Raw genomic sequence first — 57,671 nt, 5'->3', positions numbered from 1 at the left:
GAGCATCCTTTTTTGCCAGAATTCTGCGGAAACCTCTGAAGTTTACCGGTTTTGTGCACAGCTGAAGCACATCACCAAAGAAGTCCTCTCAAGAAATGGCATTCCAGTCCCTCCTGGCGAGGTATTCGAAGACTACGAGGAGGCCCTGCGCTACTTCGAACAGCAGGACGGCCCTGTGGTGGTCAAGCCCATTCGGGGCAGCCATGGACGCGGTATCACCACCGGTGTGGACAACAAAGACGCGTTACATAAGGCGTGGGAGATCGCACGGGACAAATCAGACACCATTTTAATCGAGCAACATCTCGAAGGTAGCGATGTCCGGGTCAATGTTCTCGGGGGGCGTGCCGTTTCCGCCTGCTTAAGGATCCCGGCCAACGTGGTGGGTGATGGTGAGCACACGATTCAGGAACTCATTGACCTGAAGAACCAGAATCGTCGCAAAAACCCGGCGCACCTTTTGATGTCTGAATACATTCAGCGCACCGAACTTCTGGAGAAATCCGGTCGCGCGCTGGACAGCGTTCCCCATAGTGGCGAGAGAGTGTGGCTGTCGGGTGTTGCGAACGTCTCGGTGGGGGGTGAAGGTATCCAGCTGATCGAACATCTCAATCCCGCTATTCTGGATATTGCCGAGCGCGCGGCGAAGGCATTTCCGGGCGTTTGTCATGTGGGTGTTGATGTGCTGGTACCAGACTACGACACCGCTGATGCGTGCAAACCCTATATCATTGAAATCAACACAAATTCTGCGACCTCGGCCCCGGTCTTCCCCAACTTTGGCGAAGCGATCGATCTACCCCAATTACTGTTTGATTACTTGTTCGAAGAATTTCAGCCTCAAGAGAACCATCGTGCTCGAACTTCAGTAGATACACCCGTTTCGACACCGCTGGCCATTGCCCCGCGTTGGGATCATGATCGTTTTGATCGGTCTCTCAAGCACCATTTATCCGGCCAGAAAACCCTCATTAGCCTGGCTGCCTATCGGCGCAATCTGAAGAGTTCGGAAATCAGCAGTTCCGTATTCGCGATCGAAAGTGAGGGACGCGAAACTCTCTTCCATCGCGCCATGCCTGATGTAGTTCTGCAGGGTGCGAGACGAGCCTGCATCCATGACGGATTGCGTACCAAACTACTCGAGCAACACCATGTCGCCTCCTCTCTTGGTACTGCCTCGGCAGTTACTGAGCGGATTGAGCAGGAGTCTGCAACCTACCGATTACTGGTGATTGACGGCCGAGTGGTTTCCGGCCTGAGAAAAGAAAGCGGCCGCAACAAAAAGGGGAAGAAATCTAAATCTCTGCGCGAAGGGATCTTCCGCGATAACCTGACAGATGTCAGTGAATCGATCCATGAAGAGTTCGCGCATATCGCGACCAAGGCAGTTCGCTCTCTCTTTAACCCGGTGCTCGCTGGTGTCGACATTATTGCGCAGGACATCAGCCAGCCGCCTTCCCACCAACCCTGGTTGATCAGCGACGTCGTCTGCAACCCTGCGCTTGGCTGGCATTACTTCCCCACCACTGGATTTGGTCGAGACGTGGCGCCGATGCTGCTGGACAGCTTGTTCCCGGGGTCCCGGGACGGCACAGCACAAACACTCCACTTGAAGATTTCCGTAACCGGAGCCGTTGATCGCGAAGACTTCGAACACTGGGTACGCGAGCGTGCTATCGAAAAAGGGGTGGACGGGCGACTGGAAAAATCCGGCAAGGAATCCGCGCACATTTTTGTGCAGGGCACGCCTGTCGCCTTGTCGGCCCTGTTGTCACAATATGCACTCGGTCCGGATGCGTCGGACACATTTGAGATTCAGGTGAAGTCACTGCCCTGCGAGTATTACGAAGGTTTTACCCTGCCAACACGGTAACCCGTATACCCAGCGCTTCAGGCACCGGCGGCTTGTACTCGAAGCTCCGTGAACGCCTGATACTGCGTCAGGAAGACCTCGCCGGAGAGGTGTTCGAGGAATCCGGTGCGCTCCAGGGAATCCATTACTGGGCCTTTCACCTCTGACAGATGCAGTTGGATACCAGACTCCTGCAGGGTGTCATTGGCAGACTCCAGTGCTTCGAGGGCGCTCCAGTCGATCTCGTTGACGGCACTGCACATCAGAATGACATGGCGCACCGACTTTCTGTCTGCCAGATCATCATAGATACGCTCCTCCAGAAAAGCCGCGTTGGAAAACATCAGGCTCTCATCGACACGGATTGTCAGGATTTCCGGTACCGTGAAAACCTGATGACGCAGGATATTGCGGAAGTGCTCGGTGCCTTCGACCAGCCCAACTTCGGCGATATGGGGTTTCGACGTCCGCAGCAGGAACAGCACAATCGATGCGGCGACTCCACAGGATACACCGGCTTCCACACCAAACAGCAGGGTCACGATAATGGTCACGAGCACCGCAAAGAAGTCGCTGCGGGAAAAGCGCCACGTCTTCTGCAGGATCGAGAAATCGACCAGAGACAGAACCGCGACAATAATCGTCGCGGCGAGTGTGGCCTTCGGCAAGTAGTACAGAAATGGGGTCAGAAAAATGGAAGCCAATGCGATGCCGATCGCGGTAAACGCCCCGGCCATCTGCGTTTGGGCCCCAGCATCGAAATTAACGACGGACCGGGAAAACCCACCCGTCACCGGAAAAGCACCGGACAATCCCGATCCGATATTCGCAGCACCGAGCCCAACCAGTTCCTGATTCATATCGATCTTTTGGCGACGCTTCGCGCCCAGCGTCTTGCCGACAGAAACCGATTCGACATAGCCAATAATCGAAATCATGGCCGCGGGAATCGCCAGCTGTTTGATGAGTTCCCAGTCGAGGCTGGGCCAATACAAAGCCGGTAATCCCGCCGGAATATTGCCAACCAGAGCCACCTGTTGCGACTCGTAGTCAAATGCCATGGCGACATACACCGTCGCGATCACCCCCACCACGGGAGCCGCCTTTGTCAGAAGACCGGCAGTGTGTGCGTGCAGCCCGAGCCGGACCAGGAAGTCTGCGGCACCGCGACGCGACCAGAATAGAAAACCGATGACTGCCAAACCGGTAACAACCGTGATGATATTGACCGCCGACAGATTGGCCCCCATTGCAAGGAGCATTTCCGGCAAGTTGTTGCCACCGCCGGCAATACCAAGAATATGGCGGAGCTGGCTGAGGGCGATCAGTATCCCCGAGGCGGTGATAAAACCCGATATGACCGGGTGCGAGAGAAAGTTGGCAAGAAAACCGAGCCTGAGCACCCCCATCAGCAGCAAAAACAAACCGGACAACAGTGCGAGTATCACCGCAGCGGATAAATAATCCGCAGTACCCTGAACGGCGACCTGCCCAAGGGCCGCCGCACTCATCAGCGAGGCAACCGCTACCGGACCCACCGAAAGTGTCCGGCTGGTGCCAAACAGGGTGTAGGCTAGCAGCGGCACAATGCTCGCATACAACCCGATCTCAGCTGGCAAACCCGCCAACAATGCATACGCCAGAGACTGGGGAATCAGCATAATGGTCACAATCACCGACGCGAGCAGGTCTTTCGACAACGCGTCGCGATTGTAATCCCCAATCCAGTGGGCAATGGGCAAATAGGCTTTCAGGTACTGCATTCGGGATCCTGAGGTCGGTTCTCAACAGACGATCAGTCGTCGCCACTCAACGCCACGGTCACACCGCTCACATCAAAACCCGCGTTTCTGGCGGCTTCGATGAGCTCGGCGGCGGGTATACCCTGCAGCGTTCTGGCGCCGGCCCAGAGATTGCTGGAACGATTGCCGGTCCGGCAGAAGGCATGGACACGCTTGCCCTGCTGCAACAACTGGGCGAATTCCTCGCAATGACGTCGGGTCATCTGCCCGCGGGAGAATGGGATTGCTACAAACTCCATACCGAGCGCCGCAGCCGCTTGTCGCATCGTATCGAAAGGCAATACATCACCGGCTTCTTCTTCAGGGCGATTACAAACCACGACCTCAACACCGGCCGATTTCAGCTCAGCGAGTGTTTCCTGGCCAAACTGCGCCGATACGCTGACCTGGTCATCCAGTTTGCGACTTTCCAATGTGCTCACGATAAACCTCTCTGACATCTCCATTTGAGCGAAATCGAGGAACTGCAGTTCCTCATTTGAAACGCGATCGTAACGTTACAGCGTATTAATTGGCACCTTCAGATAGACCACGCCATTGCTTTCTGCCGGTGGCATCTGTCCCGCGCGAATATTGACCTGGATGGACGGAATAATCAGGCGAGGCACCGCCAGCTTTGCGTCCCTTGTACTGCGCATCTCGACGAACTGTGCCTCGGAGATGCCATCGCGCAGGTGAATGTTGCCGCGCTTCTGATCTGCAACGGTGGTTTCGCACTGATATTCACGCTCGCCATTGGGCGGGTAATCGTGACACATAAACATCCGCGTATCGCCCGGCAATTCCAGCAACTTGCGTGCAGAGCGATAGAGCGTCGCCGCATCGCCACCGGGAAAGTCACAGCGCGCACTGCCAACATCTGGCAGGAACAGCGTATCACCGACAAACAGCGCATCGCCGATCAACCAGGCCATATCGGCCGGCGTGTGACCGGGTACGTAGATCACACGCCCTTCCAGCTCCCCGATCCGGAAGGTTTCCTCTTCGGTGAAGAGGTGGTCAAACTGACTTCCATCGACGAGAAATTCTTTTTCCAGGTTGAACACATCCCGAAAGATGCCCTGCACTTTCACAATATGCTCACCAATGGCGATACGCCCACCGGTATGCTCACGAATAAACGGGGCCGCCGACAGGTGATCGGCATGGGCATGGGTTTCAAGAATCCACTCCACCGTGAGGTCCTGTTCGTGCAAAAACGCCAGGATCTTTTCCGCACCAGCGGTGGCGGTACCGCCCGACGCGGCATCGTAATCCAGTACCGGGTCAATGACCGCGGCGCTGCCACCGGCGTGGTCAAACACCACGTAACTCCAGGTTTCGGTATCCCGATCGAGGAAAGGGCGCACATTGGGGCGACTTACAGACATGATTCAACCTCTGGTTTTCACTGCGGGCTTCAATATATCTTCCAATAATATATAATTCAATATATTATTATTTGGTAAATTAATACGGCCTTTAACAGGAAGCCCATGCCCGACACGTCCAACATTAGCCTCGATCGCATGCGCGCGTCGGCAGATGAAGCCTCTGCCCTGATGCGCTCCCTCGGCAATCCGGATCGACTGCTCTTGCTGTGTCAGCTCGCCCAGGAGGAGCTCAGCGTGGGCGATCTGGAAGAGCGCCTCGACATCAGGCAGCCAAGCCTGTCGCAACAGCTGGGTGTGTTGCGCCGGGAGGGCCTGGTAAACACGCGCCGCGACGGCAAGCGGGTGTTTTACAGCATTGCTGACCAGCGGGTACTGCACCTGCTGCAAACCATGTATGAACTGTTCTGTGCGGAGTAAACGATGAACATAGACTGGAACGCATTCACACCTCTGGAGTCCCTCGCGGGTGGCGCGCTCATTGGCCTGGCCAGTGTGATCTTGCTGATGATGAACGGCCGGATCGCGGGTATCTCGGGCATTCTCGGTGGACTTTTACCGCCCAGCAAGGGCGATACCGCCTGGCGCTTCGCATTTATCCTGGGTCTGCTCGCCGCTCCCACCCTGTGGCTGCTATTCGGTGCCTTGCCCGAGATGCAAATCAATGCGGGTACCGGCACCCTGATTGCCGCGGGCCTGCTCGTCGGCCTGGGTACCCAGTATGGCTCCGGGTGCACCAGCGGCCACGGTGTGTGCGGCCTGTCCCGGCTTTCTCCCCGCTCCCTGGCGGCGACCCTGTCGTTTATGGCGGCAGGATTTGCCACCGTGTTTGTCACCCGCCACCTGTTATCACTGGCCTGATCAGCCCTGGAGAAGTAGGAAATGAATAAAGCCACTATTACTGCATTTGTTTCGGGCCTGGTATTTGGTCTCGGCCTGTTGCTCTCAGGTATGGCGAACCCGGAGAAAGTCCTCGCCTTCCTCGACATCGCCGGCGCCTGGGATCCCTCCCTGGCACTGGTCATGGCCGGCGCCATCGGTGTCGCCCTGCCGGTGTTCCTGCTGGCCAAAGGGCGAAGCCAGTCTTTCCTGGATCGCCCCATGCCCGCTGCCGCCAAAGGCAGCATTGATCGTCGCCTGGTAATCGGCAGCCTGGTATTCGGCGCTGGTTGGGGACTGGCCGGCTTTTGCCCCGGCCCGGCGATCGTTGCCAGCGGCGCTGGTGCGAGCAAGGCAGTGCTGTTCACACTTGCGATGCTCACTGGCATGGCCCTGTTCAATATCTTGCAACGCCGGAACAGCGCCAGGGTCGCCTGACGCCACCCGATACAGAATCCCTCACAGGATGCCGGGGTGCAGCAATGCGCCCCACCTTCCCCACCTTCTTCCCCGCACTGCCCGGAACACCCGGCTCTCGTCCAAACCTATCCAGCCCGACGTCGCACAATCACGACTATCTTTGCCAGAGTGCGTTTGCAGGTAGCCGGGAGCTGCCGTCTGCCCCGACGGGCCCCTTTAGATCTGCCGGCACGGCGCGCCCTCTACAATTGGATATCGCCTCCTCCGGTGACAAGACGACAGGCAGAATGCGGGCCAAACGCTTCCTACCCCAGTGGATCAGACAATACCGGCGCCAGTGGTTTTCGGGAGATACACTGGCGGCTGTTGCTACCACTATGATGCTGGTTCCCCAGGCCCTGGCGTATGCGGCACTCGCCGGGCTACCCCCGCATGTCGGCCTCTACGCGGGGCTGCTGCCGTTGCTCGGCTATGCCCTGTTCGGTACCAGTTCCGCACTGTCTGTCGGCCCGGTCGCCGTCATTGCCTTAATGACCGCCTCCGCCCTCGGCCCCATCGCGGCGGCCGGATCTCCGGAATATATTCTTGGGGCAGTGACCCTGGCGGGCCTGAGCGGGCTGATTCTATTGGCCATGGGTCTGCTGCGACTGGGCGCGCTGGCCAACCTCCTCAGCCACCCGGTCATCCACGGCTTTGTGTCCGGCGCCGCCATGCTGATCATCGTCGGCCAGATCAATCCCCTACTGGGCCTGCAAAGTCGCGGCAACAGTGCGCTGGAACTGGTTCAGGGCACTCTGGAGCAATTGCCGGAAGCCAAGCCCTTTACGGCGGCAGTAGGGCTCGGTGCGCTATTCCTGTTAGTTCTGGCCCGACTGTGGATGCCGCCACTCCTGCGCAAACTGGGCTGTCCCGCACACAGGGCCAGCCTGTATGCGCGCCTGACCCCCATGGTGGTTGTCGCCATATCCATTGCGTGTTCCACCTTTTTACACTGGGAGGACAAACTGGCGATTGTCGGCCCCATTCCCCCCGGACTACCCGCTCTCGCCCTCCCTGCCGCCAGCGTGGGCATGGTGTACCAGCTGCTATTACCGGCGCTCATTATCGCGCTGCTCGGCTTTGTGGAGAGCTTGTCGATTGCACACTCTATCGCGCTGCGTCGGGGACAGAGACTCGATCCGGATGCGGAACTGCGGGGGCTCGGGGTGGCCAATCTGTTCAGCGCGGCCTCGGGCGGCTTTGCCGTGACAGGCAGCTTTGCCCGCACCGCCGTCAACGAAGAGAGCGGTGCGCGGTCGCCCCTCAGCGGGGTCATAGCAGCGGGCATGCTGGCGTTGGTACTCGTGTTTTTTACCGAGCCGTTCACTCACCTGCCCCTGACCGTACTCGCCGCGACCATTATTGTCGCCGCCAGCTATCTCATTGATGTATCCGGCTTTGTACACAACTGGCGCTACGACCGGACCGATGGCCTGGCAATGGCCGGTACCTTCCTGGGTGTGCTGATGTTTGGCGTGGAAGCGGGCATTGGCATCGGAATTGGCCTGTCATTTGCCACCCTGATCTGGCGCACCAGCCGACCGCACATTGCCGTTGTCGGGCGTGTCCCGGGGACCGAGCATTTCCGCAATGTGCTGCGGCACACCGTGGAAACCCAGCCAAACCTGCTGTTTATTCGCATCGATGAGAGCCTGTTCTTCAGTAATATCAGTGCCGTGGAAGACCGGCTGCTGAGTGAGCTGAAACGCCACCGGGAGGTCCGTGATCTGGTGCTCATTCTCTCGTCCGTCAGTCGCATCGACGGCACTGCGCTGGATCGATTGCAGCAGGTGAATCGGGACTTGATAGACCGCGAGATCAACCTGCACCTGGCAGAAGTGAAAGGGCCGGTACTCGACCGCCTGAGCCGCTCACGGCTACTGGAAGAACTCTCGGGACGTATATTTCTTTCCGCTTACATTGCCGAACTGGCGCTGCGCCGCCGGGGCAATCCCACGCCCGAGACCGCTCCCGTGTAACATTTCTCCCCCCAAGAGAACGACACGATTTACCCAAAAGCGATATACTGGCAAAATATACAGTATTTGAGCCCCATCCATGTCTCAGCCAGTACCCGTGCTCACCGATGAACAGCAGGCCATCGCCTCACATACCGGTGGGCATGCCAAGATCATCGCCGTTGCCGGGTCCGGTAAAACCACGGCGTTACTGCATTACATTAACGAACGCTTGCGCCGCGGCATATCACCCGAGCGCATTCTTGTGCTGATGTACAACCGCAGTGCGCGGGAAGACTTTGATCGGCGGCTGCGCCAACTGGTCGATGGCCCGGCGCCCGGCGTTCAGACATTTCATAGTCTCGGCTACCGCCTCTACCAGCAAATGATTGCCCGCGGACATATTGCGGCGGCTAACCTGTCGCCACTGCCGCAGGCAACCGTGCAGTTGCAAATCTGGAAGGCAATTGAGAAGTGTGCGCCATCGCATATCCGCGACGATATCCAAGACCGCAAACAATCGGAAATCGAGGCAGCCGAATTTTTCATCGATTACACCAAGACGATTCTCGGGGGGGATCTGGAAGCCTTCCAGGAGCTGGGGCTGGACGAGAAGTACATGTACTTTCTGAAGGTGTTCCGGACGTTCGAAGCGTGGCGCCGTCAGGAGGCGGCGGTCACCTACTCCGACCTGATTTATGACCCGGCAATGCTACTCAGCCTGTCCCCTGAAATTGCAGAGCAATATGGCAGCTTCTATGAAGACATCCTGATTGATGAGTATCAGGACATCAATGAGATCCAGCATTTCCTGCTGCGTGCCATCTATGGCAAGTCGGGTAATGTGATCGCCATCGGTGACCCCGACCAGACCATCTATGAATGGCGCGGGTCAAAACCCGCCTACTTGCTCCGCTATTTCGACGGTGACTTTCCGCCATCCAATGTGTACCAGCTGAGCCAGACATTTCGTTACGGCCACCAGCTGTCTCTCGCCGCCAATCACTTTATTGCGAACAATAAAGAACGTGCAGACATACTTTGCCGCTCGACCGACAGCTGTCCGGACACCCGTATCGAACGGATCGATGCAGACCGCGAAACCCGCTGGATAGCCGACCATTTACGCCGCCAGCAACAACAGGGCGTCGCCCTGGCGGATATCGCCATTCTGGTGCGTCTGTGGTCGATCGCAGCACCGGTTGAACTGGCACTGCTGGCCCACAACATCCCCTATCGATCAGCCAGCCGCACCACGGTGCTTTCACGTCGCGAACTTCGCCCGCTTTTCTGGAGCCTCAATATTGCCTCGGGACGGTTCGCCGCTCTGCCGGAAGCACGGCGCAAACAGGGGCTCTACGAATGGCTAACGGCCCCGCATATTCGCATTGCGCGCAAGCAACTTGAACCTTTGTGCGCACAGCTGGCCAGGCGTGATTGCCACTGGGGGGAGCACCTGATGCAATGCGTTCCGGACTCGCTCAGCAAGCCGCAACTGAAGCGCCTGCGCCAGCGCGCAGCACTGCTGAGTGAAATGGAAAGCTGGCGCGGCCTTGCCGGAGAACTGCTTCGTCGGCAGCTTGGCGAACTCGACTACTTGAGTGGTATCGCCGACGACAGTTTTACCCATCAACAGGGCGAAGAACGGCAGCAGACTATCCTCGCATTCTGCCAGTACCTGGACCGGCTCAAGCAATCGCCGGAATCGGCCCTCGGACATCTGCAGGAACTGCAACGGCAACACAAGGAGGGTGAGCAGCGCGATGTGGATGCGGTACAGATTACCACCATGCATCAGGCCAAGGGACTGGAATGGGACCAGGTGATTCTACCCTCGCTCAATCGCCACAATATGCCCTACCAACCTCAGCGGGAGGGCAGCACCACACCCTCGGTAGAAAGCGAGCGGCGCCTGTTCTATGTCGCAATGACCAGGGCGCGCCGAGCGCTCTACCTGCTTGCACCAGCCGCCAGCGCCTCCTCTGCAGGCAGGAATACCGAAGAGCAGCAGCCCTCATTGTTTCTCGATGAATTGCAATTGCCCCAGTGCGGACTGCTTGCCGAGAGCCTGCAAAGCTGCCCGGAAAAAATCCAAAGCCCCTACCCCATCAGCCCCGTGGCATTGCGTTATCTCGCCGCATGTCATTACAACCCCGATGTAGAAGCGCCACCGCCCCAGCGGCGCCGGCCAGAACCAGGCGACGCAATCCAGCACCGTAAACTCGGGCACGGGCGTGTGATCAAATGGGAAGATGAACGGGTGGCGATCCTGTTTAGCGATCGCCAGACCAGACGTTTCGACTGGGAGCGTCTCGTACCCTTTCTGGAGTAGCGGCCGCGGGGTAACGGCGCAGGAACAAGAAAATAAAACTCAGGGGGAGGCAGCTTCTGCAGGCTCGGCGTCGGAGGAGGATCCCATCGAGTGCGCAAACTGGTCACTCACATTGAAGTACAGCGCATATTCTTCCCCATTCTCAGGGTCGCGCACACGCAACTTATCAAAGACCCCGTCACGGCCATAAACTATTGATTGCTCGAGCACCTGCAACCCCTTGAGCCGCACGTAGCCCTGGGATTCCGACACACTGATGGTCCGATAGGCCGAGTCTTCAGAACGCCCGTCGCCGGAGCCTTCTATCGCCGCCATCAGGCCATCCACCATAAACCGGTGCAGATCCTCACGCTCATAGTTTCCGCCACCGCCGCCGCAGACGACACCGATCATATGCGCTTCCAAACTCATGAAGTTGGTTGCCAGCACACCGTCCAGATGCTCCAGACACGCATCGAAGTCGCCACGCTCTACCGCCTGAAAAGCCTCCGGCAGCCCCTTGATACGGGTGCCGCCATAGGGGTTGTATTGCGGGGACTCGACATAAGCCCGACGCAAGGCGTCGAAATCGAGGGAAAAAGACAACTGCCGCGCCTCTGCGAGAAGACGCTCATACTCAGTGCGAGGTTGTGCTTGCTCTGCCACCGTCGTCGGCGCACCCGCGGTCACCGCAGGCGATTGTGTACTGCTACAGGCAGACAACAATGGCAGCCCGATCAGGGCCGCCGCGATCAATAGGCCGCGCCGCAGCAGCTGGCTCCCCACGGGAGCATTAAACCTGAGAATTTCCATTCGCCGATTCCGGAACGGGCTTGGCGCGGATACCGAACAGGCCCCGCCGCCCTGTGGGTTCTTCTGGCTCACTGTGGGGCTCCAAGAACGCACGCAACTTGTTTTGCTCCCACATCGCATCCTGATACCCCAACTCGATCAATTCGCACAAAAAGGGCTTTTCAAATAGCAGGTAGCTTGCCGCAGAGGCCCCGCCACCGGACGTCGTCGCCCCGGTTGACCGGAACAGCCAGCGTACCGCCGGTGGAAGGTGACGGACCTTGCGCCCGGCGAGACGATCGAGGCTTTGCGAAGGCTCGATCACCGCGGAGTCGACCGGACGTAATGGGCCCAGCGTTTCCAGCGCCTTCTCATCTACCGAATTCAGTAACAGGTTGACCCGGTCCAGGTGTTCGAGGTCCCCTTCGAGACTGTCGATAAACGCCGCATTGAACATCTGCCCGGCGATTTGCGCCATCGACGGGGAGTGCTTCTGGGCCTTGATACGACGTTTTCCCCAGTGCACCGGGGAGCGGTTATCGGACACCCCCACCACAAACACCCGATTCGCGCCGAGGTGCAGTGCCGGGCTGATGGGCGCCAGCTGCCGTACCGCGCCATCACCGTAATAATCGTCGCCAATTTTGACCGTGGAAAAGAGCGTCGGAATGGCCGCCGATGCCATCAAATGATCAACGGTCAGCTCGGTGCGTACGCCGTAGCGTCGGAATCTTCGCCACTCTTTCAGGCTTTCATGCCCCTGAAAAAAGGAAACCGACTCTCCCGCGGTATACGACATGGCATTGACGCAGACCGCTCGCAAATCGCCGGCATCAATTTTTTTCTGAACGTTATCGAATTTAATCACTTCTTCGATCAACGCCCTCAGGGGGGAGTTGTCGAGTAGCGCCAGAGGGCGTTGACGCCCAACCCCCTGATTGAAAAGAGACCGGGTGATGGCGAAAAGGTTGCCGAGCAAACTGCCCCAACCAGAGCGATAAATACTGTCTACCGAAAGTTCCGACCAGAGAGTGCACAAACGATCGACGGACTCACGGAAAGTCCCGGGGTGCGACGCGAGCAACAGCGCATTCACAGCGCCCGCTGACGTGCCGCAAATGATCTGGAAAGGATGCGGTTGATCTTCAGGCACCAGCTCCGCAAGGGCCTTCAGCACGCCGGCCTGATAGGCCGCGCGGGCACCGCCGCCCGACAGCACCAGCGCACTGGATTGATGCGTTAATTTGGGGACTTCGCTCTCTGCAGACAATTTATTCTACCACTGCGTCAATATTGCGGATCACACTACATCCGATCCCCTATCGGCGTAAACAACTTGCTCACAAACTCAATTCTGAGCTAACCATCATAGCAGGCACCCGCCGCCAAACCGTCCTTTAAAGTGACATATCGACGACATACCGGCCAATACCATGGCCACGATATAAGCGGGCAAGGAATTCGGGCGCCTGCTCGAGAGAGATATCCTCGGCGATGCGCGTCAACTGATCACCGATGTACCACTCTCCGGCCAGTCGCTCCCAAACCTGGGCTTTCTTGTGCCTCGGCAACGCCACACTATCCACCCCCAGCAGGCTGATACCACGCAGGATAAATGGGAACACATTCGCCTGGAATTGAGCGCCTGCCGCCATACCGCAGGCGGCGACACCGCCACCATAGGATAGGGATTTGACGACGTTAAACAGGGTTTCCCCACCAACCGTATCAACGGCCCAGGCCCACAGTGGTTTCCCCATCGCCTTGTTGGCAAACGGGATCAGTGTCTCGCGATCCAGCACCTTCCAGGCACCGAGCCCCGTCAGGTAATCGGAAGACTCCAGCTTGCCTGTGACGGCGGCAACGCGAAACCCGAGATGTGCCAGTAAGGCAACCGCGATCGACCCGACGCCGCCGGTAGCGCCAGTAACCAGGACCTCACCGTCCTCCGGTGCAGCGCCGGACTCAAGCAGTTTTTCTACACAAAGCGCCGCGGTGAGACCCGCGCTACCGAGGATCATGGACTCGCGGGCGGTCAACCCGGAAGGCAGCGGCAATGCCCAGTCCGCGGGTATTGCAATACGCTCGGCAAGTCCACCGGAAGTATTCATGCCGAGATCATAGCCGGTCACCAGTAATTCCTGGCCCTGCGCAAATTGCCCGCTATCATCCCGCAACACCTGGCCGACCGCATCAATGCCCGGCGTGTGAGGATACTTCTCTGTCACAGCACGGTTGCCAAACGCTGACAGGGCGTCCTTGTAGTTCAGGCAGGAATGGGAAACGGCCAACTGTAGAGGGGCCGGTGGAAGCGATGCGACGGCTCGATCGACGATTACCTGATCGTACTTGCCAGTCGCAACCTCTTCTACCAGCATGGCCCGAAAGTGCTTATCCATAAGTATTTCCAGTTGGGCTATCCCTCCATCAGCGCTCCCGATCAGCGGCCCCGACCAGCGATCAGCACTCATCCGGAGGGGCGAACGCGTTACTGGGCCTGATGGCGCAACGCACTCAGTCGCGTCAGTGCGCGATCGAAGGCGGACTCGAGTGCAGCTTGCGCACCAAGGCCAATCTTCTTGGCAATGTTATGTTTTTCCTTGTACTCAACCAGGTACAGGTCTGCACTGGATGCACTCCCGGTCAGGTACTCATCCGACGTTTGAATTTCATCAATGAGTCCAAGCTCCATCGCACGCTGGCCGAACCAAACCTCGCCGGTCGCCACTTTGCCGATATTCAGTGCCGGGCGATACTCGGACACGAAGTGCTGGAACAATTCGTGGATCTCTTCCAGGTCGCTCTGGAATTTTTCGCGCCCCTCTTCGGTGTTCTCTCCGAACATCGTAACGGTGCGCTTGTATTCACCGGCGGTGAACATTTCAAAGTCTACATCGTGGCTTTTCAGCAGGCGGTTAAAGTTGGGCAACTGCGCGACAACCCCGATCGACCCGATCATGGCAAACGGCGCCGCCAGAATACGATCAGCGACACAGGCCATCATGTAACCACCACTGGCGGCCACTTTATCAACTGCGATGGTCAGCTGAATACCTGCACTGCGAACGCGCGCCAGCTGGCTGGCGGCGAGGCCGTAGTTGGCCACCATGCCACCGGGGCTCTCGAGACACACAACCACTTCATCGCCGCGCTCCGTTACCTGCAAAATAGCAGTAATTTCCTCACGCAGCCGCGACAACGGACTGGCCTTGATATCACCGTCAAACTTCAGGACGTAAACGCGCTTACGGCGTTCCTCCGCGGCGATCGGTGCGAGCACCGCACCTTCCTCACCGGCCTCCGCATCAGCCTCCGCCTGCTCTGGCAGCGCGGACTGCTTATCGGTGGTATCTGCAGCCTTTTTCGCCGCCGCTTTATGGGCTTTTGCAGCCTGCTTTTCTTCTTGCTTGCGCTGTTTTGCCTCCTGCTTATGCAGATGGGCAAATTCGTGTTTGGGCAGTACGGCGCCGAGCACAGCGTGCTTCATCTCGTCATAGCGCTCATTGAGGCTGCTCACACGGATTTGCCCCTGCTCACCACCATGCCCCCGGTTCGCAACAATAAAACCGACGATGACCAGTACCGCCACCAGCACGGTGACTACCTTGGCCAGAAACAGGCCATATTCACTGAGAAATTCCACTGAGACTCCGTGTTGTTACTGCCACTGTTCCATCGCGGTGGTGGCTTGCTGATTCAGGGGGCGGGCCAGCAGCCCGCTATGTGAAATACGCACATCGTAAACGGCACCATCCTGCATTGGCAAAAAGGTTGCGCTGCCATACACGACATCGACAAACGACCATTCACTGTCGATACCGCGCAGTGTTTGCCAAACGTCTACGCCATAGGCACTGGCGGTAATCTCATACACCGAACGCTCGCGATTTCGCTCATCCTGCAGTGTCAGGTAGCGGCCGCTCAATCTGTCCAGGCGATACGCTGGCTTGATACCCCACCTTGCCAGTGGCCCTTTCCACTTGAGCATGCGCGCATCGAGCTGCCACTGATCACCGTGCAGCTCAAAGCTCTGGGCAACACCATCGGCATCGGAGAAAGTCGCCGAAAAATGCTGGTCGCCAATCCTGCTGAAGGATACCGTTCCCACACTGTGTTCATTGGCCAGGTTGCGATAGCTGTATACGTCAGCGGCAACGATCACGATCAGCAATGCCGCCGCAAGAAAGGCCAGGCCGACCGCGCCGCGCAGGAATCCCAGTAGCCAGCTGCCACCAATCAAGACGCGCGCGCCCCAAAATACCAGCAGCAAGGCAACCAAAGCGATAACAAACGTAATACCTATGTACATGTGTGCTCCACCTGCCCCGCTCTTCCGACTGGGGTCTCGTTGATTATTTTCATGACCATCATGGGCCGCCGTGCCATTCTGCGGAAGCGCGTCGAACAAACTCCCGGATCAATTGGCCGGACAGTGTCTGAACCGGCGGAATCCGATCGGGCAGTTCGCGGTAATGGAACCAGTCCGCGCGCGAAATCTCTTCTGGGTCCGGTGCGAGCACTCCGCCGACCCAGGGCACCAGATATCCCAGCATTAACTGGCCCGGAAAGGGCCACGACTGACTACCGATATAATGGGGGCGCCCCACCCGGAGTCCAACCTCCTCCAGCACCTCACGCTCAAGCGCTTCTTCAGCACTTTCACCAGCCTCGATAAAACCCGCCAGGGCAGTGAAAAACGGACTGTTATGCCGGGAATGTTGCGCGAGCAAGCACTCTTCCCCCCTGGTCACCAGCATAATGACACAGGGTGAAATGCGGGGATATACGGAATGGTTACAGGCGGCGCAGTGACGGGCGCGATCACGGCCGGCATGTACCGTGGGAGACCCGCAGCGCCCGCAAAAGCGATGATCCAGATCCCAGGCCGCGACCTGTACGGCGCGCCCAGCGAGTGCGAACAAGGCATCATCGACTTTCCCCAGCAAGCTGCGGAGTCCGCGCCACTCTGTGCCCTGCGCTGGAATTTCCTCAGAAAGCAGGTGAACCCCCAGGGCGGCCCCTTCAAGGTCTCCCAGATAGTGAGAGCCGAGTATCTGAGGGGAAAGCATTTGATGTATTTGCGCGGAGACGTGTACAAACTGTGCTTCACTGCACAACAGGCGGCCGCCAACCACATAGATATGGCGCGACAAAGCAGGCAGCGGCAAGGCACTTGCCGCTGGGGAAAACAACTCGGTCACTGCGGACTCCGTCAGGCTGCTTCTACGGGGTACCCTAGCGCCCCAAGGCTGTCGACTGCCAGATCGAGAGACTGGGTATCCGCCTTGCGGTTCATTTTCACTTCACCCACATAGTACTCAAGGCTGATGATTGCGTCCGCAAAAATCTCGAGGGACTGGCCAATGGTGGGGGCAGACTCTCGCTGCTCCATGACAGTATCGACAAAGTCAGTCAGGCGGGAAACCACGGCAGCGGCCTTGGACAGGTTCAGGACCAGCAAGCCACCCCGGACAGAGTGCAAAGTGGTGGACACATTGCGGATATGGCCATAATCAAAATTCGATTCTGCGTATGCGCCGAGGGCGCGCTTGATCAATGCCAGGCCGGCCTCAGCCTCGCTCAACACGGCCACTTCCGCTTCTGCCAGCTGAGTGCGGCCAATCGCGATATCTGCGCTACCGGACTCATCCACATCAATGCCTGTACTCTGGCGCAGCGCGCGAATGGTACTGTCCACGGTCAGGACCTGGCCGGTCAGGAACTGCAGAGCCGCCTCCGCATCGCTACCGCCGATCTTGGCCGTCGCGCGAATACCCTGCACCGCTTTGCGCAGCCCCTCTCCCGCTTTGCGGAAGTTCAGGAGTTCCAGGATATTGGCGATGCGCAGCAGCGTGGTATTCAAACCTTCATCTTCGTCGAGCGCGCTCAGGCCGACACCGTCCGCATCGTCGAGCAAACGACGGATACCAGACAGCTCCTCATCAAGCGCACTGGCCACCGCTGTCATCGCGGTGGCGCCAGGCCCACCCAGCGCCATGCGATCGCGCTCGAGCTCGGCGGCAGAAAAGCCCAGATTATCGGCACCGAAGGCCTGCAACACCGCGCTGTGCCGACAGTCCCCTGCCAGGGCGAGCCAGTACAGTGTTTCACGCAGCAATACCGGGGAAGGCTGCTCATCCAGAACATCACCGCCGCGCTTGTGAATTTCGCGCAGTCGCCGGTCAAGCATACTGAGTACCATCACCCGGGAGCGACTCAATGGCGCATCCTGCTCAGCCAGGCTGGCAAGGGCCGCCGCCGCTACGTACCAGAGCTTGCCATTGGGGCGCGAGCCCGCGACGCTGGCGATGCGCTGCAGCGCGCGTGCCATCATCGTGTAAGCGGGCTTCTTCGGCTTACCGCGCATGACCGCCAGCAGTCCAACCTGATACATATGGCGGAATCGACGGGCGAAATGCCGGAGGTCCTCAGACATAACCGACGCAGTACCGGCGCCCGGGATTACACCATCCAGCCGGCAACGGAAAAACTGGCTCTCGGGAATGGGCGGCTGACTGCGCAGCGCACGCAACTGATTAATATAGGGAATGAGTAATTCTGAACGCGCGACTCCCCGCGTCTGCACAAACTCAAGATAGCGGGTAATGACATACAGGCCGGTACTCACCGCCTCGAGCAGGTCGGACTCCGGTTTCTCCCGGTCCGCCTCGAGATCCTGCAACACAGACAGCATCTCACGGGCGAGCAATTCCGCAGCCTGCAACTGCACCATCTGCAGAACGCCACAAACCTGGCGCACATCCGCAATACAGGAGGCCAGTGCCTGACTATCAGCCCCGGACGCAGAGTACAGATCCAAGTGCCCCGCAGCACTATCAGACGCGGCAACCAGTTCTTCCTTAACCAGGTTTACAGAGATAATGTTTATTTCGCGTTGCTCAGCCACTGTCCGTACCACTGAATCGTTATTGAACTGTACAAATATTACGCGCCCGATGATTTTTCTACTTGTACATTTGGGTCATTCGCAGCAATTCTCTTGCTGAATAGAATTCCCCCTCCAACCGGGCAAACGTATTAATACGCTTAACCTTCCAAGCTTCCACTATTTGCCCGTGAAATTCCGCCGATCAATCGACACTTTTACAGCACGCACGACAGATAGCCCAGCAGGTCGATCAGCGACGGACGCTTTGTACATTTTTCAACCAGGAATGAGCTTCTCCGCACCCCGGACCTCGGCGCATGTGCTTGATTTTTTTCGCAAACCGGGTAGCTTTCAGCGCTTTTCACGGACAACCCGCCTTTTCGTAGGGTTTTCGGCGTAAAACCCGGTCCAAGAGCGCGCCGCAGCAGGGGCAGGCCCCTGCGGCAAACCAAGGAAGTAATGAATGACGACGTACAATAACGCCCAGACAGCCCCGGCGAGCACTTTTGCCCGGGCCTTCACCGAAAACTTTCTGGGAGAAGCGCCCGACTGGTACAAGCTGGCCATTGCCCTGATGCTGGTCGTCAACCCGATTCTACTGTATGTCGCCGGCCCCTTTGTCACCGGCTGGGTCCTGATTGCGGAATTTATCTTCACGCTCGCGATGGCACTCAAGTGCTACCCCCTGCAGCCCGGCGGCCTGCTCGCCATCGAAGCGGTCGTGATGGGAATGACCACCACCGATTCGGTCTTTCATGAAATCACCGAGAACTTCGAAGTGATCCTGCTGCTGATGTTTATGGTTGCAGGCATCTATTTCATGAAGAACCTGCTGCTGTTTGTGTTCACCAAGATCCTGCTGAATATCCGCTCCAAGACCTTGCTGTCACTGCTGTTTTGCAGCGTATCTGCCGTGCTGTCCGCATTTCTTGACGCCCTCACTGTGACCGCAGTACTGATCGCAGTGGCGGTCGGCTTTTATGCCGTCTACCATCGGGTCGCCTCCAACCAGCCGCATCACGCGGATGGCCACGACCACGGCAGTGACGAGCAGGTGATCGAGTACCATCGTGAAGATCTGGACCAGTTCCGGTCCTTCCTGCGCAGCCTGATCATGCACGGCGCCATTGGTACGGCGCTCGGCGGCGTGTGCACCCTGGTGGGGGAACCTCAAAACCTGTTGATTGCAGAAAAAGCCGGCTGGGAATTCGTCGAGTTCTTCCAGGTTATGGCGCCGGTGACCATCCCTTCTTTCATTGCGGGCCTGATTACCTGTGCCCTCCTGGAGAAAACGGGCCTGTTTGGCTATGGCGCAAAGCTGCCCAGTGCCGTACGCGAAATTCTGACCATTTATGCACGGGAACAGGATGCCAAGCGCACCCAAAAAGAGACTGCCGAACTGTGGGTTCAGGGTCTGGTGGCGGTCATCCTGCTCTTTCCCTGGCCCTGCATGTGGCTGAGGTAGGCATCATTGGCCTGATGATCATCGTGTTACTGACCGCGTTCAACGGCGTGGTGCAGGAAGCGCGTATCGGACACGCGTTTGAAGAGGCTCTGCCATTCACTGCGCTGCTGGTAGTATTCTTCGCCATTGTGGCAGTCATCCACGAGCAGCACCTGTTTGAACCGATTACACAGTTCGTCCTGGGGCTGGAACCACACCAACAACCGGGCATGCTGTTCGTTGCGAACGGTATCCTGTCGATGATCAGTGACAACGTCTTTGTTGCCACGGTCTATATCAACGAGGTGAAATCCGCGTTGACTGCTGGCGAAATTACCCAGGACCATTTTTACCGGCTGGCCATTGCCATCAACACTGGAACCAACCTACCCAGTGTCGCCACACCGAACGGACAGGCCGCCTTCCTGTTCCTGTTGACCTCCGCACTAGCACCACTGATCCGCCTCTCCTACGGAAGAATGGTCATGATGGCACTGCCATACACGGTGGTCCTGAGCATTGTCGCACTCAGCTGTGTGGTATTTGTCATCGGCTCCTGATTCCGCAACTTCAGCGCAAACAAAAAAAGGCAGCCAATGGCTGCCTTTTTTTATACCCGACGCGGCATGACTTTTCGCTCAGCCGCGGAGTGTGCCGCTTACCAGAAATGTTTACCGGCACTCTTTTCCAGCATCTCCAGCATCGCCTGATGCTCCTGCTGCTCCAGTTCGCTGGCACCAACCACTGGCAATGGCGCACGACCCGAAGACAACCGACGAATACCACCGGCGACAACCTCAGCGCCCGCCTTGCCATCACCATCCTGGGCTGCGTCACTTCCAGCCAACATCAAATCTGTCTGGCCACCCGTCATCACCAGGTAGACGTCGGCCAGAATCTCCGCATCAAGGAGTGCACCGTGAAGATCCCGCTGGGAATTATCAACAAAATAACGCTTGCACAGAGCGTCAAGGTTATTCTTCTGGCCCGGGTGCTTTTCCCGGGCGAGTGTCAGCGTGTCCAACACGCCGCAATGCGCTGCGACCGAACGCCAGCGCGGGCTGCCGAGCCGCTTTAGCTCCCAGTCAATAAAGCCAACGTCAAACGGCGCATTATGAATGACCAGCTCGGCGCCTTCACAGAACGCCATAAACTCATCCGCTACTTTGGCGAAAACGGGCTTATCAACCAGAAACTCGTTGGTGATGCCGTGCACTTCGATCGCGCCGTCATCAACTTCCCGCTCCGGATTAATATATTGGTGGTAGTGACGGCCCGTGAGTTTGCGATTGACCAACTCAACACAGCCAATCTCAATGATACGGTGACCGCTTTTGGGATCGAGGCCCGTGGTTTCAGTATCCAGTACAACCTGGCGCATCAACTGTTCTCCAGCTCATCAATTCCGCGGTTCGCCAACTGGTCCGCACGTTCGTTCCCCGGATCGCCAGCGTGGCCCTTAACCCAGTGCCAACGAATTTCATGATTGGCGACCGACCGATCCAGCTCCTGCCAGAGGTCGGCATTTTTTACGGGTTTCTTCGCCGAAGTTTTCCAGCCATTTTTTTTCCAGCCGTTGATCCAGCTGGTGATACCCTGACGAAGGTATTGGGAGTCCGTGTGAAGATCGACCTCACAGGACTGGCGCAATGCGTCAAGCGCGCGAATAGCGGCCAATAACTCCATCCGATTATTGGTGGTATGGGCCTCGCCACCGAACAGCTCTTTTTCTGCCTCGCCGTAAATCAGCAAGGCACCCCAGCCGCCCGGCCCCGGGTTCCCCCGGCAAGCGCCGTCGGTATAAATGGTTACTTGTTTCAATTGAACTCGTTTTGTTCAGTCAGAGTTGAACCCGGCGGGCGATAAAAGCACACGCTTCGCCACTTATCTACGACGATGCCTGCGACGTGCCGCGACACGGGGACTGGTCGGTACCGCTGACAACGCGGGCTTGCGCTCACCGCGCCAGTTCAGCTTGATCGTGCGCATTCGCGCCACTTCCTTGCGCGCGACTATGATGTAAAACCCACCCCAAGGCAAGCGGAGACGGGCCCCCATGCGCTCCATCCAGCTCGTCTTGGCGAGCAGTTCCCGATGCTGCAAAGGAAAGCGGAAAAAGCCTCGCTCAACGGAATTTGCCTGCAGATCGAGCAGGTTCATCCAGTCTGCAACGCGGGCCGCGCGGAGCTGGTTACCGGCCTGGTGAGCGCCCCCCTGGAACAATAAACGGGAAAGACCAAGGAGCGAAAAAGGATTGAATCCGATCAGCACCATGTGTCCGCCCGGAATCAGCACCCTGCCCGCCTCGCGCAGCACCTGATGCGGATGCGAGGAAAAATCCAGTAAATGGTGCAGTACCACGACATCAATCGATTCGGAGGGCAACGGCAGCTGCTCAAACTCGACGACAGCCGCGCCGGGCTGCTGCACACAGGGGGTCAGGCGAAAGCGATGGTTGATCCGGCTGCACGCGGCGAAGTCGACATCCGCCGTCACTCCTGCCTGCATCAGATGGTAGCCAAACAGCCGCTCCACCATCGGTTGCGCAATCGACAGTTGCTGGGACAGCAACTCCTTGCCGAGATTGCTGGAGAACCAGTGCCCAAGGTCTGCACAGGCCTGGCTCAGCCCCGGATCGCTCGGCCCATCAGGACCGGATTGCATGCTCGCCATTCTTCCTCCAATGAACCCGACACTACGGGAAATTCCAACTGCGATACCTGTGGTTCTGGACAGCTATTCCAATCGGAAGCGGGATCGCGGAACCCGATTCCCTGACGTTCGCTTGGCCTCGGTTCACACCGCTGAGCCTAGAGTAACGCAATCCCGATGATCAGCGTGTGATATGGTTGCCCCCACAAGGTTAGTGGTAGCGATCAATGCTCACAATACACCCGATTCCGGCATTTTCAGACAACTATATCTGGTTACTCAGCGAAGAGAACAGGCACTGGGTGGTCGATCCTGGTGACGCAGAGCCTGTCGTAGCCGCCCTGCAAGGGCGCTCACTGGACGGGATACTGGTCACGCATCACCACTGGGACCATACCGGCGGCATTGAAGCCCTCGTTCAACGTTACCAGTGTCCCGTCTACGGCCCCGGCACAATCACTGGCATCACCCATGCCCTGGCCGACGGAGATACCACAGAGGTGCTGGGACACCCGGTTGAGGTCACTGCTGTGCCGGGCCACACGCTGGATCATATCGCCTACCTGCTCACCGACACGGCCGGCGACCAGCATCTGTTCTGCGGCGATACCCTGTTTGCAGCCGGATGCGGCAGGTTATTCGAGGGGACGCCATCCCAGATGTACCAGTCCCTGAGCCGGCTCGGGAGCCTGGCGACATCGACCAGGGTCTATTGCGCTCACGAATACACCCTCGGTAATCTCCGTTTTGCCGCCGCCGTGGAACCCGGGAACCCGGACATCGAGCAGAGGACACGCGCCTCGGAAGCCCTGCGTGCGGCAGGAGAGCCGACACTGCCGTCAAATATTGGCACTGAACTCTCCACCAACCCCTTCCTTCGCTGCCATATAAATGATGTGGCTGCTGCGGCGGTGGCACATAGTACTGCTACCTGCCCGACACCGACGGATGTGTTTGCCGCACTGCGGCAATGGAAAGACGATTTTTGAGATGGCCTTCAAACGAGAACAGTGACTCAAGGACGAGCAAAACTTTTTGCGCAAAAACTAACCAGTTTTCATTGACCCGCAGTCGCCCTCCTCTTTAGAATCAGGCCATTACAACGTATTGCTCAGGTGCGGTCATAACTTGCGCACCCTGGGCACGGGAAGCATCAAAAACGCTTACGGATACCCGCATGGTACAAAAGAAATTGGCCGTAGCAGTGTTGGCTGCGGCAGTGGGGGCCTGCGCTCAAGTGCAGGATCATCGCACAACTACACCTCTTCAAATCGCCCCGGAGCCGGCTGAAGCCGTCCCGCAGGTACCTTTGGCGGAAGCCGGGGTCGCGGAAAAGGCCCTCCCGCCGACGGACGTCTGGGAACGCATCCGGCGGGGCTTCCAGCTGGATCGGCAAGTCGACCAGCCCAAAGTCCGGGACTATATCGCCTACTACTCCCGGAACACCGGCTACATGGCCCGTGTCACCGAGCGCTCTCGCCGCTACATCTTCCACGTCGCGGAAGAACTCGAGGCGGCGAACCTGCCCATGGAGTTAGCGCTGCTGCCGATTGTCGAGAGCGCCTACGACCCGTTTGCCTATTCCCATGCCAAAGCCTCCGGCATGTGGCAGTTTATTCCCGGTACCGGCCGCTCATTCGGGCTGGAGCAAAACTGGTGGTACGACGGTCGCCGGGATGTCCATGAATCGACCAAAGCGGCTGTCAGATACTTCCAGTATCTGTCCAAACGCTTCGATGGTGACTGGGAATTGGCACTCGCCGCATACAATGCCGGCGAAGGCACCGTGCGTCGCGCTCGCGAGAAGAACGCACGTCGCGGCAAAGGTACGACGTTCTGGGATCTGAAGCTCCCGCGTGAGACCAGACGCTATGTGCCACAGCTACTGGCACTGGCAGAAGTCGTGTCTCGCCCGGATTATTACCGGGTACCCCTGCACGATGTCGCCAACCAGCCTTACTACGCCGCAGTGAATGTCGGCAGCCAGATCGACATGGCACAGGCCGCAGAACTCGCCGATATTGAAATTGACGAGCTGTACCTGCTGAATCCAGGATTCAATCGCTGGGCGACTGATCCCAACGGCAAGCACACCTTGCTGGTACCGGTGGAAAACAAGGATACCTTCCTGACGGCACTGGAACAGATTCCTACAGAACAGCGCGTAACCTGGGAGCGATACAAGATCGCACGTGGAGACAGCCTGTCGGTAATCGCGCGCCGCTACGAAACCACCGTCGCTGCGATTCGCCAGGCCAACAACCTGCGTGGCAACAGTATTCGCGCCGGCTCCACGCTGCTCATCCCTCGCTCTTCGGCCCCTCAGGGCCAATACGCGTACGCCCTTGATCAGCGGGTCAGCCGCAACGCCGCGCGGGCGGCCAAAGGTCGCTCCAAAACGTCCTATACCGTACGCCAGGGCGACACCTTATGGGATATCTCTCGCAACCTGAAGGTGTCTGTACGCGAACTCGCGCGCTGGAACAGCATGGCAACCGGTGACACTCTGCGGCCAGGACGGAAACTGGTGGTCTACACCGATTCCAGCAACAGCTCCAGAACCACGCGCAAGGTGTCTTACCGCGTTCGCAATGGGGACTCACTGTACCGGATCGCGAAAAAATTCAGCCTTGAGGTCAACGACATTCTCAAGTGGAACAAGATCAGCCGATCATCCTACTTGCAGCCAGGTCAGCGCCTGACCCTGTTTGTCGACAGCGCCTCGCGGGGGTAGACGGCTACATCCCCGCTACCCACCCAATAAAAAACCCGGCTAAGCCGGGTTTTTTATTGGGTGGCACATTGTCACCCCGAGTCGTGGGGCCATCCCGTCAGAGCGGGCGCCCCCGAGCCTTCAGGCGCTATATCAGCCGCCCGACGGCACGCCCACCGAGGGCACGTCCACATCGGCAGAATCCGACAGATATTTCTGCACGGCAGCCATTTCGGCATTGCCAATCACACTGGCGAGCTGGCGCAGCAGTGCCTGACGCTGCTCCGGTGCCTGACCCACGAGGCTACCCGGACGGACGGCACGCAGCTGAATCACTACCTGATCACCATTGCTCGCGGCAAAACGCTCGGTGCGGCTGCCACTCTCAGGCGCTGCCATCGAGAAGGCTTCAGTCACAATTTCGCCACGCTGGCCGAACCCACCACGACGGGTTTTATCGCTGGATTCAATCGTCAGCGTTTCCTGCTCAGCGATAGCGCCGAAGTCTTCTCCGGCATTTGCACGCTGCACAAGCGCGTTGGCCCGCTCGGACAGCTGCTGGCTCGCCTTGTCACGCTTGAGTGTATCGACGATGCGCGCCCGAACCGTTTCCAGCGGATAGGTACCCGCAGGCTGATGTTCGGTCACCCGCAGTACCACCGAGTGATTTTCACTGAGGTTCATCACATCAGAGGTGTTGCCATCTTCCATCACCTCTGGCGAAAACGCGGCAGATGCGACAGTGTCATTCGCAGTAATACCGGTGCCCTCATTGCGACCGAACAGCGGCGTTGTTTTCAACTCAACACCGAGCTCTTCCGCCGGACCGGCGAGATCTTCTGCGTTGTAAGCGAGGTCTGCCAGGCGACTCAGCGCATCGACAAACTCTTGCTCGGCACCGGCTGCACGCAATTCTTTCTCGATCGCCGCGCGGCGCTCCTCAAAGCTGGGAGGATTCTCTTCCTTGATTTCCAGCAGTTTGATGAAATGGGTACCGGAATCAGTTTTTACCGGACCAGATACCTGCCCGACTTCCAATGCCGCCAGTGCCTGCTCAAAGTTCTCCGGGAATACGTCACCCTCGGTGAAGCCCAGATCACCCCCCTCTTCTGCAGACACGATATCTTCAGAGAAGGACTTGGCGACTTCAGCAAAGTCGGCACCCTTGTCGAGCTCCGCCTGTACCTCAGCGATTTTGCCTTCGTCTTCTTCGATCAGGATATGCGCAGCGCGTCGGCTGGTTTTGGCCGCGGCGTTCTGTAGTTCCTGCTCGTACTGAGCTCGCACATCCTCTTCGGCAACATCAATATTCTCGGCAAAAATCTCCGGCTTTAATTCGATGTATTCAATGGCAACCTGTTCAGGACGCGCGAATTCCGCCTGGTTTTCCTGGTAATAGGAATCCACCTCTGACGCGGAAACTTCGATGCCCTCGACCACTTCGGAGACTGGCAGGATGACATAGTCGAAATCCCGCTCTTCCATGGAAATGGCAATAATCTGCTCCGCATCTGCGCGGGTGCTGAAGCTGCTGCCCGCTACGCCGTCGGCGTATTGCTGGGACACGAGGTCGCGCTCGAGAATCTGACGGAAATTCGCCGCGCTATAACCCATACGGCGCAGCGCGTCACGATAGATCTGGGGATCAAAGGCCCCGTTGATCTGAAATGCCGGCATCTGCGCGATGGTCTGGTCGACGGCAACTTTGCTCATCACCATGCCTTTTTCATCGGCAGCCTGGCGCAGGACCATATTGGAGACCAGATCCTGGAGAACCGGTGCGCGCAGGCGCTCATCGCTCAACAGGTCTTCCGGCACACTCTGCCCATATTGGTTCATGATGGCGTTGCGACGATTCTGGATCGCGCGCTGCAAATCCAGCTCGGAAATTTTTTCGCCGTTGACTTCCGCCACCTTGTTGGCGGAACCACCGCTCGAGCCGGTGAAGAAATCAATGCCGGTAACAACCATGATACCGCCGAAAAGCAGGGCGAGGATAATCGCCACAGCGCCTTTCATATTGTCACGCATGGACTGAAGCATGCTCAGCTCCGATAAGTTAACTCTTGAATTTCAAATAACCAGATACAAAAAAGGCGCATCCAGCGATACGCCTCTTTTGCTGCTTCGAATGATCAAATCGATTCGAGGCTAAATTAATTCACCGCATCCTTCAGAGCTTTACCAGCTTTGAAGTTAGGGATTTTAGCAGCTGCAATTTCAATCGGGTCGCCGGTGCGCGGGTTGCGGCCAGTGCGGGCTGCACGCTCCTTGACTGCGAAAGTGCCAAAGCCAACCAGAGCTACCTGATCCCCTTTTTTCAGCGCTTCGGTGATGCTGTCCACCATTGCGTCCAGAGCACGGCCAGCAGCAGCCTTCGGAATGTCGGCAGATGCGGCAATTGCTTCAATCAGTTCGGACTTGTTCACGCTTAATCCCTCTGTTCTTTTCTAGTGTGTCTCAAGTGCCCCCATTGGACACCTTCGGTGTTCGAGCGTTGGCCCGCGGCAACTTTGGCGCCGGCCAATAAGGGTCGTTTTATACCAAGCGCCTTGTAGCGGGTCAAGGAACCATGCGGGTTTCAGAGCAGTTACCGGAACGACTCCGAACACAACTCAGACATCCAGTTCACTTTTTAGGCGGATAACTCAACACACAGTCAACCGGCGCTTCCTCAATACACATTGAGTGGTCAGACCGGTAGCCGGTCACTACGCGCAAAGGGCAAGCTGGCCTGTCCAAGGGGCAGGAATCCGAGCAAAAGAAAAGCCGCCTCATGGCGGCTTTCTCTACGGCGTCAATGAAGATCACGCCGGACCGAACCGTCAGTGCGTTCGCATACCGCCGCGAGAGCGTTCCTCCGCCTGCTTTTGCAGGTTGGAATACTCTTCATCCGTTAACGGCTCTGGCTTGCTCTCGAGCGCCACATCCAACACCTGATCAATCCATTTCACCGGCTTGATGACCAGATCCTGGATAATATTGTCCGGAATATCCTTCAGATCGCGCTCATTGTCCGCCGGAATCAACACAGTGCGAATGCCGCCGCGATGTGCCGCCAGTAACTTTTCCTTGAGACCTCCGATGCGCAAAACCTCGCCCCGCAAGGTAATCTCACCTGTCATCGCGACGTCCGAGCGAACGGGAATCCCGGTCAGTACAGACGCCAATGCGGTACACATGGCGATACCTGCAGACGGGCCATCTTTCGGGGTCGCCCCTTCCGGCACGTGAATATGGATATCACGGGTTTCATGGAAGTCCGGAGCGATACCCAGCGACTGCGAACGCGACCGCACCACAGTCAACGCAGCCTGGATAGACTCCTGCATCACTTCACCGAGGGAACCGGTCTTGATCACCCTGCCCTTTCCCGGCACCGCAGAAGACTCAATCGTCAGAAGCTCACCACCGACTTCTGTCCAGGCTAGACCGGTGACCTGACCCACCTTGTTCTCTTCTTCTGCACGACCGAAGTCGAACTTGCGAACGCCCAGCAGCTCTTCCAGGCGGTCCGGCTGAACAATCGCCTTATTGGTGTTGCCGTCGCGCACATGCTCGGTAACGATCTTGCGACAAATCTTCGCGATTTCACGATCCAGACCACGCACACCTGCCTCGCGGGTGTAGTAGCGCACGATATCCCGCACTGTGTCATCAGCCAGCGCCAGCTCTTCTTCACCAAGACCATTGGCTTTGCGCTGTTTCGGTACAAGATAGCGCTGGGCGATATTGAGCTTTTCATCTTCGGTGTATCCAGGAATCCGAATCACCTCCATACGGTCCAGCAATGGACCCGGGATATTCATCGAATTCGAGGTACAGACGAACATCACATCAGACAGGTCGTAGTCCACTTCGAGATAGTGGTCGTTAAACGATTTATTCTGCTCCGGGTCCAGCACTTCCAGCAAAGCAGAAGCCGGATCACCGCGATGATCCATGCCCATCTTGTCAATTTCATCCAGCAGGAACAGCGGATTTTTCACGCCGACCTTGGAAATTTTCTGGATCAGCTTGCCCGGGAGGGAACCAATATAGGTACGGCGGTGACCGCGAATTTCAGCCTCATCCCGAACGCCACCCAACGCCATACGGACGTATTTGCGGTTAGTCGCACGCGCAACAGACTGACCCAGTGATGTCTTACCGACGCCAGGAGGGCCAACAAGGCAGAGAATCGGCCCCTTCACTTTCTTCACACGCTTTTGTACCGCCAGGTATTCGAGGATGCGCTCTTTAACCTCTTCCAGACCATAGTGGTCCTTGTCCAGAATTTCTTCCGCGCGCTTGAGGTCGTGACGGACGCGACTGGCCTTTTTCCAGGGCACACTCAGCATCCAGTCGATATAACTGCGCAGGACCGATGCCTCGGCAGACATTGGTGACATCATCTTGAGTTTGCCAAGTTCTGCGCGGGTTTTCTTCTCAGCTTCGGCACTCATTCCCGATTCGGCAATTTTGGTTTCGAGCTCTTCGATTTCATTGGGCTCTTCACCGATTTCGCCAAGCTCTTTCTGAATGGCTTTCATCTGCTCATTCAGGTAGTACTCCCGCTGGCTCTTCTCCATCTGCTTCTTCACGCGGCCGCGGATACGCTTCTCCACCTGGATCAGGTCGATTTCCGAATCCATCAATCCGAGCAGATGTTCCAGACGGGCTTTGACACTGGCGGTTTCCAGCAGCTCCTGCTTTTGACCGAGCTCCAGCGACATGTGGGCCGCAATGGTATCTGCCAGACGCCCGGGCTCATCAATACCGGACAAAGAGGTAATGACCTCATTGGGGACCTTCTTGCTGACGGAGACATATTGCTCAAACTGCGACATTGCAGAGCGCACCAGCGCGTCGGCCTCCGCCTCCGGTAACTCCTCGGTTTCCATGGGCTCGACTTTCGCGCGATAGTGCCCATCCCCTTCGATAATTTCGGAAATGTTGACCCGGGTACTGCCTTCCACAAGCACCTTGACCGTGCCATCGGGCAGCTTCAGCAGCTGTAACACGCTCGCCACAGTTCCGACGCGATACACATCGTCCGCGCTCGGGTCGTCTTCAGAGGCCTGCTTCTGCGCCACAAGCAGCACCTGCTTGTCGCTGCGCATGGCCTCTTCCAGCGCGTCTATCGACTTCTCCCTACCCACGAACAGCGGGATCACCATGTGCGGATAGACGACGACATCTCGCAATGGCAACAGGGGGTATTCCAGGGGGGTGTCCGATGGCTGATCCATATAACTCCTCTCGGCCCAAGTAAATGCGGCCCTACTATGTGGCGCAGAGGTCACTGAATATCAGTGACTGCGCTAAATTTCTGCTCTAAGGCTACAGATGGGGCGCCAGTCAGGCTTTTACAAGCCCTGACGGAGTCTTTTTTCCCAAGCGATCCCCTGAAGCCCGTCGAGAAACCCGATACCAAGCAGGCTAATAATATAGAGCGCCGGTCGCAGGTAGTGGCATTAATTGTGGTTACGCCGGCAACGCACCTTAGGACCACTGCAACGGCGCCGGTTTAGCCACACCCTGAGCCCGTCGCGACAACAACGAGAATCACCGCGGCCAAACAAAAAAAGCCCCAAAATGGGGCTTTTCTCAAATACAGCACGCTCCCGTATCGGGAAACACCCAGTTACTCTTCCGGCGCAGCCTTCTGAGTCGGTGCCTCGGCAGTGCCGTATACCAGCAAAGGCGCAGACTCACCCTTGATGACGGCCTCATCAATCACCACTTTGACCACATCGTCTGTAGACGGGATGTCGTACATGGTCTCGAGCAGAACAGACTCCATTATGGATCGCAGACCGCGTGCACCGGTTTTGCGCTCCATCGCCTTGGTCGCCACTGCATCCAGCGCGTCCGGACGGAAATCGAGCTCAACGCCTTCCATCTCAAACAGCTTGCCATACTGCTTGGTCAGGGCATTGCGCGGCTCAGTCAGAATCTTCACGAGTGCGGCACGATCGAGCTCATCCAGCGTCGCAGTTACCGGCAGACGGCCGACGAACTCCGGGATAAGACCGTAGCGCACCAGATCTTCCGGCTCCAGATCGCGAAGGACCTGACCAAAGTTACTGTCGCTGTCCTTGGACTTAACCTCGGCACCAAAGCCAATGCCGCCTTTTTCGGAACGGTCACGAATCACTTTATCCAGACCGGCAAAAGCACCGCCACAGATAAACAGGATGTTAGAGGTATCGACCTGCAGGAACTCTTGCTGTGGGTGCTTGCGGCCACCTTGCGGGGGTACAGACGCCACAGTGCCCTCGATCAGCTTGAGCAGCGCCTGCTGCACACCCTCACCGGATACATCCCGAGTGATAGAAGGGTTATCGGACTTGCGGGAGATCTTGTCGATCTCATCGATGTACACAATCCCCTGCTGGGCCTTGTCGACGTCATAGTCACATTTCTGCAGCAGCTTCTGGATAATATTTTCGACGTCTTCACCGACGTATCCCGCCTCGGTCAGCGTCGTCGCGTCGGCGATGGTGAACGGCACGTTCAGCAGACGGGCCAGGGTTTCCGCGAGCAGGGTTTTACCGCTACCCGTGGGTCCGACCAGCAGAATGTTCGATTTGCTGAGCTCTACGTCATCTTTGCGCGCGTTGGTTTTGGTACGCAGACGCTTGTAATGGTTGTATACCGCAACTGCCAGTACGCGCTTGGCGGCTTCCTGGCCAATCACGTACTGATCGAGGATCTCGGTAATTTCACGGGGGGTGGGCAGCTTGCCCTCTGAGCCCTCGGAAGTTTCCTGCACCTCTTCTCGAATAATATCGGTGCAAAGTTCAACACATTCGTCGCAGATAAAGACAGAAGGACCCGCAATCAGCTTACGTACTTCCTGCTGGCTCTTGCCGCAAAAAGAACAATAAAGCAGTTTGCCGTTATCCTCTCCACCGCCCTGATCGGTCATTCAATTACTCCGTCCTGTTCCGGTCAGCCGGTTTACCGGCGCCTTTTTCTGTTTCTGTGTTCCTAGGAAGATGAGGTCTTTCGGCGCTTTTTTCAAGCCCTTTCACGACAAACACCCTTGTTATATACGCGGAGACAGCCAAACCAGTTGACCAAACTCCGCGAAGATTTAGAGCGTGCCGGGTTATTTATCGGCAATCTGGCGACGGGACAATACTTCGTCGACCAGTCCGTACTCCTTGGCCTCATCCGCACTGAGGAAATGATCGCGCTCGGTATCCCGCTCAATATCAGCCACACTGCGACCGGAGTGATGCGCCATCAACTCATTCAGGCGCTGGCGAATTTTCAGGATTTCCTGAGCGTGAATATGAATATCTGAGGCCTGCCCCTGGGCACCGCCACTGGGCTGGTGAATCATCACGCGGGAATTCGGCGTCGCGTAGCGTTTGCCCTCGGCGCCAGCTGTCAGCAAAAATGCCCCCATGCTGCACGCCTGACCAATACACATGGTACTGACATCCGGCTTGATGAACTGCATGGTGTCATAGATGGACATTCCAGCGGTCACCGACCCACCGGGAGAATTAATGTACAGATGGATATCCTTGTCCGGATTTTCCGCCTCAAGAAACAGCAATTGCGCCACTACCAGGTTGGCCATGTGATCTTCCACCTGACCCACCAGGAAAATCACCCGCTCCTTGAGCAGACGCGAATAAATATCGAATGAGCGCTCGCCGCGGGCAGTCTGCTCAATAACCATTGGCACCAACCCTGAGGCGGTCGGCTCTAATGCAAAATTGGGGGAATCAAAGCGTGCCATAGATACCATTGCTTCCTTATTTGGCGTGTAAGGCAGGACCGAATAGCAGTTTTTTGCCAACGGTAAGAAAATCTTTTTCTGAGCTTAACCGGTCACGAAGCAGAATGCCAGCCGGCTAATTAGGAGGGGATAAGGGAACGACGGCCGCAAGAGCGGCCGTCGGAACACATGCGGAATCAGCCCTGTTGCTGGGGCTTAATTACGTCGTCGTAAGTGCTTTCTACGTCTTCAACCTTGGCAGACTGAAGAACAAAATCTACAACCTGGTCTTCGAGTACTACAGACTCAACGCCACCCAGCAATTCGCGATTGCTGTAGTAGTACTCAACAACCTCTTCCGGCTGCTGATAGGTAGAAGCCAGCTCTTCCACTTTGGCCTTAACGCGATCGGCGTCAACTTTCAGGTCGTGCTGCTTGACGATTTCGCCAACAACAAGGCCCAGTACAACGCGACGCTTTGCCTGATCTTCGAACATGTTGTCCGGTAGGAACTTCTCCGCATCTTCCGCTTTGATCTGTCCACCGAACTGCTGAACCATTTGCCCGCGCAGGGTGCTGACCTCACCGGCAACCAATGCTGCAGGCAGCTCTACCGGGTGCTTTTCGAACAGCTGATCCATTACCTGGGTTTTCACCTGATTCAGAGCAGCATTTTTCAGCTCACGGGTCATGTTGTTGCGAACTTCTTCGAGGAACTTCTCCTCACCGCCTTCTTCAACACCGTAAGTTTTGAAGAATTCTTCGTTCAGCTCGGGCAGCTCAGGCTTTTCGGAAGCAGTCACCTTGATGGTGAATACCGCGTCCTTACCCTTCAGGTTTTCGGCCTGGTAATCTTCCGGGAAAGTCACTTCGACTTCTTTCTCTTCGCCCGGCTTCATGCCGATAATGCCGTCTTCGAAGCCAGGGATCATCTGGCCAGAACCCAGTACCAGCTGATGACCCTCAGCCTTGCCACCGTCAAACTCTTCGCCATCAACACGGCCCAGGAAGTCGATCACGACGCGATCGCCCTTCTGCGCTTTGCGCTTGGTGTCCTTCCAGCCTGACTGCTGCTTGCGCAGCACTTCGACCATGTTGTCGACGTCTTTGTCAGTTACTTCAGCGGTAGGACGCTCCACTTTGATTTCAGCCAGATCCGTCAGCTCAACTTCCGGGTAAACCTCAAAAGTGGCAACGTATTCCAGGTTTTCACCCGGAGCTGTCTGCTTGGCTTCAATGCTCGGCTGGCCGGCAGGCTTAACCTGCTCCTTCTGCACCGCCTCATAGAATGAGCGGCCCATTACCTCACCGAGAACTTCCTGGCGAACACCAGCGCCAAAACGCTGACGGACAACTTTCATCGGGACCTTGCCCTTACGGAAACCGTTGATACGGACGTTCTTAGCGGCTTGCTGAAGGCGCTTGTCCACTTCTTGATCGACGACTTCCGCCGGCAGATTGACCGTTAAGCGACGCTCCAGGCCGGAAGTTGTTTCGATGGAAACCTGCATCTTTATCCTCGTGAGACTCTCTAGACTCTTCTAGTGCGCCGCAGCGCAAACATCCATTGGCTGTCGGACCCAACCGAGCAGCCCTTGCGCGGACACATCCGGCCACAAACCCGGGCCACAGCGAGTGTCCGAAAACGCTCACGGCCCGCCAACACCACACATCCGGTGAAGCGAGCCGCGAAACTGTATTCTTGGTGGGGACGGGGAGACTTGAACTCCCACACCTTACGGCACCAGAACCTAAATCTGGCGTGTCTACCAATTCCACCACGTCCCCGTTGCATCCCGCCGCTAAGCTCTTGATATTTATGCAATTTCACATAAAGACCGTGGAGCCCCGCGGCAAGGGGTGCAGATTGTGCCACAGGCGCCTAGGCGCTTCAACAAAAGGCAGCGCCTGGAGGCCCTGAAACCACAAAGGGCGCCCAAAAGGCGCCCTTTTCCAGCGTTAAGTGCGCTTAGACACGCTCAACGATGGTGGTAATGCCCTGCCCCAGGCCGATACACATGGTGGACACACCCAGGTCTCCACCTTCGTTCTGCATCACGCTCAGCAGGGTTCCGGTAATCCGCACGCCGGAACAACCGAACGGGTGGCCCAACGCAATTGCACCGCCGTACAGGTTGACCTTCTCATCCATCTTGTCGAGGAGATTCAGATCCTTCAGTACCGGCAGCGCCTGCGCTGCGAACGCTTCGTTGAGCTCGACGCGATCAATATCGTCGATGGACAGACCGGCATTTTTCAGCGCTTTCTGGGTAGACGGCACCGGACCGTAGCCCATGATGGACGGATCCACGCCAGCCAACGCCATTTCACGAACCTTGGCAATCGGGGTCATACCCAATGCTTGCGCCCGCTCAGCAGACATCACCAGCATCACAGAGGCACCATCGGTAATCTGGGAAGAAGTACCGGCAGCCACCTGACCATGCTTCGGATCGAATGCCGGACGGAGCTGGGCCAAGCCTTCAACCGTGGTATCCGGACGAATGGTCTGGTCTGTTTCCACGAGAATCGGTACGCCGGCCTCGTCGTGACCCTCAATCGCGATAATTTCGCGGTTGAACTTTCCATCCCGGGTCGCAGCCGCAGCGTGCTGATGCGAACGAGCACCAAACTCATCCATCTGCTGACGCTGGATACCATGCATCATCGCCAGATACTCTGCGGTCATGCCCATGGAGCCGGCGGCCTTGGCCATGTTGCGACCCAGCATCGGGTTCGGGCTCACATGCTCCATCATGTTCAGGTGACCCATATGCTCAACACCACCGACCACATAGACATCGCCCACGCCAGCTTTGATGTTGGCCGCCGCAGTGTGCAGGGATGACATCGAAGAGCCGCACAAACGATTGACCGTCTGCGCTGGAATGGTGTGGGGCAGACCTGCACGCAACAGAATGAAACGCGCTACGTTGAAGCCCTGCTCGTCACGCTGCATCACACAGCCCCAGATCAGGTCATCAATCTCGGCCGGATCCAGCTTCTCGTTGCGGTCGAGGAATTTCTTCAGCAACTCGGCAGACATATCGTCGGCCCGCACATTGCGGTATACGCCATTCTTGGAACGCCCCATTGCAGTTCGGGCGTAGTCAACAATAACGGCGTCTCTCGGATTCAAACTCATGCTATTTCTCCTCACTTGTCGCCGTAGTAGGTTGCGCCGCTAGCGGCCATTTCACGCATACGCTCGGTCGGCTTGTACAGCTCACCCAGATCGGCGTACTTGTCTGCCATCGCAACAAAATTATCCATACCAATGCTATCCAGCCAGGCGAAGATACCACCGCGGAACGGCGGGAAGCCGATGCCGTAGATCAGTGCCATGTCGGCTTCCGCCGGAGAATCGACAATCCCCTCTTCCAGGCAGCGGGCCAGCTCGGTTGCCATAGGCACCATCATGCGCGCAATGACGTCGTCGTTTTCAAACTCGCGGCGATCGGCGACATGCGCTTTCAACAGATCGTAAGACTCTTCCGTGGCAACCTTCTTCGGACGCCCCTTCTTGTCCTGCTCATAGTTGTAGAAGCCCTTGCTGTTTTTCTGGCCGTAACGGCCCGCTTCATACATAACGTCAGAAGCAGCAGTAAAGGTCTTGCCCATACGGTCCGGGAAGCCCTCGGCCATCACCTGTTCTGCATGTACGCCGGTATCGATACCAACAACGTCCATCAGGTAAGCCGGACCCATCGGCCAACCCCAGCGCTCCATCACTTTGTCGACCTGCTGGAAATCCGCACCATCGCGAACCAGCATGGAGAAACCAGCGAAGTATGGGAACAATACGCGGTTCACCAGGAACCCGGGGCAATCGCGCACAACGATGGCCTTCTTACCCATTTTATTGGCGTAGGCCACGACACGAGCCACAGCATTGTCGGATGTCTTGCTGCCACGAATCACTTCCACCAGCGGCATTTTGTGCACCGGATTAAAGAAGTGCATGCCGAGGAAGTTTTCAGGGCGCGCAAGCGGCTCCGCCAGAAGGTCGATAGAGATCGTAGAGGTGTTGGAAGCGATGATCGTATCGTCGGAAACCTTGGTCTCCGCCTCTTTCAATACCGCGTGCTTCACCTTCGGGTTTTCGACAACCGCTTCGACAACAACGTCGACATCGTCGAACCCGTCGTAACTCAGCGTCGGCTCGATTCGGTTCAGAACCTCACCCATCTTGGCGGGGGTCATGCGACCGCGATCTACCAGCTTGGCAAGCAGCTTACTCGCTTCATTCAACCCCAGGTCGATACCAGCCTGAGCAATATCCTTCATTTTGATCGGGGTGCCCTTGTAGGCGGACTGGTAAGCGATACCCCCACCCATGATGCCAGCACCCAGCACTGCAGCGCGCTCGATCTTCTTGTCCGCTTTCTTTTCCCAACCTTTTGCGACCTTACTGATCGCCTGATCATTCAGGAACAGGCCGACGAGGGACTTGGCGGTGCCAGTCTGGGCACATTCGATGAACTTCTGCTGTTCAAAACTCAGCGCCTCTTCCCGGCTTACCTTGTAGCCCTGCTCAATGGACTCAATCGCCTTCACGGGTGAAGGATAATTGCGCCCGGCCTGCTGACCGACAAACGCCTTGGTGGTAAAGAAGGCCATCAACGCTTCGGTATCGTTAATCGGGATCGGCGACTTTTTGATTTCACGGCGTGACGCATAGTCGAGCTCACCGCTCATCGCGCGCTTCAGCAACGTGATCGTCGCTTCATGCAATTTATCGGAAGGCACTACCGCATCAACGGCATGTGCGGTCAGCGCCGCATCCGGCTTCTGTTCCTTACCGGCTGCAATCCATTCGGCGGCAACATCAATACCGACGACACGCGGCAGGCGCACGGTGCCACCCCAACCCGGGATCAACCCCAGCTTCACTTCAGGCAGCCCCACTTTTGCCTGATCACCCATTACGCGGAAATCGCAGCCGAGGCAAACCTCGAAGCCACCACCCAGCGCAAATCCGTTAATCGCTACCGCAGTCGGTACGTTGAGATCTTCCAGGCGATTGAAGTTCTCGTTGTTCATATTCATCAGGCCGGAAATGCCGTCAGCACCCGCAGAGAACGCATCGCCAAACTCGGTAATATCCGCGCCGACAATAAAGACGGACTTTCCACTGGAAAGCAATAAGCCCTTGATGTCGCTATTTGACTCGATCACGTCGAGCGCTTCGGACAGTTCCTGTACAGTCTGGCGATTGAATTTATTGACCGATTCGCCCTGCAAGTCGAATTTCAGCTCGGCGATACCGTCGTCCAGCATCTGCACCGTAAGTGCCTTGCCATTGAATAACATTGAATGACCTCTTGTATTCGGGGCCCGTTGGCCCGGGGTCGAAATTTATGTAAGGCCAGTAGCACACTCTATGCGGGAACTATCCCAGATGTACCAGGCCGCGCTTAGTATAGACAGATTCAAACACACGTTTGAATACCATAAGTGACAAATTTGGTGGCGACATTGCCAAGTAAAGGCCGTGTGGATACTGCGTCACCGGCAAAAGCGCATGGAAATTGAGCAGGTTGAGCAATCTGCGACCGCCCGGGCCGCCCCCACGTGTCAGCAGACCAACCGACGACAGAACGCTAGATACTGGGGGGCGTATTGGCACTCACCAACACGCAATCGACATCCCCGGGGTTGCGGAAGCGATGTGGCAATCGACTGCTGAAATAGTAGCCGTCCCCAGGGCCAAGCCGGCTCTTTTCTGCCCCGACCGTGACCTCCAGTTCACCAGAAACGACGATTCCGCCTTCTTGCCCATCGTGACTCAACAGCTCGGGGCCGGTATCGGCACCCGGGGGATAGACCTCATGCAGAATGGACATCTCCCGCCGGGAGACACCCGCTGCCAACAATCGGTAACAGATATTGCCCGCTCCCACGTTCGGCATCTCTTCCGAGCGGAAAAAGACCTTCGGATTATCAGACAATTGAAAGGTAAAAAAGTCAGCCAATGACATTGGAATGCCATCGAGGACTTTTTTGAGGGAGCCGATGGAGGGGCTGACTTTACCCTGCTCAATCAGACAGATAGAGGCGTTGGTGACCCCAGCGCGCTTGGCCAGCTCCCGCTGGGACCAGCCATGCATCTTGCGCACCGATTTCAGCCGGTCACCCACGTCGTCGGTACCGGAAGAATCGGCACCCTGAAGCCTGGTTTCACTTTCGTCCATGTTGCGCCCCTTTGCTCCTGCGTCCAGTCTAAGCGATTGTGACGCGGCGAGAAAAGACGCTCAGCACATGTCCTCAAAGGGATTCTCTGCGGGCAAGCTGACTTCCGGGATACCCGGCAGGCTCATCGCATTGCTGGAGATCGCGATATCGTCTTCGTTTACGAGCCTCTCACCAAAACGATAGATCGCATTCAAATCACCAGCCGACGCCCGCGAATTGTAAGCTTGCGCCTGTTCGACCACGGACTCATTGCGCGCACGATAAGCCGTCATACTGCGCTCTCCATGCCGTTTTGCCAGCATACGCTCAACGAGATGCGGCGCCAGAACACTGGCAGTGGCATTGTTACCACCAAACCCCTTCGAATTGAGGAAGGCTACGTCCAGAGATTTCGGATCTCGCTCGCGGTGCTCAAGCGCGATATCCAGGTGATCGTGATGGACATCGTCAGCGATGCGATCAATGGTGGTAACCCCGGGCAAGATACCGCGATCAAAGATGCCAAGGCTGGTGATCAGCTGATCACCGCTTGCCGCGGCTACTGTATGCCCCAGATACGCCTTGACCGCGCACACCGGCCAATTTGAGATACCGAACGCCGGTGCCAGACGATCGAAAATTGCCGACTCGGTCACCCGGTTTTGCGGTGTACTCGAGCCATGCGCCTGAACAAAGCTGCGCTGCTGCAAGCTCTCTTCACCGACGATCGCGCGGGTTTCCGCCAGTGCACGGGCAACGGTCAGATAGTTGCCCGGCCCTGGCGCGGAAATTGACTTCTTCGTCCCATCGGCATTCACGAACACGTTGGCCACCGCTCCGTGGATATTTGCGCCAAGCTCCAGGGCCAGTGCGTCATCCATCAAAATCGCCCACTGACTCCCCTCGCCCAGGGTAAAACCACAGTTATCTCCGAAGGGACGACTGGCACGACGGAAATCGATGTCGCCATCAAAAATCTTGTTTAACCCGTCGAGGTTGGCCAGGGCGCCCATCGTGGTGTAACCATCAACCGCCTCTGGAACCAGGGGTGCTTCTGCGGCACCCACGACGGCGACGCGCGCACGACCACTGCGAATATCCTCTACCGCCGCACGGAGGTTATACAGATAAGTGGCGCAAGCCCCGGCCACAGCGCCGGTGGTACCAACACTGCCCAGTACGTAGGCATTGACGAAGTCAGCCGGCATGCTGGTCAGGCCCAGTGCGAGCTGCTTGGAACTGACACGATTACCGCGCAGGCGCGCCTGCAGCAGACCACCGTTTCCGTAGGGGTCGAGCTGGCTCATCGCTGAACTTGCGTACACCGAGATTTGCTCGGGACCCGCCGCCGCTACCACAGCCTCCCAGTCGATACCCATCGACTGGACAGCGTCTGAGGCGCCAAGAATCGCCAGCTGCAATCCACGCGGATGAAAGCGCGAGTTGTATTCGATGCTGGGCTCAAAACCCGTGGGCAACTGCCCCGCAGACGCCACGGGGATTTCACGATAACTGTCCAGCATCACGGACAGATTGCCACTGTGCACACGCACGCGCCCACCTTCGAGCGGTTCAACCCGCCAATCGCCAGGCAACGGATCTGGCAACTGCCGTGCCGACATTTCAAACGTAAAACCGTCGGTATTGGCCAATTCCGCTGGCTGGTGGAAATGACAGCGACGATAATCATAGAAACGTGGTTCGAGTTCCCGGATCAGCGTACCGGCAATCACCTGCGCCTCGAGTTCTGCGGATAATGGCGAGGACGCCGCGGCCCCGGTGCGCAACCCCATGAGCGCCGCCAGGTCAGATAGCGTTTCCTGTCGCTCTGTCGCCCCCAGCTGATCCAGCACCAGGCGGCGATAGCCGTGGTGGAACGAACTGCGACCCGCGGGATTAAATCCACCGAATGCGGTGATGACTGGAAGGCGTTGCATCCTGACCTCCGGCGAAAATGCCGAGTAATTGACTAAATTTGGAACGAGGTCAGTTTAGGGGGTGGCGATTCGGCCTAGTTATGGGCATACTGGCCAGCAAAATTGAGTTTCTGGCCAATCGGTCAATTTCTGCAGCGTCTTGAGAAGTAATGCGTACTGTCACTTTTATCTTGATAGATCAGATGCTCGCTAGCGGCACGGTCTTACCCCTTGAAATGTTGCGCGGCGCAGACAGCCGCGCGAGGGTCGAAGGCAATCCCGATAGCCTGAACATTGTCACGGCCAGTATCGATGGCCAAGCAGTGACAACCCGCTCGGGCTTTCCCCTGCAACCGGATGTATCCCTGGCAGACGCGCCCGACAGCGACATCATTTATTTACCCGCACTTTGGCGCAATCCGCGCCCTGCGCTCAAGCAGGGGAAACCGCTGCTGACGTGGCTGCAGCAACAGTCCGCGCAAGGCGCTGCTATCTGCGCGGTGGGCACAGGGGTCTGCTTCCCTGCCGCAGCGGGCTTGCTCGATGGCAAACCGGCGACAACCCACTGGCATTATTTTGACCGCTTCGCCGCGGACTATCCCAACGTACAGCTCAAAAGGCAGTATTTCATCACCCAGGCCGACAAGCTGTTTTGCGCGGCCAGCATCAACTCTCTCGCGGACGTCACGGTTTACTTGATTCGACAGCTATTCAACGCTGCAGTGGCGAGCCACGTGGAGCGGAATTTCTCCCATGAAATTCGCCGACCTTTTGAAGAGATCGCGTACTCAGAAGGCGCTGTACACCTGCACCCTGACGAAGAAATTGTCGAAGCCCAGACCTGGCTAAAGGAACATTGCAGCGAAGAGGTCAAATTGAGCGAAGTCGCCAAGCAATTCGACATGAGTGTTCGCTCGTTCAATCGCCGCTTCAAGCTCGCGACCGGACAAACTCCGCTTCAGTATTTACAGAATGTTCGCGTCGATATGGCGAGAGAGCTGCTGCAATCAAGCAACTTGTCAGTGAACGAGATTGCCGAGAAAGTCGGCTACCAGGACATGGGGCACTTTACCGCCCTGTTCAAGAAATTCCTCTCCACCACCCCAAGTGAATACCGCACTACCGTGCGGGCAAAACTGTTTCGGGTAAACACCTGATCAGTGTTTGTGAAGAAAAATGACATCTGCGCCGTGAAACTCCAGAGTGGCACCCCACTCTCTTGCCAGCCACTCGAAGGTTGTCCGAGAAAAAAAGCAGATGTGGGTTGGATCCCGGATATAGTGCCATTGCGCAAACCGCTCCTGCGAGACAACAAGCTTTGTCATCAGAGCCAGCACCCCGGGACAATTTAATGCGTCCCACAATCGCTGGAGCTCCTGCCCAGGCGCAGCAAGATGCTCAACCACTTCCGTCGAGGCGATAAAGTCATAGCGCTGACTGAGTACTGTCTCATCTGCCGCGTAATAGCAGTCATAGACAGCCATCTGGTGCCCGGCCTCGCTCAGAATCTGTGCCAGTAACGGTGCCGCGCCGCAGCCAAAGTCCAGCCCCCGACTTCCCTCCTTGATTGCCGCCAACAGAGGAGTGGCACAGCGTGATAGAAACCGGCGATAGCCTTCATCCTCGAGAGAGTTCTCGTGAAGATCGTAATAATCGCGCTCTTGTTTGGGCGTGAGGTGGTAGCGAGCGGGAACGAAAACCAGTGCGCAATTGGCGCACTGGAGATATTCCCGATGTCGATCGGAATGGTATGGGTGCGCGGCCGAATGGCCGCACAGGGGGCACTGCATTCAATCAGGCCGCACGTTCACTGTCGGCGGTTTCGGCCTGCAACAAATTGCCGCCACCAATACTGATTTTGCGCGGCTTCATCTGCTCTGGTATCTCGCGCACGAGATCGACGTGCAGCAGCCCGTTCACCAGATTAGCATCCACGACTTTCACATGGTCAGCCAGTTGGAACCGTCGCTCGAAGTTACGCGCAGCGATTCCGCGGTGCAGGAAATTGCGCCCCTCGGTGTCGTCCGCTTTGTTACCGGTGACCGTCAGCTTGTTCTGTTCGAGTTGAATATCGAGCTCGGATTGCTCGAAACCGGCTACCGCCATGGAAATTCGATAATGGTCCTCACCAGTCAACTCGATGTTATAGGGAGGGTAAGCAGGTTGGTTTTGCTCGCTCGCGCTCATGCCGTCGAGCAGGCGAGCCATGCGATCAAAACCGATGGCGGAACGGTAAAGTGGAGAAAAGTCAAAATTACGCATTGTGATATCCTCAATTCAGAGCAATATTCAAAAATTACCCGTCTGATCGACCGGGCGTTTCACAAGGGCACCTCAATTGAGCCTGCCCTCTGACAATAGATATGGGGGCACCCCCCACTTGTTCAAGGGACGCAGAGAAAAAAATTAATAGTGAGGGAAATGCACAGCCATGCCCGAAACCAATGACCCGCAAACCTTCGACTCACCGCCCGAACCTGCCGAAGAAGCCCAACGGGATGACGCGTCGGTGCGCCTCTTTATTGGCATCCGCCCAGACTCCCGCACCCAGGCATTCTGTGACGCCCTCGTCAGATCGATAGAGCCCGGTTTGGGCAAACGCCCGGTGCGCTGGACCAGCGCGACGAATCGGCACTTAACACTCGCCTTTTTGGGGGAAACCGCCAAATCACTGATCCCTCCACTGGAGCAAGGCATCGCTACTATCGCCGGACAACATGCGCCTTGCTGGGGACGCATCGTCTCTCTCGCCCCCTTTCCCAAGCCACGCTCTCGCCTGCTGGCAGCGGAACTATTGACCAATCCCGAGCTTGACCGCTTACACGATAGCTGCCGGCAACTGATGATCGATCTCGGCCTGACACCAGAGGGGGCACGTTACCGTCCACACTTCACCCTTGGCCGCAACCGATCAGGGTTTGGAGGCGTGAGACCGTACCCCCTGGATCAGGTCGTCGCGCTCGACAACCTGGTATTGTACGAGAGCCTATTGGCACCCGGTGGCAGTCAGTATGCACCGATCTTTGAGTGTGCTCTCAGTGGCCCGGCAGATGCCGAGGCAATCGACTGACAAAGCGGCTATCGCCCCCAAAACAAAAAAAGCCCGCATATGCGGGCTTTTACGATCACACCGGGACACCGTCGCGATCTATTCTTCCACGAACGACAGGGCGTACTCGGGATACATGATCAGCCGGGGGCGAGATACCCGCCGGGCATCCAGAATAAATACATAAGGCTCATCGGCATCTTCGGCCGGAATCGTCCTGCGGAATTTCCAGGTGTTCGATGCCTTCACTTCAAACGTCTGCACCCCTTCCTTCACCGGGGCAACTGCCCGGTAATGGTTGTGCCCCAGGTATTCGAGCGCAATGCGCTCTCCATCGGAAAAGCGAATCGTAAGCTCTTTGAATCTCTGACCGCGCGTGTCGGATTTTTCCAGCATCACTGACATTCGGTTCTGTTCACGCGTGACATAAGCCAGCAGATCGGGATCGATTTCTCGCTCAACCCCGCTCTCAACCGGCTGTTGCATTGCTGCCTCAGCCGGTTCTTGGGTCACTGCCGCCACTGTGGGGGCTGGGACACTGGGCTTAGTGACTGCTACCGCCGGCTTGGGCGCGCGCTTTGCGGCCTCTGCGCGAGCAAGCATGTCGGCCACCAGTGTCTCAACTTTGCTCTTTTGTGCCTCGATACGGGCCTTTGTCGACTCCATGTCTGCAGACGCCGCTTCCTGCTCCGCCTTCAACTTGGATTGATTTGACTCAAAAAAGTCCACCCGGCGCCGACGACTATCGACACCGCGTTCTGCCATCGCGAAGGCATGCTTGGCCTTGCGTAACTGGCGCTCGGTATCTTTGGAAGCCGCCGTCGCGTGCTCTCGCTCGACGCGGGTCAACTCGACACGGGCATCCTCATAGTTCTTGCGCGCACCCGCCAGATCCTGCCGAGCTTCGTTCAACTTGTAATCAAGCGCGAGCAGTTCATTTTCGTAATCTTCGACTTCTACAGCACGGTTTTCCAGTGACTGCTCCAGTCGCGCCAAGCGGTTCTTCTCTGACTCCAATCCGGAGGTCGATTGCGCTGTCGCTACCCCACCCCACACGATGGAGGCTGAAATGAGTATCGATCGGCCGAAACGCGCCAATTCCATAGTTACTTCCTACTTTCGTATTTTTTCCTGAAAACCCATCCACACAGGGTCGTTGCGCCAACCCCTGCGTCGCCCACTCCCTGCAAATCCTGCGCCAGTCCGTAGAAACAAATGACAGCAAAGTCGCGGCGAAAATGTCGAAAAACACCGACAAATCTTGATAAAGCGGGATTTTACCCATCCAGCCAACCCCATCGCAATGGCGCAATCACCCCCTGCAGCTGACAACTTCGACGAACCATCGACGTCGTCACATTCTGCGCTCAAATTTTTGTGACATTTTTTGAACAATTGCGCTTGATTTTTTTGACGGCGAGCGCATTATGGACATCAAGGAGATCGTTTTTAGATCCAGGCGGTAATCGGGGCCGGACGCAAAACATCTACAACTGCTCCGCAGACAACTTCACGTTGCGCTACCGATGCCTCTAGCCGCTGGTTCACACAGCGACTCCCTGAAGGGCGCCCTACCTCTTATTTAGCAAACCGCACCAAGCGGCCTGCAAGGCTTCTTATAACCGGAGGTAAGTGCCCATGAAATCTACGCCGAACGATAACATCGTGTTCCGTGACATCGACAAATCCCCGGCCCTCGTCGAGACGGTGTCAAAGAAACTGAATAAGCTGGAACGTTATTGTGGCGACATTATCCAGAGTCGAGTGGTTCTGGAAGCACCCCACCAACACAAGTCCAAGGGCAAGCACTTCCGCGCTTCCGTTGAACTGGCCGTTAGCGGCAATCCCGTAACGATTAGCAGCGAAAGCGAATCCATCCACCGCGCCGTCAACGGGGCTTTCGAATCAGCAGAACGCTGCCTGAAAGAAAGAAGCTCCCGACGTATCGCACAGCGGCACCAACCACTAGCACACGCACAAGTCGAAGTCTGACGCTGATACCTTAAACAACAAAGCGGAGCCGATTGGCTCCGCTTCTCGTTCATACATCACCATTGGCTGTGACGGCAGGCTTATTCGACCGGAGTCCGCATCGTGACAAACTCTTCTGCCGCTGTCGGGTGAATACCGATGGTTTTGTCGAATATGCTTTTCGTCGCGCCCGCTTTCATCGCAATCGCGATCCCCTGAATGATTTCACCGGCATCCGGGCCAACCATATGCGCTCCGATCACTCGATCGGAATTGGCATCCACCACCAACTTCATCAGTGTTCTCTCATCACGCCCGCTCACGGTGTGACGCATCGGGCGAAACTCTGACTTAAAAACGGTGACCGCAATACCTGAATCACGGGCCTCCTCTTCCGACAGGCCGACAGTGCCTATATTGGGCTGGCAAAATACTGCGGTAGGAATTGTGTTGTAGTCGATTTCTGCCGTTTGGCCGGTCTGGAAATGCTTCACCAGTGCCATGGCCTCGGCCAGTGCGACCGGCGTCAACTGCGGCTCTCCGGTCACATCGCCCAGCGCGTAGATCGAGGGCACGCTAGTGCGGAAATTATCGTCCACCGAAATGGTGCCGTCCCTGTGGGATACCACACCCAACTGCTCCAACCCCAGACCTGCCGTGTTTGGCCGGCGCCCTGTCGCGTACAGCACCGCATCCACTTCCAGGGTCCAGCCATCGGTCGCATGCACCAACAGGCTGCCGTCCGGTTGCTGTTCGATTTTGTCTACCGTGTGGTTAAAGTGCAGGTTCACACCTTTCTTGCCCATTTCATCCCGCACAAATGTACGAAGGTCCCGGTCGAACCCCCGCAGGAAGAGCTCGCGACGATACGAGAGATGGGACTCCGCACCGAGGCCTGCAAAAATGCCGGCGAATTCCACCGCGATATACCCCCCACCCACAACCAGTATGCGTTTGGGGAAGTTTTCCATTGAAAACACTTCATTGGAGGTCAACACATGCTCTTTGCCGGGAATATCCGGGACAAAGGGCCAGCCTCCGGTGGCGATAAGGATTCGCTCGGCGGTATATTCCCGCTCACCCACCTTTACGCTGTTGGGTCCCGCCACACTCGCCCGCCCATCGATCACATGCACGCCCGAATTATCCAGGAGGCGCTCATAGATACCATTGAGACGCTTGATCTCCTTGGCGTTGTTGTCCCTCAGCGTATCCCAGTCAAAGGTCGGCGCATCGGACTGCCATCCAAAGGCGGCAGAATCTTCGAAGCTTTCGGCATAGCTACTGGCATAAACAAAGAGCTTCTTGGGCACGCAGCCCACATTGACGCAGGTGCCTCCCATGTAACGATCTTCTGCGACCGCTACGCGCATGCCCTGAGACGCGGCCATCCGCGAGGCACGCACACCACCAGAGCCTGCACCAATAACAAACAGATCAAAATCAAACTCGGACAAAATACACTCCTGACAAAATCTGCGGCCCAAAAATAAAGGTGCCGATAAATAAGCCAAAACGATCAAATATCAAACAAACATCCCATGCCGTCGCGTTGCGCCGCTTTCATCTTTATGATTTTTTGTGCGCCAGGTTAAAAAAACGGACCTCTCCTGACTTTTATTAATTAATACACGTTGACATCAAATCACGGTTTGGATATTCATGTGATGACGTTCACAAAAATAAAGCCTGTCTGTACAAGAACAAACAATAGGCACTACATCATGGAAATTAAACAATCCCAGCTCCGCATCGCAGCCTGTTTTATGGCGCTGGCACTTTTCAGCGGTTTGGCATCGGCGAAGACACACCCCTCTTACCTGACGCCCAAGTATTGTACTGACCTGGTTGATCAGTTCGTGAGCTTTGATATGCGCAGCTTCGATAAATATGTCAATCAGGATTTTAACCCGCAGTATCCGGGCAGTATCCGTATCACGATCGACAATCTGAAGAAGCGCGCCTCCTGGCTCAGGGAGTGCGACGACTACCTGAAAGATACGGCGCAATCGCGCGTGTTCTTCAACGATCAGCTGACCACTGACATTCTCTCTGCCATGGATCTGCTCGCGAAGGAACTGCAGTTCGTTCGTGAAGGCGTGGAATACCCGGATGAAACGGGGGCCAACAACCCGGCTCCTTTCATCAAGGAGCGGTACGACACCCTGGCCAAGCTGGTGGACGAGCACCACACACGCAATCTGATGAAGAAGCAGTTCCGCTAAACACTGAAGGGGGAGTTCAGCTCCCCCTTACCCTCTCTCCTGCCTCGCCCCGGCCTCACTCCCTCTCCGCTCTGCAGACAGACTGACCGCCATCCATTTAAACGACCGCCTTATCAGTGTCGGAAGGCCCTATTCTTTACGCGGTTTCCCGTCCACCAGGGCAACGAGTGCGTCGATTTGCTCTGCCAGCACCGAGTCCACTGCTGGGGCAATTCGATCAAGCTGGTTATCCGGTGTGCCCCAAACCCGATATTCCCAGGTGAGCTGCGATCCGCTGTCAGTCTGCACGATTCTCCAATGCATCAGGCCGTCGACCGTCATGCCCTGTAAGGGACCCAGGCCGCCACGCAGTCGCACCTCCCGACCGGGGACCGCGTAAACCACACGCAGGTGTTCGGCAGAACCGTTACCCCACTGTTCACAGAAACACCCTCCTGCGCGCAGCTCAAAACTTAGATTTGATGCCGACCCTGAAAACGAGTGACTGTCATTCCACCAACGCGGCAGTTCGGCAAGCCCGGCGTAAAGTTCCGTATTCGAGCTGTCGACACTGCGCTCGAGTCTCACGGTGAACGCGCCCGGTTCACTCTGGACGACTTCCGCAGCAACCGGCAAAGGCAACGTGCAGAGGATGAGCGCAGCAAGCTTTTCTTTCAGTCGTGCAAGGGGCATTGCTTGTTACTCCTGGTTTTTACTTTTTTGATGCGCTTCGGCAGCCCTGATCGCGGCCTCATAAACCTTGCGCAGATCTCCCGCTGGCCCTACGGAGGCTTCACCGAGAAAACGCTCTTTCATGCTCGCCACAATCCTTCCACTCAGTGAAGCGAGACGAGGACGCCGCTTTTCCGAAAAGGGGATTGGGCGGCAACTGTGCATGGAAGCAATCCCGATTCTCGCCATAAACAAACTGGCACCCATACCCTGACCGAGACGCGCTGAGACACTGCTGAGCAAACTGTCACCGACCAGTTCGGGCCACAGTTCACTCACCGCATATTCACTCGCACCGCTATATGCCACCAGCCCCAAAACCCGCTTGAACAGGCGCCAGCGGATGACCATCGATGGTCGCACCCCGTATATTTGCGCAACATCATCGATCATCCTCAACGACTGTCGCAGAGCAACAATGACATCTATCGTCGCGAAGGGACTCAGCCCCACGAGCGCCCCGGTGGTGGTTGCATGCCGGACGATTCGCCGTTTCGCCTCTTCGTCGAGCGCATCGAGAAAGGTCACTTCCAGATGCTTCAGCAACTCGCTACTGTCGTAGTAGTCCGGGGTTTCATCCAAAACCCGGGTCAGCAGCACACCCTGTGGCTTACCGGAGAAGTGCGCATCCAACCTGCCGCGCAGTTCCCGCGCGCTGTCAGTACTGCGGTGCGCGCGCATCTCAGCAGCCAGCGTCTGCGTCTGCTGCAGCTTTCGCAATGGCCGCCCCGCGCGAAAGTATTCCCATACTGCAGAAAGAATAATGCCAAACAAGGCCACGACTAATAGACCGACTAAAGCCCCGACCGTCCAGTGACGCTCGAGCGCCCAGGTCACCAGCTGGTAGAGTTCCCATCCGACCGCGGACGCAGCCAATACCCCCATCGCAATCAGCGCCGGCTTCCAGAATTTCAGCCGAAAAAAGGGCAACCTTAACTCGCTGAATGAAATTCGGTCAGGCAACGCCTCTCCCACAGTAATTGAGCGCGGTAGCTCCTGATCGTCACCATTAAGCGATTCGACCCTGGTCTCATCACGCTCTGCCTGCTGCTCCTCTGCCTCTACCAAAGACTCAATACGGGTTTGGCGACGTCCGGAATTTTCACGATCTTTGGTCATCAGATCTTGTCTCCCAACAGCAGGTTCAGTAACGCATCGACGCGAATATGGGGAATTCGCCCTTCGCTCTCCATACCGGTGGGCGGCCGGAGTTGGGGTGGAGCGGCACCATCATAGTGTTGCCACTCGCTGCCCTCCTCCGGCAACCTGGAAAATATCTCTGCATTCTCGAAACCGAGATAACGGCCATCTTCAGCATGCCCCACCAGCATCCGGCGTCCGTCCCGCGTACTCTCGCGCGAGCAGCGCACCGCGGCAATCGCCTCACAAAAAAGTGGAAGTCCGCGGTGTCGCGCGGAACTGAAGGCTTTTTGCAGTTGCTGCCCCAACAACTGACGCAATGCATCATGGTCCGCCGCCAGTACCTGATCGACTTTCGTCGCAGCGAACACCAGTCGATCGACCCGGGGACGCCAGAGTTTGCGCAACAGGCCTGTGGAACCGTACTTAAAGGTGTCGGCGATATGCCCGAACGCCGCGCGCATGTCATCCAGCGCCTCTTCTCCCGCAAACAGGGTACCGATCATGTCGACCAACACCAGCTGTCGATCGACATGGCGGAAATGCGTCTCCACAAATGGGGTCACACACTCGTCAACGTAGTCACGATATTTGTGCGCGAAAAACTGATAGTTTGAATTGTCCGGCAGGCTCTCCAGCTCCTGCGTACTACGGCCACGGAGGTCCAGCAACGGCATGACCAGATACGGTGTCTCATCAAGAAGCGCGCGTCCCGGCTGGAGGTAACTCAGACGCTTCTGGATACGGCAATCAATCAGGAACTGCCGATAGTCTTCCCAGAGTGTATGCAGTTGATCAGGGTCCGCCGGACTTTCAGGTGAGAGCGCCGCCAGGCGACGAATCACATCGGGTGCAAGCCCGCTGCGCGCTTCTCCATCCAGCAGCTCCGCTTGCTGGCGGCACCAGGACGGGTAGTCCATCCGCAGCAAGGGCAAATCCATCAACCATTCGCCGGGATAGTCCCGCAGCTCAAGTACGACGGTTCTCTCACGCTCCCTGCCGAAGCGTCGCTTGCGCAGGTGCAAATGCAGCTCCAGTGCGGAAACGTCTGTAGTGCTGTCGGGCCAGCGAGGCGGACTGTCGAAGAGCGCGGACAGGCCGCTGGCGTAATCAAAGGCGGGTAGACCGGAATCAACCGCAGGTTTCAGTTCTGCGCGCAACAGGTCCCCATTCAGCGCTGGGGCGAAGCCTGGTAACTGGGCACTGTGAGGGTGGCTGAGCTGATAGATCAAGCTAGTCAACAGGGTGGACTTGCCGGCACCACTCAATCCGGTGACGCCCAGACATATTCTGCGATCAAGTAACCGTTCTGCTGCCCACTGCGAGCGATCCGCCGCCTCCCCGCCGAGCTCCCGCAAACGATTCCGCAGCCGGCGAAGCCGGGTCCCTTTCCCGCTGCTTCCTGCCCCAGAGTGATCTTCCATTGAAAACTTCCGTATCAACCATCGAAATTAGCGTGCACCGGATGCCGCCGGGTTTTGACTGCCTGCGAGAGAAACCCCGACGCCAAAACCAGAAACGCGCAGCAAAGCTGCGCGTTCAACGTTACCAAATCTGAACCCCGACGAATAATGAAATCTCGCGGTGTCCAATCTCGTAATCAGTCCAGGAAGGCGATATCCCCGGATCCCATTACATTGAAGGAATCCCCATTGGTGGGTCGCAGCAATACGACGTCGCCGGAGCCCATTACCGACCCCTCTGCGCGGTCTGAGCGCAGTGCGCGACCGACAAAATCACCAGAGCCCATGACGCTGACATTCAGGGTGCCAATGCGGCCGCCAATCACCATGTCACCTGATCCCATGATTGCCGCGCGCAGGGACTCTCCCGCCAGGCTCTCGTACTTGAGATCACCAGAACCACGAATCGACGCAGAGGTATTGACCGACAGCACCGTGCCGAGTTCAAGGTCCCCTGAGCCGACAATAGCCGCATCCAGAGATTGCGCAGCCACCTTCTTGATAAACAGGCCGCCGGAGCCCTGCACCCGCAATTCCAGCGACTCACTTTCGATGAGCTCCGCACGCGCATCTCCTGAGCCCGTCACGCTCAGCGCTTCCAGTTTGGGCAGAGTCACACGGAAATCGACCGACTGATTGTCACTCACCGTCACCATCCCCATGAATCGACGCTTGCGATCCTCTACGGACAGTTCCAGTGTGCCGCCATTCACCTCCGCGACGACTTTGGCCAACACCTCGGGATCTCCGGTGGCGACCACCTCAAAAGTATCGCCCTGGATAATCTCCAGCTCGGAGCTTCCGCGCAATTCGATACGGTCAAAGCCATTGAGGGGGTACTCTCGGCTTTCTTCCTGAGCACTCACCAGCGCCGGGACGGCGATCAGGGCCAGTGCAAACAATGGTGACAACAACTTTGTCGGGTTGATCATGATTTCCTCTCTCATGTTGACCCCAGGGGGTCGATTGGGACTGGATCGAGTAATTTCTGCTCGTCTGGTCCTGAGACGCAGTGAACCGCAGACTCGGATGCACCAGTGTCCAATTTTTTCTACCGAAGACGCTTGCCGGGGCGCCCCTGCCTCAACCGCAGTGCGCTTCAGAAAAGCCCATATCCGACAGTGCCGCACGAATTTTAGCAGCTTCTGCCGCCAAATCATCAGAATCTGCATTCTTTTGTAACGAAAAGTCGAGATCTTGCAGCTCATCGATTGGCAGCAGATGCAGGTGGGTATGGGGCACCTCGAGGCCAGCAATCATCACCCCCACCCGCTCCGGTGAATACACGGCCTTCAGACCCTTGGCGACTTTCTGCGCGACTGCGAAAAGATGTGCGCCAAGCGCCTCGGGCACATCATCCCAATGATCGATCTCCTCCACCGGAATGACCAGGCAGTGGCCTGGCTTTACCGGGCTGATGGTCATAATGGCCGCCGCACGGTCGTCGCGCCATACGAAGTGCCCGGGCAGGTTACCCTGCAGAATCTGGGTAAAAATACTCGCCATGTTATGTTCCCTTGCTCCACCATCCGATTCATCGATACCCGCATCGCCATTGCCCAACACGACTCGGGCCAATTGCAGGTAATGAACCAATATGGCTCGAGAGTCTATACGCAATCTCGACACCACGCAGCCGCTTTCCCTGACCTGATTCGGGAGACATCCATCTCCCCTCCCCTCCGCAAGACGTCGCCTGCTCCCTCATTGCGCCGCGCAGATCTACCGCGAGCCGGACAAGTGAAGAAGCGGATGACAATCTCCCCCAGCTCCATTGGCAGGCTCCACACCTTCGCTTAAGGTTCGTTCCCGTAGCCAACCGACACCCCAGGGGAACGCGCTCAGCAAGAGTGTCAGGGAAGTCATAATTGGCCTAATCAGTACAAAAAAGCACCGCAAAACAGATAGATAGCCATCACGTCTTTTAGGGGGAAAATCATGAGCGATCTGCTCCGGCAGGTCGGTGGCCGCAAGGTGATCGACCAGACCGTTTACGAATTTTACCAGGCAGTGGGCCGTCACCTGAGTGACGCGGACAGCCGCGATCACGACAAGCAGGCCACCCGCCAGTCCCAGTTTCTCAACAACGCCCTCTCCGATGAGCCCGAGCCGCTGCGTTGCAGTCGCGCCAGCTTCCTGGCCCACGGGCTCAACCGCCCAATGTTCGAGGCACTGCTCGAATTCGTCGAAGCCCGCCTTGTCGAACTGGGCTTCTCCGGGGACCTGGGCAGCCGCCTCGTTGCCAGGGCAAAAGCACTTTACGGCCATTGCGAACAACCCCTACCGCTGGTCGGATGACGCAATTCCCCTCGTAGACTCCGCCCGGGACCGTCGCTCGGGCGGTTGCAGCCCTCACTGAGCCCACCTACAATGACCGCGCATTTTGCATCACCCATTTGGGCTCAGGTGCCGCAAGGCGCAACCCATCCAATTACTTCCCCAGAGAGCATTCATGAATATTGCCAACAACTCCGTTGTGGAGATCCACTACACCCTGAAAGACGCTGAGGGTACGGTTATCGACTCTTCCGCTGACGGCGAACCACTCAAATACCTTCAGGGCGTCGGCAATATCATCCCGGGCCTTGAGAAAGAGATGCTGGGCAAAACTGTTGGCGACAAGTTCACTGCCGTGATTCCGCCGGAAGAGGCCTACGGCCTGCCCAACCCCGAGCTCATCCAGACTCTTCCAAGCAATGCTTTCGGCGGTGTTGAAAAACTGGAAGTCGGCATGGCATTCCATGCGCAAAGCACAGACGGCCAGCCCATCGAAGTAGAGATCATTGAGATTGACGGTGACAACGTCACCATCAATGGCAACCACCCCCTGGCCGGTGTCGAACTGCATTTCGACATTGAAGTGGTTTCCATTCGCGAGGCAACGCCCGAGGAAATCGACCACGGCCACGTACACTAAGCGTGGCCCGAGGGGCGGCCATTGCCGCCCCGCATCCCTCCGCCCAAAAGGCAAAGTGTATCGTCGGCATCCCCCTCAGCCGCCAACATCACACCGTCACCCAGCACTGATCGCGCCGGCTTTCATTTCGCTGGCTAAGAGAACCATCGATCTGTGAATCGCTGGTCGATGCCACGGGCTACACCCCGGTTTAAAGTGAGTTATTATCCCGCGCCTCTGGCGACAGCATCATCCAACGCCGCCCAACTCCACTGCACAGTTCCAGGAACCAGGTAACTCGAAACCCCATGAACCTCAGCGACCAGTATCTCCAGCGCTTCGGCGGAATTGCACGACTCTACGGCGATGACAGCCTGCCGATCCTGGCCGACGCTCATTGTGTGGTCATTGGAATTGGCGGCGTGGGGAGCTGGACCGCCGAGGCACTCGCACGCAGTGGTGTGGGGAGACTGACCCTGGTTGATCTTGACGATATCTGCATTACCAACACCAATCGGCAGTGCCATACACAGCAGAGCACCATTGGCCAGCAGAAGATCGAGGTCATGGCGGAGCGCCTGCGCGCGATCAACCCGGAGATCCAGGTTCATCTCGAGGAAGACTTTATCGCGGCGGACAATTTTGCAGAAGTGATTGACCCCGGTCGCCAACCGATTGACGTAGTGGTGGATGCCATCGACAACGCCCGCGTAAAGGCCGCGCTTATTGCGTATTGCAAAGCACGCAAACTGAGACTGGTTACCGTGGGTTCCGCGGGAGGCAAACAGGATCCAAGCCGCATTGAATGTACCGATCTCGGGCGAACCACAAACGACCCGATGCTCGCCAAAGTGCGCCAACATTTGTATCGGTTCCACAACTTCCAGAAGTCACGCAAGCGCCAGTTTGGAGTGGACGCCATCTACTCTGCGGAGCCGATGGTGTATCCGCAACCGGATGGCCAGGTGTGCCAACAGAAAACAGCCATGCAAGACGGGGTTAAGCTGGATTGTAGTGGTGGATTTGGCGCTGCAACCATGGTCACTGGCACTTTTGGATTTCTCGCAGCGAGCCAGACGATCAAGCGACTACTGGCGAAAGCCCGTCAACCGCACTGAATCAAACCGGCAACGTCCGGCTTCAAGGTCTAGTCGCCAACCGGGCATCCGGACAGTGCTCGAACACGTCGCACCAGCGCGTAAAACCCATTACTCCGGGATACGCTCAGGTGGGCGTCAAGACCCAGATCAGAGAAGATCTTTTTTAAGTCCAGCGCGTCGATCTCTTGCGTGCTGCGCCCGTTGACCAGAATCAGCAGCAAAGCCCCGAGGCCTTTGACCACCCGACTGTCACTGTCCAGGACAAATCGATTCAACGAACCTTCGCGGCGGTGCAACAACCAGGCGGCAGACTCGCATCCATGCACCAGGTTTTCTGCGATGCGAATTTGTAGTTTCGGCTGAATGTGTTTTCCCCAGCGCATCAGCTCCCGATAGCGATCCTGCCAGTTTCGCTGCGCCGCCAGCTGCTCCAGACGCAATGCGTCAAGCGTGTCGCTGCGCCACACCCCCTCCAGGGATTGGACCTCCGCATCAACCGCGGTATGCGGTATCCCCGCGATCACTCGCTCCTCTGCCCCGTATTCCTCCAGCGCCTGGAGAAATTGATCGATATCCTGCTCAGTGTTGTACGCGCAAACCGAAGCCCGCAAGGTAGCGCCGGCACCGCTCTCCTGCATTAGTGGCTGCGCACAGTGATGGCCGGTCCGCACCGCGATCTCCCTGCCATCCAGCCACTGCGCCAGGTCCGCAACGCTGCCTTCGCGCGGCGCCAGGGCGGCGATCCCCAGATTGTGTCGAGTTTGGCTATAAAGCGCCCATCCGCGCATCGATGCCACACCCGCGTGCAGACGCGATAGTAATTGTTGTTCGTGCCGCTGTATTCCCGCACGATCTTGTTCATCGAGAAATTTGAATAATGCACGTAAGCCTGCGAGCCCCGCCAGCGATGACGTACCCGCTTCGAATCGATGGGGCAGCCCGGCGAAAGTGCTTTCCTGCAATCCGACCTGCTGAATCATTTCGCCCCCACCTTGCCATGGCGCCATCCGCTCCAGCAGCTGCTCGCGGCCATATAACAACCCCACGCCCGTCGGCCCGTAAAACTTATGCGCGGAACACACCAGGAAATCGCAGCCCATCGCCTGCACATCAACCACTTCGTGGGCGGCCAACTGCGCCCCATCGACAATCCAGCGCAGGTTGAGACCCTGCAGCTGATCGCGAATCATGTCGAAATCCGGTCTGACACCCAGGGCATTCGAGCCACCACTCAGCGACACAATGCGCGTCCGCGCGCCAAGTACCTCGTGCAACCGGTCAAATTCTGGCACGCCCGCGGTATGCGGGACAAAACGCAGGTTCAGGCCCTTGCGCCGCGCCAGCATTTGCCAGGGCACCAGGTTCGCGTGGTGCTCAATCGTCGAAACAACGATCTCGTCCCCGCGCTCCAACTCTTCCCCAAGACTGTTCGCCAGAAGGTTCAGGCCTTCGGTCGCACCGCGGCAGAAAATAACCTCCCGCGGCGATGTGGCATTCAGAAAAGTGGCAGCGGCTTGGCGAGTTTCCTCGACCATCGCGGTTGCCGCCCGGGCAAGGCGATGACTCGAGCGATGGGTATTCGCGTTCTGGTGACCATAAAAGTACGAAATGGCATCGATGACCGCTCGGGGCTTCTGCGTAGTAGCGGCATTGTCCAGATACACGAGATCGCGATTCTCCGGGGCAGAAAACAAAGGAAACTGATTACGGAACTTTGCGGCAGAAAATGTGTGTGTCATAACCCGAACAGCCTCACCGCATTTGCCGATGTCTGCATCCCAATATCTTCAAGGGTCACGCCCCGTATCGCAGCCAGTGATCGCGCGATTTCCGGCAAATATTCCGGGCTGTTGCGGGCCCCCTGACGACCGCACAACGGCATATCCGGTGCATCAGTTTCCAACAGCAGTGCCTCGGCAGGCACCGCCGCTACTGCCGCACGGGTCTTTGCAGCACGGGGATAGGTGATCGTCCCCCCTACTCCGAGACAGAATCCCAGCTCCCAGTACGCGGCTGCAAGCTCGGGGCTGCCACTGAACCCATGGATCACACCGGCTTTCGGACGCACCTGCTTGAGCAGACGCAGCACCTCATTGTGGGCCTTGCGCACGTGAATGATGACCGGCACCCTCAGATCCAACGCAACCTCCAGCTGCAACCGGAACACACGTTCCTGCTGATCAAAGGG

General features: G+C 57.2%; 49 protein-coding genes, 1 tRNA gene and 1 pseudogene (2 of these 51 only partly in view). 16 read left to right on the top strand and 35 right to left on the bottom strand.

Annotated features, from left to right (window positions below):
- On the top strand, nucleotides 1-1,873 hold the 3' portion of the coding sequence (locus ACXAD0_RS10870; protein WP_475088424.1) for an ATP-grasp domain-containing protein. 224 nt of this gene lie to the left of the window's left edge; 1,873 of the gene's 2,097 nt are visible here — the last part of the coding sequence; its start codon lies beyond the left edge, outside the window; it ends in the stop codon at nucleotides 1,871-1,873.
- Nucleotides 1,874-1,890: 17 nt separating this feature from the next.
- On the opposite strand, the gene ACXAD0_RS10865 is transcribed toward ACXAD0_RS10870, so the two are convergent.
- From ACXAD0_RS10865 to ACXAD0_RS10855, 3 genes are all read right to left on the bottom strand, one after another.
- Nucleotides 1,891-3,615 carry a SulP family inorganic anion transporter gene (locus tag ACXAD0_RS10865; protein WP_475088423.1) on the bottom strand — a complete coding sequence of 575 codons (1,725 nt, stop codon included), beginning with the start codon at nucleotides 3,613-3,615 and terminating at the stop codon, nucleotides 1,891-1,893.
- Between the two features lie 32 nt (nucleotides 3,616-3,647).
- Nucleotides 3,648-4,076, bottom strand: a complete 429-nt coding sequence (locus ACXAD0_RS10860; RefSeq protein ID WP_475088422.1) for a protein tyrosine phosphatase family protein — start codon at nucleotides 4,074-4,076, stop codon at nucleotides 3,648-3,650.
- A 75-nt stretch (nucleotides 4,077-4,151) separates the two neighbouring features.
- A complete protein-coding gene (locus ACXAD0_RS10855; protein WP_475088421.1) occupies nucleotides 4,152-5,024 on the bottom strand; it encodes an MBL fold metallo-hydrolase in 873 nt (290 codons plus the stop codon).
- A gap of 105 nt (nucleotides 5,025-5,129) precedes the next feature.
- Between ACXAD0_RS10855 and ACXAD0_RS10850 the strand changes: the two genes are divergently transcribed.
- From ACXAD0_RS10850 to ACXAD0_RS10830, 5 genes are all read left to right on the top strand, one after another.
- Nucleotides 5,130-5,444 carry an ArsR/SmtB family transcription factor gene (locus ACXAD0_RS10850; protein ID WP_475088420.1) on the top strand — a complete coding sequence of 105 codons (315 nt, stop codon included), beginning with the start codon at nucleotides 5,130-5,132 and terminating at the stop codon, nucleotides 5,442-5,444.
- Between the two features lie 3 nt (nucleotides 5,445-5,447).
- Entirely contained in the window at nucleotides 5,448-5,885 is a 438-nt protein-coding gene (locus ACXAD0_RS10845; RefSeq protein ID WP_475088419.1) for a YeeE/YedE family protein, read from the top strand.
- Nucleotides 5,886-5,906: 21 nt separating this feature from the next.
- Nucleotides 5,907-6,341 carry a DUF6691 family protein gene (locus ACXAD0_RS10840; protein WP_475088418.1) on the top strand — a complete coding sequence of 145 codons (435 nt, stop codon included), beginning with the start codon at nucleotides 5,907-5,909 and terminating at the stop codon, nucleotides 6,339-6,341.
- 269 nt (nucleotides 6,342-6,610) lie between these two features.
- Nucleotides 6,611-8,341: a SulP family inorganic anion transporter gene (locus ACXAD0_RS10835; RefSeq protein ID WP_475088417.1), complete on the top strand. Its 1,731-nt coding sequence runs from the start codon at nucleotides 6,611-6,613 to the stop codon at nucleotides 8,339-8,341.
- A 79-nt stretch (nucleotides 8,342-8,420) separates the two neighbouring features.
- The gene (locus ACXAD0_RS10830; protein ID WP_475088416.1) at nucleotides 8,421-10,652 is read left to right on the top strand and encodes an ATP-dependent helicase; all 2,232 of its coding nucleotides are present in this window, start codon (nucleotides 8,421-8,423) and stop codon (nucleotides 10,650-10,652) included.
- 39 nt (nucleotides 10,653-10,691) lie between these two features.
- Here ACXAD0_RS10830 and ACXAD0_RS10825 read toward each other — a convergent pair whose 3' ends face one another.
- From ACXAD0_RS10825 to ACXAD0_RS10795, 7 genes are all read right to left on the bottom strand, one after another.
- Nucleotides 10,692-11,444 (bottom strand): hypothetical protein, encoded by a 753-nt coding sequence (locus ACXAD0_RS10825; RefSeq protein WP_475088415.1) that lies wholly within the window; start codon nucleotides 11,442-11,444, stop codon nucleotides 10,692-10,694.
- On the bottom strand, nucleotides 11,425-12,693 hold the full coding sequence (locus ACXAD0_RS10820; RefSeq protein ID WP_475088414.1) for a patatin-like phospholipase family protein: 1,269 nt from the start codon (nucleotides 12,691-12,693) through the stop codon (nucleotides 11,425-11,427). The genes ACXAD0_RS10825 and ACXAD0_RS10820 overlap by 20 nt, the downstream gene beginning before the upstream one ends.
- 127 nt (nucleotides 12,694-12,820) lie before the next feature.
- Nucleotides 12,821-13,822 (bottom strand): YhdH/YhfP family quinone oxidoreductase, encoded by a 1,002-nt coding sequence (locus ACXAD0_RS10815; RefSeq protein WP_475088413.1) that lies wholly within the window; start codon nucleotides 13,820-13,822, stop codon nucleotides 12,821-12,823.
- Nucleotides 13,823-13,911: 89 nt separating this feature from the next.
- A complete protein-coding gene (gene sohB / locus ACXAD0_RS10810) occupies nucleotides 13,912-15,066 on the bottom strand; it encodes a protease SohB (RefSeq protein ID WP_475088412.1) in 1,155 nt (384 codons plus the stop codon).
- A gap of 15 nt (nucleotides 15,067-15,081) precedes the next feature.
- Nucleotides 15,082-15,732 (bottom strand): cation/multidrug efflux pump, encoded by a 651-nt coding sequence (locus tag ACXAD0_RS10805; protein ID WP_475088411.1) that lies wholly within the window; start codon nucleotides 15,730-15,732, stop codon nucleotides 15,082-15,084.
- Nucleotides 15,733-15,790: 58 nt separating this feature from the next.
- Complete coding sequence (nudC, locus tag ACXAD0_RS10800) at nucleotides 15,791-16,624, bottom strand: NAD(+) diphosphatase (protein WP_475088410.1); 834 nt, start codon at nucleotides 16,622-16,624, stop codon at nucleotides 15,791-15,793.
- Between the two features lie 11 nt (nucleotides 16,625-16,635).
- Nucleotides 16,636-18,330 (bottom strand): FimL-related protein, encoded by a 1,695-nt coding sequence (locus tag ACXAD0_RS10795; protein WP_475088409.1) that lies wholly within the window; start codon nucleotides 18,328-18,330, stop codon nucleotides 16,636-16,638.
- A 445-nt stretch (nucleotides 18,331-18,775) separates the two neighbouring features.
- On the opposite strand from ACXAD0_RS10795, the pseudogene nhaB reads away from it, so the two are divergent.
- Nucleotides 18,776-20,316, top strand: a pseudogene (gene nhaB, locus ACXAD0_RS10790) (sodium/proton antiporter NhaB).
- Nucleotides 20,317-20,414: 98 nt separating this feature from the next.
- Here nhaB and dnaQ read toward each other — a convergent pair.
- The 3 genes from dnaQ to ACXAD0_RS10775 form a co-directional block, all read right to left on the bottom strand.
- Nucleotides 20,415-21,137 carry a DNA polymerase III subunit epsilon gene (gene dnaQ, locus ACXAD0_RS10785; RefSeq protein WP_475088408.1) on the bottom strand — a complete coding sequence of 241 codons (723 nt, stop codon included), beginning with the start codon at nucleotides 21,135-21,137 and terminating at the stop codon, nucleotides 20,415-20,417.
- Nucleotides 21,137-21,577 carry a ribonuclease HI gene (gene rnhA / locus ACXAD0_RS10780; protein WP_475088407.1) on the bottom strand — a complete coding sequence of 147 codons (441 nt, stop codon included), beginning with the start codon at nucleotides 21,575-21,577 and terminating at the stop codon, nucleotides 21,137-21,139. The genes dnaQ and rnhA overlap by 1 nt, the downstream gene beginning before the upstream one ends.
- A gap of 63 nt (nucleotides 21,578-21,640) precedes the next feature.
- Entirely contained in the window at nucleotides 21,641-22,429 is a 789-nt protein-coding gene (locus ACXAD0_RS10775) for a class I SAM-dependent methyltransferase (protein WP_475088406.1), read from the bottom strand.
- A gap of 206 nt (nucleotides 22,430-22,635) precedes the next feature.
- Between ACXAD0_RS10775 and gloB the strand changes: the two genes are divergently transcribed.
- Together gloB and ACXAD0_RS10765 are read left to right on the top strand one after the other, a co-directional pair.
- Complete coding sequence (gloB, locus tag ACXAD0_RS10770; protein WP_475088405.1) at nucleotides 22,636-23,397, top strand: hydroxyacylglutathione hydrolase; 762 nt, start codon at nucleotides 22,636-22,638, stop codon at nucleotides 23,395-23,397.
- Nucleotides 23,398-23,585: 188 nt separating this feature from the next.
- Entirely contained in the window at nucleotides 23,586-25,142 is a 1,557-nt protein-coding gene (locus ACXAD0_RS10765; protein ID WP_475088404.1) for a LysM peptidoglycan-binding domain-containing protein, read from the top strand.
- Between the two features lie 132 nt (nucleotides 25,143-25,274).
- Here ACXAD0_RS10765 and ACXAD0_RS10760 read toward each other — a convergent pair whose 3' ends face one another.
- The 11 genes from ACXAD0_RS10760 to ACXAD0_RS10710 all read right to left on the bottom strand — a co-directional run bounded on the left by ACXAD0_RS10760 (nucleotide 25,275) and on the right by ACXAD0_RS10710 (nucleotide 40,949).
- Entirely contained in the window at nucleotides 25,275-27,164 is a 1,890-nt protein-coding gene (locus ACXAD0_RS10760; RefSeq protein WP_475088403.1) for a SurA N-terminal domain-containing protein, read from the bottom strand.
- Nucleotides 27,165-27,277: 113 nt separating this feature from the next.
- The gene (gene hupB, locus ACXAD0_RS10755) at nucleotides 27,278-27,550 is read right to left on the bottom strand and encodes a nucleoid-associated protein HU-beta (protein WP_475088402.1); all 273 of its coding nucleotides are present in this window, start codon (nucleotides 27,548-27,550) and stop codon (nucleotides 27,278-27,280) included.
- A 396-nt stretch (nucleotides 27,551-27,946) separates the two neighbouring features.
- The gene (gene lon, locus ACXAD0_RS10750) at nucleotides 27,947-30,352 is read right to left on the bottom strand and encodes an endopeptidase La (protein WP_475088401.1); all 2,406 of its coding nucleotides are present in this window, start codon (nucleotides 30,350-30,352) and stop codon (nucleotides 27,947-27,949) included.
- A 395-nt stretch (nucleotides 30,353-30,747) separates the two neighbouring features.
- On the bottom strand, nucleotides 30,748-32,034 hold the full coding sequence (clpX, locus tag ACXAD0_RS10745; RefSeq protein WP_475088400.1) for an ATP-dependent Clp protease ATP-binding subunit ClpX: 1,287 nt from the start codon (nucleotides 32,032-32,034) through the stop codon (nucleotides 30,748-30,750).
- Between the two features lie 183 nt (nucleotides 32,035-32,217).
- Nucleotides 32,218-32,859 carry an ATP-dependent Clp endopeptidase proteolytic subunit ClpP gene (gene clpP, locus ACXAD0_RS10740; protein WP_475088399.1) on the bottom strand — a complete coding sequence of 214 codons (642 nt, stop codon included), beginning with the start codon at nucleotides 32,857-32,859 and terminating at the stop codon, nucleotides 32,218-32,220.
- A gap of 176 nt (nucleotides 32,860-33,035) precedes the next feature.
- On the bottom strand, nucleotides 33,036-34,349 hold the full coding sequence (tig, locus tag ACXAD0_RS10735; RefSeq protein WP_475088398.1) for a trigger factor: 1,314 nt from the start codon (nucleotides 34,347-34,349) through the stop codon (nucleotides 33,036-33,038).
- Between the two features lie 192 nt (nucleotides 34,350-34,541).
- Nucleotides 34,542-34,626 (bottom strand) — tRNA-Leu (locus tag ACXAD0_RS10730).
- A 181-nt stretch (nucleotides 34,627-34,807) separates the two neighbouring features.
- Nucleotides 34,808-35,983, bottom strand: a complete 1,176-nt coding sequence (fadA, locus tag ACXAD0_RS10725) for an acetyl-CoA C-acyltransferase FadA (protein ID WP_475088397.1) — start codon at nucleotides 35,981-35,983, stop codon at nucleotides 34,808-34,810.
- An 11-nt stretch (nucleotides 35,984-35,994) separates the two neighbouring features.
- The gene (gene fadB, locus ACXAD0_RS10720; protein ID WP_475088396.1) at nucleotides 35,995-38,151 is read right to left on the bottom strand and encodes a fatty acid oxidation complex subunit alpha FadB; all 2,157 of its coding nucleotides are present in this window, start codon (nucleotides 38,149-38,151) and stop codon (nucleotides 35,995-35,997) included.
- A 290-nt stretch (nucleotides 38,152-38,441) separates the two neighbouring features.
- Complete coding sequence (locus ACXAD0_RS10715; RefSeq protein ID WP_475088395.1) at nucleotides 38,442-39,032, bottom strand: cupin domain-containing protein; 591 nt, start codon at nucleotides 39,030-39,032, stop codon at nucleotides 38,442-38,444.
- Between the two features lie 60 nt (nucleotides 39,033-39,092).
- Nucleotides 39,093-40,949 carry a beta-ketoacyl synthase gene (locus tag ACXAD0_RS10710; protein WP_475088394.1) on the bottom strand — a complete coding sequence of 619 codons (1,857 nt, stop codon included), beginning with the start codon at nucleotides 40,947-40,949 and terminating at the stop codon, nucleotides 39,093-39,095.
- A gap of 149 nt (nucleotides 40,950-41,098) precedes the next feature.
- On the opposite strand from ACXAD0_RS10710, the gene ACXAD0_RS10705 reads away from it, so the two are divergent.
- Nucleotides 41,099-42,085, top strand: a complete 987-nt coding sequence (locus tag ACXAD0_RS10705) for a GlxA family transcriptional regulator (RefSeq protein WP_475088393.1) — start codon at nucleotides 41,099-41,101, stop codon at nucleotides 42,083-42,085.
- Here ACXAD0_RS10705 and ACXAD0_RS10700 read toward each other — a convergent pair whose 3' ends face one another.
- Entirely contained in the window at nucleotides 42,086-42,718 is a 633-nt protein-coding gene (locus ACXAD0_RS10700) for a class I SAM-dependent methyltransferase (protein ID WP_475088392.1), read from the bottom strand.
- 4 nt (nucleotides 42,719-42,722) lie between these two features.
- Complete coding sequence (locus ACXAD0_RS10695) at nucleotides 42,723-43,190, bottom strand: Hsp20 family protein (protein WP_475088391.1); 468 nt, start codon at nucleotides 43,188-43,190, stop codon at nucleotides 42,723-42,725.
- Between the two features lie 169 nt (nucleotides 43,191-43,359).
- On the opposite strand from ACXAD0_RS10695, the gene thpR reads away from it, so the two are divergent.
- Complete coding sequence (gene thpR / locus ACXAD0_RS10690; RefSeq protein ID WP_475088390.1) at nucleotides 43,360-43,998, top strand: RNA 2',3'-cyclic phosphodiesterase; 639 nt, start codon at nucleotides 43,360-43,362, stop codon at nucleotides 43,996-43,998.
- 78 nt (nucleotides 43,999-44,076) lie between these two features.
- Here thpR and ACXAD0_RS10685 read toward each other — a convergent pair whose 3' ends face one another.
- On the bottom strand, nucleotides 44,077-45,081 hold the full coding sequence (locus tag ACXAD0_RS10685) for a hypothetical protein (protein WP_475088389.1): 1,005 nt from the start codon (nucleotides 45,079-45,081) through the stop codon (nucleotides 44,077-44,079).
- Nucleotides 45,082-45,615: 534 nt separating this feature from the next.
- Here ACXAD0_RS10685 and hpf point away from each other — a divergent pair.
- Complete coding sequence (gene hpf / locus ACXAD0_RS10680; RefSeq protein WP_475088388.1) at nucleotides 45,616-45,969, top strand: ribosome hibernation-promoting factor, HPF/YfiA family; 354 nt, start codon at nucleotides 45,616-45,618, stop codon at nucleotides 45,967-45,969.
- Between the two features lie 80 nt (nucleotides 45,970-46,049).
- Here the strand turns inward: hpf and gorA are convergent, their stop codons facing one another.
- Nucleotides 46,050-47,405 (bottom strand): glutathione-disulfide reductase, encoded by a 1,356-nt coding sequence (gorA, locus tag ACXAD0_RS10675; protein WP_475088387.1) that lies wholly within the window; start codon nucleotides 47,403-47,405, stop codon nucleotides 46,050-46,052.
- A gap of 267 nt (nucleotides 47,406-47,672) precedes the next feature.
- On the opposite strand from gorA, the gene ACXAD0_RS10670 reads away from it, so the two are divergent.
- Nucleotides 47,673-48,173, top strand: a complete 501-nt coding sequence (locus ACXAD0_RS10670; protein WP_475088386.1) for a hypothetical protein — start codon at nucleotides 47,673-47,675, stop codon at nucleotides 48,171-48,173.
- A 129-nt stretch (nucleotides 48,174-48,302) separates the two neighbouring features.
- Here the strand turns inward: ACXAD0_RS10670 and ACXAD0_RS10665 are convergent, their stop codons facing one another.
- The 5 genes from ACXAD0_RS10665 to ACXAD0_RS10645 all read right to left on the bottom strand — a co-directional run bounded on the left by ACXAD0_RS10665 (nucleotide 48,303) and on the right by ACXAD0_RS10645 (nucleotide 53,107).
- Complete coding sequence (locus tag ACXAD0_RS10665) at nucleotides 48,303-48,845, bottom strand: hypothetical protein (protein WP_475088385.1); 543 nt, start codon at nucleotides 48,843-48,845, stop codon at nucleotides 48,303-48,305.
- Between the two features lie 6 nt (nucleotides 48,846-48,851).
- A complete protein-coding gene (locus ACXAD0_RS10660) occupies nucleotides 48,852-50,003 on the bottom strand; it encodes a TIGR01620 family protein (RefSeq protein WP_475088384.1) in 1,152 nt (383 codons plus the stop codon).
- On the bottom strand, nucleotides 50,003-51,448 hold the full coding sequence (locus ACXAD0_RS10655; protein ID WP_475088383.1) for a YcjX family protein: 1,446 nt from the start codon (nucleotides 51,446-51,448) through the stop codon (nucleotides 50,003-50,005). The genes ACXAD0_RS10660 and ACXAD0_RS10655 overlap by 1 nt, the downstream gene beginning before the upstream one ends.
- Before the next feature lie 176 nt (nucleotides 51,449-51,624).
- Complete coding sequence (locus ACXAD0_RS10650) at nucleotides 51,625-52,434, bottom strand: head GIN domain-containing protein (RefSeq protein ID WP_475088382.1); 810 nt, start codon at nucleotides 52,432-52,434, stop codon at nucleotides 51,625-51,627.
- A gap of 136 nt (nucleotides 52,435-52,570) precedes the next feature.
- The gene (locus tag ACXAD0_RS10645; protein WP_475088381.1) at nucleotides 52,571-53,107 is read right to left on the bottom strand and encodes an HIT family protein; all 537 of its coding nucleotides are present in this window, start codon (nucleotides 53,105-53,107) and stop codon (nucleotides 52,571-52,573) included.
- A 318-nt stretch (nucleotides 53,108-53,425) separates the two neighbouring features.
- Here ACXAD0_RS10645 and ACXAD0_RS10640 point away from each other — a divergent pair, with 318 nt between their 5' ends.
- The 3 genes from ACXAD0_RS10640 to tcdA all read left to right on the top strand — a co-directional run bounded on the left by ACXAD0_RS10640 (nucleotide 53,426) and on the right by tcdA (nucleotide 55,501).
- Nucleotides 53,426-53,785 (top strand): hypothetical protein, encoded by a 360-nt coding sequence (locus tag ACXAD0_RS10640; RefSeq protein WP_475088380.1) that lies wholly within the window; start codon nucleotides 53,426-53,428, stop codon nucleotides 53,783-53,785.
- Nucleotides 53,786-53,939: 154 nt separating this feature from the next.
- The gene (locus tag ACXAD0_RS10635; protein ID WP_475088379.1) at nucleotides 53,940-54,404 is read left to right on the top strand and encodes an FKBP-type peptidyl-prolyl cis-trans isomerase; all 465 of its coding nucleotides are present in this window, start codon (nucleotides 53,940-53,942) and stop codon (nucleotides 54,402-54,404) included.
- Nucleotides 54,405-54,691: 287 nt separating this feature from the next.
- Nucleotides 54,692-55,501: a tRNA cyclic N6-threonylcarbamoyladenosine(37) synthase TcdA gene (gene tcdA, locus ACXAD0_RS10630; RefSeq protein ID WP_475088378.1), complete on the top strand. Its 810-nt coding sequence runs from the start codon at nucleotides 54,692-54,694 to the stop codon at nucleotides 55,499-55,501.
- A 29-nt stretch (nucleotides 55,502-55,530) separates the two neighbouring features.
- Here tcdA and ACXAD0_RS10625 read toward each other — a convergent pair whose 3' ends face one another.
- Nucleotides 55,531-57,222 (bottom strand): aminotransferase class V-fold PLP-dependent enzyme, encoded by a 1,692-nt coding sequence (locus ACXAD0_RS10625; RefSeq protein ID WP_475088377.1) that lies wholly within the window; start codon nucleotides 57,220-57,222, stop codon nucleotides 55,531-55,533.
- On the bottom strand, nucleotides 57,219-57,671 hold the 3' portion of the coding sequence (locus ACXAD0_RS10620) for a TatD family hydrolase (RefSeq protein WP_475088376.1). The gene runs 330 nt beyond the window's last position; 453 of the gene's 783 nt are visible here — the last part of the coding sequence; its start codon lies off the right edge, out of view; it ends in the stop codon at nucleotides 57,219-57,221. The genes ACXAD0_RS10625 and ACXAD0_RS10620 overlap by 4 nt, the downstream gene beginning before the upstream one ends.

Source organism: Microbulbifer sp. ABF4_148, from assembly GCF_056158985.1.
This window is presented reverse-complemented; position numbering and strand designations above follow the sequence as displayed.

What these genes read in the sequence shown, in the direction of transcription:
- ACXAD0_RS10865 (WP_475088423.1), bottom strand. Translation starts at nt 3,615, where the DNA reads ATGCAGTACCTGAAAGCCTATTTGCCCATTGCCCACTGGATTGGGGAT.
- ACXAD0_RS10855 (WP_475088421.1), bottom strand. Translation starts at nt 5,024, where the DNA reads ATGTCTGTAAGTCGCCCCAATGTGCGCCCTTTCCTCGATCGGGATACC.
- ACXAD0_RS10850 (WP_475088420.1), top strand. Translation starts at nt 5,130, where the DNA reads ATGCCCGACACGTCCAACATTAGCCTCGATCGCATGCGCGCGTCGGCA.
- ACXAD0_RS10845 (WP_475088419.1), top strand. Translation starts at nt 5,448, where the DNA reads ATGAACATAGACTGGAACGCATTCACACCTCTGGAGTCCCTCGCGGGT.
- ACXAD0_RS10840 (WP_475088418.1), top strand. Translation starts at nt 5,907, where the DNA reads ATGAATAAAGCCACTATTACTGCATTTGTTTCGGGCCTGGTATTTGGT.
- ACXAD0_RS10835 (WP_475088417.1), top strand. Translation starts at nt 6,611, where the DNA reads ATGCGGGCCAAACGCTTCCTACCCCAGTGGATCAGACAATACCGGCGC.
- ACXAD0_RS10830 (WP_475088416.1), top strand. Translation starts at nt 8,421, where the DNA reads ATGTCTCAGCCAGTACCCGTGCTCACCGATGAACAGCAGGCCATCGCC.
- ACXAD0_RS10825 (WP_475088415.1), bottom strand. Translation starts at nt 11,444, where the DNA reads ATGGAAATTCTCAGGTTTAATGCTCCCGTGGGGAGCCAGCTGCTGCGG.
- ACXAD0_RS10815 (WP_475088413.1), bottom strand. Translation starts at nt 13,822, where the DNA reads ATGGATAAGCACTTTCGGGCCATGCTGGTAGAAGAGGTTGCGACTGGC.
- ACXAD0_RS10805 (WP_475088411.1), bottom strand. Translation starts at nt 15,732, where the DNA reads ATGTACATAGGTATTACGTTTGTTATCGCTTTGGTTGCCTTGCTGCTG.
- dnaQ (WP_475088408.1), bottom strand. Translation starts at nt 21,137, where the DNA reads ATGCGCCAGGTTGTACTGGATACTGAAACCACGGGCCTCGATCCCAAA.
- ACXAD0_RS10775 (WP_475088406.1), bottom strand. Translation starts at nt 22,429, where the DNA reads ATGGCGAGCATGCAATCCGGTCCTGATGGGCCGAGCGATCCGGGGCTG.
- gloB (WP_475088405.1), top strand. Translation starts at nt 22,636, where the DNA reads ATGCTCACAATACACCCGATTCCGGCATTTTCAGACAACTATATCTGG.
- ACXAD0_RS10765 (WP_475088404.1), top strand. Translation starts at nt 23,586, where the DNA reads ATGGTACAAAAGAAATTGGCCGTAGCAGTGTTGGCTGCGGCAGTGGGG.
- ACXAD0_RS10760 (WP_475088403.1), bottom strand. Translation starts at nt 27,164, where the DNA reads ATGCTTCAGTCCATGCGTGACAATATGAAAGGCGCTGTGGCGATTATC.
- lon (WP_475088401.1), bottom strand. Translation starts at nt 30,352, where the DNA reads ATGGATCAGCCATCGGACACCCCCCTGGAATACCCCCTGTTGCCATTG.
- clpX (WP_475088400.1), bottom strand. Translation starts at nt 32,034, where the DNA reads ATGACCGATCAGGGCGGTGGAGAGGATAACGGCAAACTGCTTTATTGT.
- clpP (WP_475088399.1), bottom strand. Translation starts at nt 32,859, where the DNA reads ATGGCACGCTTTGATTCCCCCAATTTTGCATTAGAGCCGACCGCCTCA.
- tig (WP_475088398.1), bottom strand. Translation starts at nt 34,349, where the DNA reads ATGCAGGTTTCCATCGAAACAACTTCCGGCCTGGAGCGTCGCTTAACG.
- fadA (WP_475088397.1), bottom strand. Translation starts at nt 35,983, where the DNA reads ATGAGTTTGAATCCGAGAGACGCCGTTATTGTTGACTACGCCCGAACT.
- fadB (WP_475088396.1), bottom strand. Translation starts at nt 38,151, where the DNA reads ATGTTATTCAATGGCAAGGCACTTACGGTGCAGATGCTGGACGACGGT.
- ACXAD0_RS10715 (WP_475088395.1), bottom strand. Translation starts at nt 39,032, where the DNA reads ATGGACGAAAGTGAAACCAGGCTTCAGGGTGCCGATTCTTCCGGTACC.
- ACXAD0_RS10710 (WP_475088394.1), bottom strand. Translation starts at nt 40,949, where the DNA reads ATGCAACGCCTTCCAGTCATCACCGCATTCGGTGGATTTAATCCCGCG.
- ACXAD0_RS10705 (WP_475088393.1), top strand. Translation starts at nt 41,099, where the DNA reads ATGCGTACTGTCACTTTTATCTTGATAGATCAGATGCTCGCTAGCGGC.
- ACXAD0_RS10700 (WP_475088392.1), bottom strand. Translation starts at nt 42,718, where the DNA reads ATGCAGTGCCCCCTGTGCGGCCATTCGGCCGCGCACCCATACCATTCC.
- ACXAD0_RS10695 (WP_475088391.1), bottom strand. Translation starts at nt 43,190, where the DNA reads ATGCGTAATTTTGACTTTTCTCCACTTTACCGTTCCGCCATCGGTTTT.
- thpR (WP_475088390.1), top strand. Translation starts at nt 43,360, where the DNA reads ATGCCCGAAACCAATGACCCGCAAACCTTCGACTCACCGCCCGAACCT.
- ACXAD0_RS10685 (WP_475088389.1), bottom strand. Translation starts at nt 45,081, where the DNA reads ATGGAATTGGCGCGTTTCGGCCGATCGATACTCATTTCAGCCTCCATC.
- hpf (WP_475088388.1), top strand. Translation starts at nt 45,616, where the DNA reads ATGAAATCTACGCCGAACGATAACATCGTGTTCCGTGACATCGACAAA.
- ACXAD0_RS10670 (WP_475088386.1), top strand. Translation starts at nt 47,673, where the DNA reads ATGGAAATTAAACAATCCCAGCTCCGCATCGCAGCCTGTTTTATGGCG.
- ACXAD0_RS10665 (WP_475088385.1), bottom strand. Translation starts at nt 48,845, where the DNA reads ATGCCCCTTGCACGACTGAAAGAAAAGCTTGCTGCGCTCATCCTCTGC.
- ACXAD0_RS10660 (WP_475088384.1), bottom strand. Translation starts at nt 50,003, where the DNA reads ATGACCAAAGATCGTGAAAATTCCGGACGTCGCCAAACCCGTATTGAG.
- ACXAD0_RS10655 (WP_475088383.1), bottom strand. Translation starts at nt 51,448, where the DNA reads ATGGAAGATCACTCTGGGGCAGGAAGCAGCGGGAAAGGGACCCGGCTT.
- ACXAD0_RS10650 (WP_475088382.1), bottom strand. Translation starts at nt 52,434, where the DNA reads ATGAGAGAGGAAATCATGATCAACCCGACAAAGTTGTTGTCACCATTG.
- ACXAD0_RS10640 (WP_475088380.1), top strand. Translation starts at nt 53,426, where the DNA reads ATGAGCGATCTGCTCCGGCAGGTCGGTGGCCGCAAGGTGATCGACCAG.
- ACXAD0_RS10635 (WP_475088379.1), top strand. Translation starts at nt 53,940, where the DNA reads ATGAATATTGCCAACAACTCCGTTGTGGAGATCCACTACACCCTGAAA.
- tcdA (WP_475088378.1), top strand. Translation starts at nt 54,692, where the DNA reads ATGAACCTCAGCGACCAGTATCTCCAGCGCTTCGGCGGAATTGCACGA.
- ACXAD0_RS10625 (WP_475088377.1), bottom strand. Translation starts at nt 57,222, where the DNA reads ATGACACACACATTTTCTGCCGCAAAGTTCCGTAATCAGTTTCCTTTG.